Origin of the sequence: Pseudoclavibacter sp. VKM Ac-2867, from assembly GCF_015351275.1 — a bacterium.
Taxonomy (GTDB): Bacteria; Actinomycetota; Actinomycetes; order Actinomycetales; family Microbacteriaceae; genus Pseudoclavibacter.
The window spans coordinates 503,207-556,467 of sequence record NZ_JADKSL010000001.1 but is presented as its reverse complement, the minus strand read 5'-3'; the positions used below and the strand labels follow the sequence as shown (position 1 = coordinate 556,467).

At 66.8% G+C, this 53,261-nt stretch carries 65 protein-coding genes and 1 pseudogene (2 of these 66 running past the window's edge); 4 read left to right on the top strand and 62 right to left on the bottom strand.

What is annotated here, in order from left to right:
- A protein-coding gene (locus ITJ67_RS02510; RefSeq protein WP_194676617.1) for a glycerophosphodiester phosphodiesterase family protein crosses the window boundary here: on the bottom strand, positions 1–577 show its 5' portion. It extends 449 nt beyond the left edge of the window; 577 of the gene's 1,026 nt are visible here — the first part of the coding sequence; its start codon is at positions 575–577; its stop codon lies off the left edge, out of view.
- Between the two features lie 38 nt (positions 578–615).
- On the opposite strand from ITJ67_RS02510, the gene ITJ67_RS02505 reads away from it, so the two are divergent.
- Entirely contained in the window at positions 616–1,035 is a 420-nt protein-coding gene (locus tag ITJ67_RS02505) for a DUF3054 domain-containing protein (protein WP_160071291.1), read from the top strand.
- Positions 1,036–1,143: 108 nt separating this feature from the next.
- Entirely contained in the window at positions 1,144–2,022 is an 879-nt protein-coding gene (locus ITJ67_RS02500) for a Bax inhibitor-1/YccA family membrane protein (RefSeq protein WP_160071290.1), read from the top strand.
- 70 nt (positions 2,023–2,092) lie between these two features.
- Here the strand turns inward: ITJ67_RS02500 and ITJ67_RS02495 are convergent, their stop codons facing one another.
- From ITJ67_RS02495 to groES, 9 genes are all read right to left on the bottom strand, one after another.
- Positions 2,093–2,983: a hypothetical protein gene (locus tag ITJ67_RS02495; RefSeq protein ID WP_228502171.1), complete on the bottom strand. Its 891-nt coding sequence runs from the start codon at positions 2,981–2,983 to the stop codon at positions 2,093–2,095.
- Positions 2,984–3,377: 394 nt separating this feature from the next.
- Positions 3,378–4,967: a glutamine-hydrolyzing GMP synthase gene (gene guaA / locus ITJ67_RS02490; protein ID WP_194676616.1), complete on the bottom strand. Its 1,590-nt coding sequence runs from the start codon at positions 4,965–4,967 to the stop codon at positions 3,378–3,380.
- 57 nt (positions 4,968–5,024) lie between these two features.
- Positions 5,025–5,564 carry a DUF3817 domain-containing protein gene (locus ITJ67_RS02485; protein ID WP_160071288.1) on the bottom strand — a complete coding sequence of 180 codons (540 nt, stop codon included), beginning with the start codon at positions 5,562–5,564 and terminating at the stop codon, positions 5,025–5,027.
- 5 nt (positions 5,565–5,569) lie between these two features.
- Positions 5,570–6,520 carry an SURF1 family protein gene (locus ITJ67_RS02480; protein ID WP_160071287.1) on the bottom strand — a complete coding sequence of 317 codons (951 nt, stop codon included), beginning with the start codon at positions 6,518–6,520 and terminating at the stop codon, positions 5,570–5,572.
- The gene (locus ITJ67_RS02475) at positions 6,520–8,364 is read right to left on the bottom strand and encodes a glycerol-3-phosphate dehydrogenase/oxidase (RefSeq protein WP_160071286.1); all 1,845 of its coding nucleotides are present in this window, start codon (positions 8,362–8,364) and stop codon (positions 6,520–6,522) included. The genes ITJ67_RS02480 and ITJ67_RS02475 overlap by 1 nt, the downstream gene beginning before the upstream one ends.
- Before the next feature lie 89 nt (positions 8,365–8,453).
- Complete coding sequence (locus ITJ67_RS02470) at positions 8,454–9,578, bottom strand: GuaB3 family IMP dehydrogenase-related protein (RefSeq protein WP_194676615.1); 1,125 nt, start codon at positions 9,576–9,578, stop codon at positions 8,454–8,456.
- Positions 9,579–9,659: 81 nt separating this feature from the next.
- Positions 9,660–11,165 (bottom strand): IMP dehydrogenase, encoded by a 1,506-nt coding sequence (guaB, locus tag ITJ67_RS02465; RefSeq protein ID WP_160071284.1) that lies wholly within the window; start codon positions 11,163–11,165, stop codon positions 9,660–9,662.
- Positions 11,166–11,282: 117 nt separating this feature from the next.
- On the bottom strand, positions 11,283–12,221 hold the full coding sequence (rarD, locus tag ITJ67_RS02460) for an EamA family transporter RarD (protein WP_323741366.1): 939 nt from the start codon (positions 12,219–12,221) through the stop codon (positions 11,283–11,285).
- Positions 12,222–12,354: 133 nt separating this feature from the next.
- Positions 12,355–12,648, bottom strand: coding sequence for a co-chaperone GroES (groES, locus tag ITJ67_RS02455; RefSeq protein WP_068479200.1), 294 nt, complete (start codon positions 12,646–12,648; stop codon positions 12,355–12,357).
- Between the two features lie 138 nt (positions 12,649–12,786).
- On the opposite strand from groES, the gene ITJ67_RS02450 reads away from it, so the two are divergent.
- The gene (locus tag ITJ67_RS02450; protein WP_194676614.1) at positions 12,787–13,977 is read left to right on the top strand and encodes a THUMP-like domain-containing protein; all 1,191 of its coding nucleotides are present in this window, start codon (positions 12,787–12,789) and stop codon (positions 13,975–13,977) included.
- A 30-nt stretch (positions 13,978–14,007) separates the two neighbouring features.
- Here ITJ67_RS02450 and ITJ67_RS02445 read toward each other — a convergent pair whose 3' ends face one another.
- The 10 genes from ITJ67_RS02445 to glmS form a co-directional block, all read right to left on the bottom strand.
- The gene (locus ITJ67_RS02445; RefSeq protein ID WP_194676613.1) at positions 14,008–14,793 is read right to left on the bottom strand and encodes a hypothetical protein; all 786 of its coding nucleotides are present in this window, start codon (positions 14,791–14,793) and stop codon (positions 14,008–14,010) included.
- A 101-nt stretch (positions 14,794–14,894) separates the two neighbouring features.
- Complete coding sequence (locus tag ITJ67_RS02440) at positions 14,895–15,710, bottom strand: hypothetical protein (RefSeq protein WP_194676612.1); 816 nt, start codon at positions 15,708–15,710, stop codon at positions 14,895–14,897.
- 156 nt (positions 15,711–15,866) lie between these two features.
- A complete protein-coding gene (locus tag ITJ67_RS02435; protein ID WP_194676611.1) occupies positions 15,867–16,472 on the bottom strand; it encodes a DUF4190 domain-containing protein in 606 nt (201 codons plus the stop codon).
- A 142-nt stretch (positions 16,473–16,614) separates the two neighbouring features.
- Positions 16,615–17,151 (bottom strand): hypothetical protein, encoded by a 537-nt coding sequence (locus tag ITJ67_RS02430; RefSeq protein WP_194676610.1) that lies wholly within the window; start codon positions 17,149–17,151, stop codon positions 16,615–16,617.
- The gene (gene tsaD, locus ITJ67_RS02425) at positions 17,148–18,728 is read right to left on the bottom strand and encodes a tRNA (adenosine(37)-N6)-threonylcarbamoyltransferase complex transferase subunit TsaD (RefSeq protein WP_228502170.1); all 1,581 of its coding nucleotides are present in this window, start codon (positions 18,726–18,728) and stop codon (positions 17,148–17,150) included. The genes ITJ67_RS02430 and tsaD overlap by 4 nt, the downstream gene beginning before the upstream one ends.
- Positions 18,728–19,336 carry a tRNA (adenosine(37)-N6)-threonylcarbamoyltransferase complex dimerization subunit type 1 TsaB gene (gene tsaB, locus ITJ67_RS02420; RefSeq protein WP_194676609.1) on the bottom strand — a complete coding sequence of 203 codons (609 nt, stop codon included), beginning with the start codon at positions 19,334–19,336 and terminating at the stop codon, positions 18,728–18,730. The genes tsaD and tsaB overlap by 1 nt, the downstream gene beginning before the upstream one ends.
- A gap of 10 nt (positions 19,337–19,346) precedes the next feature.
- Positions 19,347–19,931, bottom strand: coding sequence for a tRNA (adenosine(37)-N6)-threonylcarbamoyltransferase complex ATPase subunit type 1 TsaE (gene tsaE, locus ITJ67_RS02415; RefSeq protein ID WP_228502169.1), 585 nt, complete (start codon positions 19,929–19,931; stop codon positions 19,347–19,349).
- Positions 19,915–21,810, bottom strand: a complete 1,896-nt coding sequence (alr, locus tag ITJ67_RS20110) for an alanine racemase (RefSeq protein WP_194676607.1) — start codon at positions 21,808–21,810, stop codon at positions 19,915–19,917. Before alr ends, tsaE begins: the two co-directional genes overlap by 17 nt.
- The gene (locus ITJ67_RS02405) at positions 21,807–22,181 is read right to left on the bottom strand and encodes a holo-ACP synthase (RefSeq protein ID WP_104331832.1); all 375 of its coding nucleotides are present in this window, start codon (positions 22,179–22,181) and stop codon (positions 21,807–21,809) included. Before ITJ67_RS02405 ends, alr begins: the two co-directional genes overlap by 4 nt.
- A gap of 6 nt (positions 22,182–22,187) precedes the next feature.
- Complete coding sequence (gene glmS, locus ITJ67_RS02400; protein ID WP_194676606.1) at positions 22,188–24,038, bottom strand: glutamine--fructose-6-phosphate transaminase (isomerizing); 1,851 nt, start codon at positions 24,036–24,038, stop codon at positions 22,188–22,190.
- A 60-nt stretch (positions 24,039–24,098) separates the two neighbouring features.
- On the opposite strand from glmS, the gene coaA reads away from it, so the two are divergent.
- Positions 24,099–25,049 carry a type I pantothenate kinase gene (gene coaA, locus ITJ67_RS02395; protein ID WP_194676605.1) on the top strand — a complete coding sequence of 317 codons (951 nt, stop codon included), beginning with the start codon at positions 24,099–24,101 and terminating at the stop codon, positions 25,047–25,049.
- A 242-nt stretch (positions 25,050–25,291) separates the two neighbouring features.
- Here coaA and ITJ67_RS02390 read toward each other — a convergent pair whose 3' ends face one another.
- The 42 genes and pseudogenes from ITJ67_RS02390 to rpsJ form a co-directional block, all read right to left on the bottom strand.
- Complete coding sequence (locus tag ITJ67_RS02390; protein WP_194676604.1) at positions 25,292–26,431, bottom strand: mannitol-1-phosphate 5-dehydrogenase; 1,140 nt, start codon at positions 26,429–26,431, stop codon at positions 25,292–25,294.
- The gene (locus ITJ67_RS20105; protein ID WP_160071272.1) at positions 26,428–26,865 is read right to left on the bottom strand and encodes a PTS sugar transporter subunit IIA; all 438 of its coding nucleotides are present in this window, start codon (positions 26,863–26,865) and stop codon (positions 26,428–26,430) included. Before ITJ67_RS20105 ends, ITJ67_RS02390 begins: the two co-directional genes overlap by 4 nt.
- A gap of 40 nt (positions 26,866–26,905) precedes the next feature.
- A complete protein-coding gene (locus tag ITJ67_RS02380) occupies positions 26,906–28,438 on the bottom strand; it encodes a PTS mannitol transporter subunit IICB (RefSeq protein ID WP_160071271.1) in 1,533 nt (510 codons plus the stop codon).
- A 106-nt stretch (positions 28,439–28,544) separates the two neighbouring features.
- The gene (locus ITJ67_RS02375) at positions 28,545–28,802 is read right to left on the bottom strand and encodes an HPr family phosphocarrier protein (protein WP_104242633.1); all 258 of its coding nucleotides are present in this window, start codon (positions 28,800–28,802) and stop codon (positions 28,545–28,547) included.
- 293 nt (positions 28,803–29,095) lie between these two features.
- Complete coding sequence (gene glmM / locus ITJ67_RS02370; RefSeq protein WP_160071270.1) at positions 29,096–30,460, bottom strand: phosphoglucosamine mutase; 1,365 nt, start codon at positions 30,458–30,460, stop codon at positions 29,096–29,098.
- A 15-nt stretch (positions 30,461–30,475) separates the two neighbouring features.
- Positions 30,476–30,961, bottom strand: coding sequence for a 30S ribosomal protein S9 (rpsI, locus tag ITJ67_RS02365; RefSeq protein WP_104242637.1), 486 nt, complete (start codon positions 30,959–30,961; stop codon positions 30,476–30,478).
- 26 nt (positions 30,962–30,987) lie between these two features.
- Positions 30,988–31,431 (bottom strand): 50S ribosomal protein L13, encoded by a 444-nt coding sequence (gene rplM / locus ITJ67_RS02360; RefSeq protein ID WP_104242639.1) that lies wholly within the window; start codon positions 31,429–31,431, stop codon positions 30,988–30,990.
- A gap of 193 nt (positions 31,432–31,624) precedes the next feature.
- Entirely contained in the window at positions 31,625–31,954 is a 330-nt protein-coding gene (locus tag ITJ67_RS02355; protein ID WP_194676603.1) for a hypothetical protein, read from the bottom strand.
- A 74-nt stretch (positions 31,955–32,028) separates the two neighbouring features.
- Positions 32,029–32,913 (bottom strand): tRNA pseudouridine(38-40) synthase TruA, encoded by an 885-nt coding sequence (gene truA / locus ITJ67_RS02350; protein ID WP_194676602.1) that lies wholly within the window; start codon positions 32,911–32,913, stop codon positions 32,029–32,031.
- 98 nt (positions 32,914–33,011) lie between these two features.
- Entirely contained in the window at positions 33,012–33,575 is a 564-nt protein-coding gene (gene rplQ / locus ITJ67_RS02345) for a 50S ribosomal protein L17 (protein WP_194676601.1), read from the bottom strand.
- Between the two features lie 45 nt (positions 33,576–33,620).
- On the bottom strand, positions 33,621–34,616 hold the full coding sequence (locus ITJ67_RS02340; protein WP_104242647.1) for a DNA-directed RNA polymerase subunit alpha: 996 nt from the start codon (positions 34,614–34,616) through the stop codon (positions 33,621–33,623).
- A gap of 149 nt (positions 34,617–34,765) precedes the next feature.
- Complete coding sequence (rpsK, locus tag ITJ67_RS02335) at positions 34,766–35,164, bottom strand: 30S ribosomal protein S11 (protein ID WP_068479244.1); 399 nt, start codon at positions 35,162–35,164, stop codon at positions 34,766–34,768.
- Between the two features lie 42 nt (positions 35,165–35,206).
- Complete coding sequence (gene rpsM, locus ITJ67_RS02330) at positions 35,207–35,581, bottom strand: 30S ribosomal protein S13 (protein WP_068479246.1); 375 nt, start codon at positions 35,579–35,581, stop codon at positions 35,207–35,209.
- A gap of 192 nt (positions 35,582–35,773) precedes the next feature.
- Positions 35,774–35,887 carry a 50S ribosomal protein L36 gene (gene rpmJ / locus ITJ67_RS02325; protein ID WP_008361054.1) on the bottom strand — a complete coding sequence of 38 codons (114 nt, stop codon included), beginning with the start codon at positions 35,885–35,887 and terminating at the stop codon, positions 35,774–35,776.
- 69 nt (positions 35,888–35,956) lie between these two features.
- Entirely contained in the window at positions 35,957–36,178 is a 222-nt protein-coding gene (gene infA / locus ITJ67_RS02320) for a translation initiation factor IF-1 (protein WP_066056559.1), read from the bottom strand.
- Positions 36,179–36,327: 149 nt separating this feature from the next.
- Positions 36,328–37,167: a type I methionyl aminopeptidase gene (map, locus tag ITJ67_RS02315; protein ID WP_194676600.1), complete on the bottom strand. Its 840-nt coding sequence runs from the start codon at positions 37,165–37,167 to the stop codon at positions 36,328–36,330.
- A 42-nt stretch (positions 37,168–37,209) separates the two neighbouring features.
- Positions 37,210–37,935, bottom strand: a complete 726-nt coding sequence (locus ITJ67_RS02310; RefSeq protein ID WP_194676599.1) for a hypothetical protein — start codon at positions 37,933–37,935, stop codon at positions 37,210–37,212.
- A gap of 220 nt (positions 37,936–38,155) precedes the next feature.
- Complete coding sequence (locus tag ITJ67_RS02305; protein WP_194676598.1) at positions 38,156–39,130, bottom strand: hypothetical protein; 975 nt, start codon at positions 39,128–39,130, stop codon at positions 38,156–38,158.
- 135 nt (positions 39,131–39,265) lie between these two features.
- Positions 39,266–40,432, bottom strand: coding sequence for a CoA transferase (locus ITJ67_RS02300; protein WP_323741365.1), 1,167 nt, complete (start codon positions 40,430–40,432; stop codon positions 39,266–39,268).
- 9 nt (positions 40,433–40,441) lie between these two features.
- The gene (locus ITJ67_RS02295) at positions 40,442–41,614 is read right to left on the bottom strand and encodes an acyl-CoA dehydrogenase family protein (RefSeq protein WP_194676597.1); all 1,173 of its coding nucleotides are present in this window, start codon (positions 41,612–41,614) and stop codon (positions 40,442–40,444) included.
- A gap of 210 nt (positions 41,615–41,824) precedes the next feature.
- Entirely contained in the window at positions 41,825–42,448 is a 624-nt protein-coding gene (locus ITJ67_RS02290) for an adenylate kinase (protein ID WP_104331843.1), read from the bottom strand.
- Positions 42,445–43,803: a preprotein translocase subunit SecY gene (gene secY, locus ITJ67_RS02285; RefSeq protein WP_104242659.1), complete on the bottom strand. Its 1,359-nt coding sequence runs from the start codon at positions 43,801–43,803 to the stop codon at positions 42,445–42,447. The genes ITJ67_RS02290 and secY overlap by 4 nt, the downstream gene beginning before the upstream one ends.
- A gap of 72 nt (positions 43,804–43,875) precedes the next feature.
- The gene (gene rplO / locus ITJ67_RS02280; protein ID WP_104242661.1) at positions 43,876–44,349 is read right to left on the bottom strand and encodes a 50S ribosomal protein L15; all 474 of its coding nucleotides are present in this window, start codon (positions 44,347–44,349) and stop codon (positions 43,876–43,878) included.
- Complete coding sequence (gene rpmD, locus ITJ67_RS02275) at positions 44,346–44,534, bottom strand: 50S ribosomal protein L30 (RefSeq protein ID WP_104242663.1); 189 nt, start codon at positions 44,532–44,534, stop codon at positions 44,346–44,348. The genes rplO and rpmD overlap by 4 nt, the downstream gene beginning before the upstream one ends.
- Positions 44,534–45,211 (bottom strand): 30S ribosomal protein S5, encoded by a 678-nt coding sequence (gene rpsE, locus ITJ67_RS02270; RefSeq protein ID WP_104331901.1) that lies wholly within the window; start codon positions 45,209–45,211, stop codon positions 44,534–44,536. Before rpsE ends, rpmD begins: the two co-directional genes overlap by 1 nt.
- A gap of 32 nt (positions 45,212–45,243) precedes the next feature.
- Positions 45,244–45,615, bottom strand: coding sequence for a 50S ribosomal protein L18 (gene rplR / locus ITJ67_RS02265; protein WP_104242664.1), 372 nt, complete (start codon positions 45,613–45,615; stop codon positions 45,244–45,246).
- A 2-nt stretch (positions 45,616–45,617) separates the two neighbouring features.
- Positions 45,618–46,154, bottom strand: coding sequence for a 50S ribosomal protein L6 (gene rplF / locus ITJ67_RS02260; RefSeq protein WP_160071262.1), 537 nt, complete (start codon positions 46,152–46,154; stop codon positions 45,618–45,620).
- A 6-nt stretch (positions 46,155–46,160) separates the two neighbouring features.
- Positions 46,161–46,559, bottom strand: coding sequence for a 30S ribosomal protein S8 (gene rpsH, locus ITJ67_RS02255; RefSeq protein WP_068479267.1), 399 nt, complete (start codon positions 46,557–46,559; stop codon positions 46,161–46,163).
- A 125-nt stretch (positions 46,560–46,684) separates the two neighbouring features.
- Complete coding sequence (gene rplE / locus ITJ67_RS02250) at positions 46,685–47,272, bottom strand: 50S ribosomal protein L5 (RefSeq protein ID WP_104242668.1); 588 nt, start codon at positions 47,270–47,272, stop codon at positions 46,685–46,687.
- A gap of 125 nt (positions 47,273–47,397) precedes the next feature.
- Positions 47,398–47,742, bottom strand: a pseudogene (rplX, locus tag ITJ67_RS02245) (50S ribosomal protein L24); the annotation flags it as partial.
- A gap of 3 nt (positions 47,743–47,745) precedes the next feature.
- Positions 47,746–48,114, bottom strand: a complete 369-nt coding sequence (gene rplN, locus ITJ67_RS02240; protein ID WP_068479273.1) for a 50S ribosomal protein L14 — start codon at positions 48,112–48,114, stop codon at positions 47,746–47,748.
- A gap of 39 nt (positions 48,115–48,153) precedes the next feature.
- Positions 48,154–48,450, bottom strand: coding sequence for a 30S ribosomal protein S17 (gene rpsQ, locus ITJ67_RS02235; RefSeq protein ID WP_160071261.1), 297 nt, complete (start codon positions 48,448–48,450; stop codon positions 48,154–48,156).
- On the bottom strand, positions 48,450–48,779 hold the full coding sequence (gene rpmC / locus ITJ67_RS02230; protein ID WP_104299433.1) for a 50S ribosomal protein L29: 330 nt from the start codon (positions 48,777–48,779) through the stop codon (positions 48,450–48,452). The genes rpsQ and rpmC overlap by 1 nt, the downstream gene beginning before the upstream one ends.
- Positions 48,780–48,781: 2 nt before the next feature.
- Positions 48,782–49,198, bottom strand: coding sequence for a 50S ribosomal protein L16 (gene rplP / locus ITJ67_RS02225; RefSeq protein WP_068479279.1), 417 nt, complete (start codon positions 49,196–49,198; stop codon positions 48,782–48,784).
- Between the two features lie 2 nt (positions 49,199–49,200).
- Positions 49,201–49,959 carry a 30S ribosomal protein S3 gene (rpsC, locus tag ITJ67_RS02220; RefSeq protein WP_104242676.1) on the bottom strand — a complete coding sequence of 253 codons (759 nt, stop codon included), beginning with the start codon at positions 49,957–49,959 and terminating at the stop codon, positions 49,201–49,203.
- Entirely contained in the window at positions 49,959–50,342 is a 384-nt protein-coding gene (gene rplV / locus ITJ67_RS02215) for a 50S ribosomal protein L22 (RefSeq protein ID WP_104242678.1), read from the bottom strand. Before rplV ends, rpsC begins: the two co-directional genes overlap by 1 nt.
- Positions 50,343–50,366: 24 nt before the next feature.
- On the bottom strand, positions 50,367–50,648 hold the full coding sequence (gene rpsS, locus ITJ67_RS02210; protein ID WP_068479286.1) for a 30S ribosomal protein S19: 282 nt from the start codon (positions 50,646–50,648) through the stop codon (positions 50,367–50,369).
- A gap of 11 nt (positions 50,649–50,659) precedes the next feature.
- Positions 50,660–51,499, bottom strand: coding sequence for a 50S ribosomal protein L2 (rplB, locus tag ITJ67_RS02205; RefSeq protein WP_160071260.1), 840 nt, complete (start codon positions 51,497–51,499; stop codon positions 50,660–50,662).
- A gap of 25 nt (positions 51,500–51,524) precedes the next feature.
- Positions 51,525–51,824, bottom strand: coding sequence for a 50S ribosomal protein L23 (gene rplW, locus ITJ67_RS02200; RefSeq protein ID WP_068479290.1), 300 nt, complete (start codon positions 51,822–51,824; stop codon positions 51,525–51,527).
- On the bottom strand, positions 51,821–52,468 hold the full coding sequence (rplD, locus tag ITJ67_RS02195) for a 50S ribosomal protein L4 (RefSeq protein ID WP_104307186.1): 648 nt from the start codon (positions 52,466–52,468) through the stop codon (positions 51,821–51,823). Before rplD ends, rplW begins: the two co-directional genes overlap by 4 nt.
- A 6-nt stretch (positions 52,469–52,474) precedes the next feature.
- On the bottom strand, positions 52,475–53,128 hold the full coding sequence (gene rplC / locus ITJ67_RS02190; RefSeq protein ID WP_104242682.1) for a 50S ribosomal protein L3: 654 nt from the start codon (positions 53,126–53,128) through the stop codon (positions 52,475–52,477).
- A gap of 8 nt (positions 53,129–53,136) precedes the next feature.
- On the bottom strand, positions 53,137–53,261 hold the end of the coding sequence (gene rpsJ / locus ITJ67_RS02185) for a 30S ribosomal protein S10 (protein WP_068479296.1). It continues 184 nt past the right edge of the window; only the last 125 of its 309 coding nucleotides appear in the window; its start codon lies beyond the right edge, outside the window; its stop codon occupies positions 53,137–53,139.

The window sequence follows — 53,261 nt, the reverse complement described above, 5'->3', positions numbered from 1 at the left end:
CCCCTTCGAAGCTCTCGAGCACCAGGGCGTCGAGCACGGGCGTGCCCCAGAGTCCGGCAAGCTCCCGCTCGAGGAGCTCGACGAGGTCGAAGCCGAGTCCGCGGAACCAGCTCGCATGCTTCAGCTCGATCACGAGGCGAGGCCGCTGACCCGCGGTCGTCCGCCGCTCGGCGAGCAGCTCGACGAGCTCGCGGAGCCTGATCATCGGCAGCTGCCCATCGAACGCCGTGTTCGCAGGGCGGACGCTCGGGATACGCTCCACCGCGTTCAGTGTCCGCAGCTGCTCCCACGTGTAGTCGTGGGCGAACCAGTCGGTGACCGTGCCGTCCGGCGTCCACGCTCGCCGAGCGGGGCCGAACTCGGCGGCTCTGGACCTGATATCGGTGCTCTCTCCGAGCAGCGGCTCATGTCGCACGAGAAGCACCCCGTCGCGGGTCGGGACGACGTCCGGTTCCAGCGCGTCGGCCCCCTGCCGCAGAGCCAGGAGATAGCCGTCGATCGTGTGCTCGGGGAGATGGGCGGGGGCCCCTCGGTGGCCGATGAGGAGGGGCGAGGTCTGGTGAATGGGCGCGTTCACGCGCGCAGTATGTCGCACCCCGGCGTACCGTTGGTGTCATGCGGCGTACTCGTTCGATCTATCGCGCTGGCGGCGGCTACGCGCTCCCACTCATCGTGGATCTCCTGCTCGTCGTGGTCTTCGCGATCATCGGGCGGATGAGCCACTCCGAGGGGCTGTCCCTGGCCGGCATCGTGACGACGGGATGGCCGTTTGTACTCGGGCTCCTCGTCGGCTGGGTGCTCGTGACGCTGTTCAGATGGAAGCCGTGGCGTCCGCTCCCGTCCGGAGTCTTCATCTGGGTCGTCACCGTCGGCGGCGGCATGCTGCTTCGCCTCCTCGTGGGCGACACGGCGGAGGCGGCATTCGTCGTGGTCGCATCGATCGTGCTCGGCGCGTTCCTGCTCCTCCCGCGCGTCCTGTTCGGCACCGGCCGGGATGCGCGCGCGAGCGCCCCTCGCTCGCCGAGTGTCCGCTGACGGCGCACAGCTCCAGGCTTGATTCACGAACTCTTTCGCTAGAATCCCGGCAACCCCGTCTACGGCGGGCATCTTGACCTTCGAGACAGAACGGACTCACGGACAGCCATGGCGAATTCCGCGCTAGAACGCAACCCTTACTTCAACGGGGAGGCACGCAGGCAGCACGGCCAACAGTTCGGCCAGGCGCCCACCGCTCCCCAATACGGGAGGGCGCAGTCCGCGCCGACACACGGTCAGCAGCCTCCCGCGCCCCTCACGGCCGAGCAGCTGAACGCCCAGTTCCAGGCACCGCCTGCGAGCCCCGATCAGATGGACCGGATGTCCTACGAGGACACCATCGCCAAGACCGCGGGCCTCTTCGGCATCGTGCTCGTCGCGGCCGCCGTCGCGTGGTTCGTCCCCATGCTCATGATCATCGGCGCGATCGGCGCTCTGGTGCTCTCGCTGGTGCTCGCGTTCCAGCGCGAGCCGAAGACCGGCCTCATCTTCGCCTTCGCGGCGGCTGAGGGTCTTCTCGTCGGTGGACTCTCCTCGATCCTCGAGCAGATGTACCCGGGCATCGCCATGCAGGCCGTCCTCGCGACGTTCTCCGTGGTCGCCGTGACGCTCGTGCTGTTCCGCTTCGGCAAGGTCCGCACGTCGCCTCGCATGACGAAGATCGTGCTCGTCGCCATGCTCGGCTACGCCCTCTTCTCGCTCATCAACTTCGGCATGATGATGTTCGGCTTCCAGAGTGCTGCCGGCCCCTGGGGCATGCGATCCATGGAGGTCTTCGGCATCCCGCTCGGCGTCATCCTCGGCATCTTCGCCGTCCTCATGGGCGCGTACATGCTGGTCATGGACTTCGAGCTCATCAAGAACGGCGTCGAAGGCGGAGCTCCCCGCAAGTACGGCTGGATCGGGGCCTACAGCCTCGTCTCGACCGTCGTCTTCATCTACGTCGAGATCATCCGCGTCCTCGCGATCCTGCGCGGCAACAACTAGCGCAGCACGTCGTACGCAGAATGGCCGCTCCTCCAGGAGCGGCCATTCTGTCGTTCGGGTGTGCCTGCGGCTACCGTCGCGCGGGCAGCGTCCGGTCGTCGATGCCCGCTTCGGGGTCGATGTCGAGGAGGTACAGCTCGTCCTCCGAGACGAGACGGTTGCGCACGGCGTAGTCGACGAGCCGAGCGCGCCGGTTGGTCGCGTACGAGCGTGCCCCTCCGCGGAGCCCCTCGACGCCGACGCGGTCGAGCTTCTCGCAAACGTTGTCGAGCTTGCGGTTGAAGGCGGTGACGGTCCAACCGAGCCGCTCTGCAGCTCGAGCGCTGGTTGGGATGTCGCCAAGACCGTTCTCGCCTCGAAGCAGCACCGATTCGCATAGGGCGAGGAGCAGGAGCCGCTGCGCGGGCGTCAGCGCGATGTGGGTGGCCTCGCGACCTGGAACCTCGACCGTGGAGCCGGAGCCCGCAGGAAGGTCCATGTAGACGGGTGAGACCGCGTGGATCCTGACCTCGTAGTGGCGCTCCCCTGCCGAGAAGTGGATGCTCGTGCGCTCGAAGACGATCGGGATCCGCGCGCCTGGGAGGAGCCTGGCCTGAACCCGCCCTGAGCCGTCGACGATGCTGAGTGTCATCCTGGTGCCGATGTTCGCCACGAACCAGAGTCCGTCCTTCGCGACGATGCGGAGGAGTTTGCGGTGCAGGAACGGGTTGGCGTCGAGCCGGATGTCGGCGTCGCGGCCGATCTCGATGTGCTCCCCTGGCATGACGGAGACCCACTGGCCCTGATACTCGACGGAGACCCCGTGATCGGGATTCACCTCGGCGAGCTGATTCGCGGCGTCCTGGAGGAGTGCGTGGTCGACGAGGTGATCAGAAGGCAGCTCCTCTCGTGGCAGGGACGGGAGCACGCCCGTCTCTGCGGGTACCTGGGGGTGCGGATCGGTGGAAAATCGTGGCGCCATGTCGCGAACTCTCTGAACTGAGGGGGAACTTGCCAGTCGTGAATTACCCCAACCATGCCACTACCCAACGACCTTGGCCAGCAACGTCTTTCGCTGTGGGGGCCAGTTTTTTGCCGTCATGGAGCTGCAAATTTCGGATTGAAAAGTCCGGAACTGTCTGCCGGAAAACCGAAAACCGTTCGTCTACTCCGTTTTTGACCTCTACTACCAGGCATTTATGCCCGGGCACAATTCCCCGGACCCTTTTCACCCCACGTATCGCCCTCGAGTGGCCGCCGCCAGTGGCCCCGCAGCGGCCGCCACGAAAGTGCGCGGATTTCTCCGCAGATGGCACAAAATGCACGAACGGGGATGCACATGGTGCATCCCCGTTCGCCTCAACTCTCGCCGAGCGCTACTCCCACTCGATGGTTCCCGGCGGCTTCGACGTCACGTCGAGCACAACTCGGTTCACGTCGTCGACCTCATTCGTGATGCGGTTCGAGATGCGCGCCAGCAGGTCGTACGGCAGGCGGGTCCAGTCGGCCGTCATGGCGTCTTCGCTGGACACGGGACGCAGCACGATCGGGTGGCCGTAGGTGCGCCCGTCACCCTGGACGCCCACCGACCGGACATCTGCGAGCAAGACGACCGGGCACTGCCAGATCTCGGTGTCGAGGCCCGCCGCCGTCAGCTCCTGACGCACGATAGCGTCCGCTTCTCGGAGCAAGTCGAGCCGCTCCTGGGTGACCTCGCCGATGATCCTGATGCCGAGGCCGGGGCCGGGGAACGGCTGACGCGCGACGATCGGCTCGGGAACACCCAGCTCGCGGCCCACCGCACGCACCTCGTCCTTGAACAGCGTGCGCAGGGGCTCGACGAGCTCGAACTGCATGTCCTCGGGGAGACCGCCGACGTTGTGGTGGCTCTTGATGTTCGCAGTTCCGGTGCCGCCACCCGACTCGACCACGTCGGGGTACAGGGTTCCCTGGACGAGGAAGCGGATGCGCTCCCCCGATTCCTGGGCCTCCTTGATGAGGTCGACCTCTGCCTGCTCGAAGCTGCGGATGAACTCGCGTCCGATGGCCTTGCGCTTCGCCTCAGGGTCGGTGATGCCCGCGAGCGCCGTAAGGAACTGCTCTCGCGCATCCACGGTCACGAGGCGCACGCCGATCGCGTCGACGAAGTCCTCCTCGACCTGACGGCGCTCGTCCTGACGGAGGAGGCCATGGTCGACGAAGACGCACGTCAGCTGGCTGCCGACGGCCTTGTACACGAGGGCGGCTGCGACTGCCGAGTCGACACCGCCGGAGAGGCCGCAGATGACCTTGGCGTCGCCGACCTGCTCGCGGATGCGCGCGACCTGCTCGTCGATGACCGAGGCGGGCGTCCAGTCGCTCGGGATGCCAGCTGCACGGTGCAGGAATCCTTCGATGAGCGCCTGGCCGTGCTCGGAGTGCAGCACCTCGGGGTGCCACTGCACGCCGTACAGGCCGCGCTCGGTGTTCTGGAACGCCGCGACAGGCGTGTCCTCGGTCGTCGCGAGCACCGTGAAACCCTCGGGCGCACGCGCCACCGAGTCACCGTGGCTCATCCAGACCGTCTGGTCGCCCGGCTGGCCGTCGAGGAGCGTCGACGCACCGGCTTCGAGCTTGACCGCCGTCGAGCCGTACTCGCGTCGACCCGTCTTCGCGACCTCGCCGCCGAGCTGCGTCGCCATGACCTGGAATCCGTAGCAGATGCCCAGCGTCGGAACGCCGAGCTGGAGGATGCCGGAGTCAAGGGAGGGCGCCTCTTCCGCGTACACGCTGGAGGGGCCGCCGGAGAGGATGATGCCGACGGGGTTCTTCTCGGCGACTTCCTCTGCCGAGATCGTGTGCGGCACGATCTCCGAGTAGACGCTCGCCTCGCGGACGCGCCGCGCGATGAGCTGCGCGTACTGCGCGCCGAAATCGACGACGAGCACTGGGCGCTGATCTGTGGCCTGCGGGTCGGTGGTTGCCATGGACACCTTTCGGGTGGTGCGGAGAGAACTCGGTGCGGCTGCGGTGGTGTGGGAGTGCTACTTGGTGCGGCGCTGGTGCTCGGCGAGCGACTGCTGCACGTCGGCGTCGAGTTGTTCGCGTTCCGTCTCGCTCAGGCTCGCCTCGAACGCCCGGAGCTTCTCGTCTTCGCCTGCCTCGGCAAGTCGCTGCTCTTCGCGGAGCACGAGGTCACGCTTCGCTCGGCGCGACATGAACCACTCCGTGATGAACGACAGGAACGGGACGATGCCGCCGGCCGCCATGGCGATCAGCCACACGATGGGCCAGCGCATCTGCTGCCACAGCACGTACGACGCGATGAGGTACACGACGTAGAACCAGCCGTGGACGATGAGCACCCAGAGGCTCAAGTTGAGCGCCGTCGTCGTGTCCTCCTGGACCAGCGCGATGAACCCGAACGGGCCGAACGCCTCGACCTCGAGGTGGAAGACGTACTTGAGGAACATCTCGACGCACAGCAGCAGGAGGAGGATGCCGGTCACATAGGCCGTCACCTGATAGAAGCGGAGCGCCCGTCGGAAACCGGGGTTGGCAGTCAGGAGGGCGTCGTGAGGCATGGCCTCTAGTCTAGGCGAACGGCCTCGCGCTTCGTTCGCTCGTCCAGCATGGCCTTCAGCCGGTCGCGCTTGAGCTGCTCGGCCAGCACGCTGGGAGCTTCGGAGGCCTCACGGCGCTCCTTCTCGAACTCGTCGCGAGCGAGGCGCCACCACATGAAGATCGCGAACCCCGCGAAAAGCACCCACTCGATGGCATAGAAGATGTTCAGCCAGTTCAGCTGCGGGGCCTCGAGCGCCTGCGGCGTGATCGCGTCGAGCGGGGCAGCACTCGCGGACTCCCCCAGGACAGCCTGCATCGAGGCCTCATCGAGGCTCACGTAGATGCCGTAGTTCTGGGCCGCCGGTTCCACCCAGCGATTGATGAGGTGCGTGGGTGCCATCGCGATGAGCGCCTGCGCGTCCTCGCCGCGGTTCACCTGCGGCGCCTGGCCGTATTCGAGCCTGCCGGAGAGCGGAAGCTCTGCGCCTCTCCCGGAGCCCTGCAGCGCAGCGACGAGCTCGCGAGCGGAGGCCTCGTCCTCGGTCCACCCGAGCGCGACGGCGAGACCCGGCGCGACATCGGCATTCGTGGATGCGCCGGCTTCGTCGTCCGTGACGGCGACGTGCCCGATCACCCAGTACCCGAGCAGCTCGCCCTGGAGACGATCGGCGACGACATCGAAGTCGCGCGCATCCACCGCACCCTCGAACGTCACCTGACGACCGACGGCGGCATCCGCCACCCGCTCCTGGGGCTGAGCCAGCTCGCCGAGGCCGACGGGAGGCTGCGAGGCCTCCTCGGCGACGGTGCGACCGTGCTCCAGCGACAGGAACGCGGACTCCAGCTGCCAGCGCCCGAGCCACGCGAAGATCGACGCGACGACGAGGGCGAGTGCGAGGACACCCAGCCACTTGGGGCGGACAAGCACTCGACCCATCGACGGCGGCGCGGCCTTGGCGCGGACAGCTGTGGACATTACGACTTCTGAGCGTCCTTCGACTCCGCCTTGACGGTTGCCGCTTCGACGTCGACGGTCTCGTCGACCTCGATCATCGGCAGCGACGGGGCCGTGCCGAACGGCGTGTTGTCGCCGGCGTGACCCAGCACGGAGTCAATGTCCGGCGCTTCGAGGCGGATGCGGTCGGCCGACTCGTCGTCGGGCTGCTCCTGGCTCGCGAGCTCCGCAGCGACCCGCTCGACGTAGGTGTCGATCTCACGCTGCGTGCGCTCGTCGTCCCAGCCGAGGGCTTCCGCCATGAGCCGCGCGGCGACGGGCGCAGCCGAGATGCCGCGGTCCCACGCCTCGATCGAGATGCGCGTGCGTCGCGCGAGCACGTCATCGAGGTGCAGCGCACCCTCGTGCGTCGCGGCGTACGTGATCTCGGCCTGCAGGTAGTCGTCGGCGCCCGGCATCGGCTCGGCCAGCTGCGGGTTCTGGCGGATGAGGTCGAGGATCTCGTCCGTCAGGGTTCCGTAGCGGTTGAGGAGGTGCTCGATGCGCACGCGGTGGAGACCGAAGGCGCGGGCGATCTTGCCGCGGCGATTCCAGGCGGCCTTGTAGCCGACGGCGCCGAGCAGCGGGATGTCTTTCGTCGTGGAGGCGGGGATCTTGCCGTCGAGGGCGTCGGCCGCGGCGTCGATGGCGTCCTGCGCCATGATGCGGTAGGTCGTGTACTTGCCGCCGGCGATGAGCACGAGGCCCGGCACCGAGTGCGCCACCATGTGCTCGCGCGAGAGCTTCGACGTCTCCTCCGACTCGCCCGAGAGCAGCGGACGGAGTCCGGCGTAGACACCTTCGACGTCGGCACGCGTGAGCTTCACCGCGAGGACCTCGTTGACGTGCTCGAGGATGTAGTCGATGTCGGCGGCCGTCGCTGCCGGGTGAGCCTTGTCGAGCTTCCAGTCGGTGTCGGTCGTGCCGATGATCCAGTGACGGCCGTTCGGGATGACGAAGAGCACGCTCTTCTCCGTGCGCAGCAGGAGTCCCGACGCGGACTGGAACCGGTCGCGTGGGACGACGAGGTGCACGCCCTTGGATGCCCGGACGCGGAACGATGCGCGCTCGCCGACCATCTTGTTCGTGTCATCGGTCCACACGCCGGTCGCGTTGACGACCTGCTTGGCGCGGATCTCGAACCGCTCGCCGGTCTCGAGGTCGACGACCTGGGCGCCAACGACACGCTGCCCGACCTTGAGGAAGCCCTCGACGCGCACTCGCGGGGCGACGTGCGCGCCGTAGAACGACGCGGTGCGGGCGAGGACGGCGACGAAGCGCGCGTCGTCGACGCCGGCGTCGTAGTAGGTGAGACCGCCGGAGAAGGCGTTCTTGGAGAGCCCAGGCGACATCTTCGCGACCTGGCCGCGGGTGTAGTGGCGGTGCATCGGCACGCCGGGACGCACCTCACCGGTCTTCGCGAAGAGGTCGTACATGAGCATCCCGGCCCCGATGTAGAACCGCTCGAGCGGGTTCTTCAGCGGGTAGAGGAAGCGGATGGGCTTGACCAGGTGCGGCGCGAGGCGCTGCAGCAGGAGCCCACGCTCGAGGAGCGCCTCGCGCACGAGCCCGAAGTCCATCTGCTCGAGGTAGCGGATGCCACCGTGGATGAGTTTCGACGAGCGGCTGGACGTGCCGGACGCGAAGTCCCGCGCCTCGACCATGCCGACGCTCAGGCCTCGCGTGACTGCGTCGAGCGCCGCACCCGCGCCGACCACGCCGCCACCCACGACGAGCACGTCGAGGTTCTTGGTCTTGAGGGACTCGATAGCCGCCGCGCGTTCCTGCGGGCCGAGCTTGTCGCTTCGAGAGACGCTGTTCGCCATAACCTGCTCCTCGTTCTCAGTTGCTGCTTGTGGGGGAAGTCTGGACGCTCAACCTTCGGCCAAGCCGTCAGGCGGCTCAGTCGTCCTGATCAGGCGGTCGGCGTGTAGGGCGCAACGACCATCTCGGCACGCTGGAACTCCTTGAGCTCCGAGTAGCCGGTCGTCGCCATCGAGTGGCGGAGCGCGCCCGTGAGGTTCGAGATGCCGTCGGCGCTCTCGGCTGGGCCCGCGACGATCTCCGCCATGGGCGCGACCTGGCCGACCTGCACGCGGTTTCCGCGCGGGAGCTTCTCATGACGCGCCTCGGCGCCCCAGTGCCAGCCGCGACCGGGAGCGTCCGTGGCGCGCGCGAGCGCGGCACCGATCATGACGGCGTCCGCGCCTGACGCGATGGCCTTGACGAGGTCGCCGGAGGTGCCGATGCCCCCGTCGGCGATGACGTGCACGTAGCGTCCGCCTGACTCGTCGAGGTAGTCGCGCCGCGCGCCTGCCACGTCGGCGATGGCTGTCGCCATCGGTGCGTGGATGCCGAGCACCCGACGAGTGGTCGAGGCGGCTCCCCCGCCGAAGCCGACGAGCACTCCTGCGGCACCGGTGCGCATGAGGTGCAGGGCTGCCGTGTAGGTCGCCGCACCGCCGACGATGACGGGCACGTCGAGCTCGTAGATGAACTGCTTGAGGTTGAGCGGCTCCTGGTTGCGAGACACGTGCTCCGCGGAGACGGTCGTGCCGCGGATGACGAACAGGTCGGTGCCGGCCTCGAGCACGTCGTCCATGAACTGCTGTGTGCGCTGCGGGGAGAGTGCGCCGGCGGCCGGCACTCCGGCCTCGCGGATCTGCTGGAGGCGCTCCTTGATGAGCGTGCCCTTGACCGGCTCCCGGTAGATCTCCTGCAGCTTGGCCGTCGCCTGCTTCGCGGGCAGATCAGCGATCTGGGCGAGCAGCGGCTCCGGGTCGTCATAGCGAGTCCACAGCCCCTCGAGGTCGAGCACGCCGAGGCCGCCGAGCTTGCCGAAGCCGATCGCGGTCTCGGGCGACATCACCGAGTCCATGGGTGCCGCGAGGAGCGGGATATCGAACGTGAATGCGTCGATCTTCCACGTGATGGACACGTCCTCCGGGTCACGGGTTCGCCGCGATGGCACGATGGCCACATCGTCGAAGGAGTACACGCGGCGGGCTCGCTTTGCGCGGCCGATCTCGATCTCAGTCACCTGCCTAGCCTAGCCCTCCGCGGTGCTCGCTGCTGCGGCGCGGCGGCGGGGAGACCCCGACCCGCCGCGCCGATCAGGGCTCTAGCGACGGTAGTTGGGGGCTTCCGAGACCATCTGCACATCGTGCGGGTGGGACTCCTTCAGCCCTGCCGGAGTGATCCGCACGAAGCGGCCCTTCTCCTTGAGCTCCGTGACGGTGCGAGCGCCGACGTAGAACATCGACTGGCGCAGGCCGCCCGTGAGCTGGAACACCGACTGGCGGATCGAGCCGCGGTACGCGACCTTGCCCTCGATCCCCTCGGCGATGAGCTCGTCGTCGCTCGGGACGTCCGCCTGGAAGTAGCGGTCCTTCGAGTACGAGGTGCGCTCGCCGCGCGACTGCAGTGCGCCGAGCGAGCCCATGCCGCGGTAGCTCTTAAACTGCTTGCCGTTGACGAAGATGAGGTCGCCTGGCGACTCGTCGGTGCCAGCGAGCAGCGATCCGACCATGACCGCGGATGCGCCCGCGACGAGCGCCTTCGCGATCTCGCCCGAGTACTGCAGGCCGCCGTCGGCGATGACCGGCACGCCAGCGGGGGTCGCGGCCAGCGACGCCTCGTAGACGGCCGTGATCTGAGGGACCCCGACTCCCGCGACGATGCGCGTCGTGCAGATGGAGCCAGGACCGACGCCGACCTTGACGGCGTCGGCACCCGCATCCACGAGCGCCTGGGCGCCCTCGCGGGTCGCCACGTTGCCGCCGACGACCTGCACGTGGCCCATCACCGGGTCGCTCTTGAGGCGGCGGATCATGTCGAGCACGCCGGCCGACTGGCCGTTCGCCGTGTCGACGACGAGCACGTCGACACCGGCAGCCACGAGGCGCTCCGCGCGCTCCCAGCCGTCGCCGAAGAAGCCGATCGCCGCGCCCACTCGCAGGCGCCCGGCGTCGTCCTTCGTCGCGTTCGGGTACTTGTCGCTCTTGTCGAAGTCCTTCACCGTGATGAGGCCGGCGAGCTTGCCCTCGTCGTCGATGAGCGGCAGCTTCTCGATGCGGTGCTTGCCGAGGAGCTTGTAGGCGTCGTCGCCGGAGATCCCGACGGGACCGGTCACGAGACCCTCGCCCGTCATGACCTCGTGCACGCGGGTCGTGCGCTTCTCCGACTCGGGCACGAAGCGCATGTCCCGGTTGGAGATGATGCCGACGAGCTTGCCTGTCTCCTCGTCGACGACCGGCAGGCCGGAGACGCGATACTGCCCGCAGATCTCGTCGACCTCCGCGACGGTCGCGTTGGGAGTCGTCGTCACCGGATTCGTCACCATGCCGGACTCGGAGCGCTTCACGCGATCGACCATCTCGACCTGGTCATCGATCGACAGGTTGCGGTGCAGGATGCCCATGCCGCCCTGGCGCGCCATGGCGATCGCCATGCGGGCTTCCGTGACCGTGTCCATCGCCGCAGAGACGAGCGGGACGCGCAGGGTGATGCCGCGCGTCAGCCGCGTCGTCGTGTCGACCTCAGACGGGATCACGTCGGTGTGCCCGGGAAGCAGCAGCACATCGTCGTAGGTCAATCCGGTGAAGCCAAAGGGGTCCGACTCGGTCATTACGCTCCAGGAGGTATCTGGGATGCGCCGTTCGGCGGCATCCTCGTGCATCGGGAAACAGCTCAGTGGTGATGGAACAGCGAGGACCCTGGACGCATTCCCGGGACCCTCAGCTCATCAACCTCGTGTCGGCGGACCGAGTTCGTCCGCGACCGAGGGAATCTTGGCGCCAAGTCTAGCCGTGCGCACGAGGTCGATCGTGAAGAGGATGAGGGCGCCCCAGACGATCGCGAACCCGATCCAGCGTTCGAGCGGCATGGGCTCCGAGAAGACCGCCACGGCGAGCACGAACTGCAGGATCGGCGCGATGTACTGCATGAGTCCGAGCTCGATGAGGCGCAGCCTCCTCGCGGCCGCCGCGAAGAGCAGGAGGGGCACGCTCGTGACGACGCCCGCGAACAGCAGGACGCCGGTGTTGACCGCCGACACGGAGCCGAAGGTGATGCCGCCGCCGAAGAGTACCGTCCAGAGCAGGCAGATCGCGCCGATCGGCATGATGAGCGTCGTCTCGACCGCCAGACCGGAGAGCGCATCCGCCTGGACCCCCACCCGCTTCTTCACGAGCCCATACAGCCCGAAGGTCATGGCGACGCCTAGGCCTAGCCACGGGATGCGGCCGTAGCCGAGCGAGATGACGAGCACGGCGACGAGCGAGAGCCCAACGGCGACCCACTGCAGGGGCCTGAGCTTCTCACGGAGGAAGACCAGGCCGAGCGCGACGGACACGATCGGGTTGAGGAAGTAGCCGAGCGCGGCGTCGAGGGTGTGGCCCGTCGCGACAGCCTGCACATAGAACAGCCAGTTCGCCGACACCAGGACTCCTGCGATGCCGAGGCCGAGCACAACCCGCTTCTTCGAGATGAGCTCCCGGAACGGACGCCAGGCCCGCATGACGAGCACGCCGAGCAGGCAGAACACGACGCTCAGGATGATGCGCCACGCGATGAGCTCCACGGGTGTCGTCGGAGCAGTCGCCACGACGTAGAGGGGCATGAAGCCCCAGAGCGCGTACGCGCTGAACGCCAGCCAGAGGCCGGACCGAGGAGATTCCGTCACCTCGAGATCGTACGCCCGACGTCGGGCCCCTGGAACACGAATGGCGCCCGACCCCGAGGGGTGGGCGCCATGCGCGATGCTGCTCCTGCAGATGAGACCGCCCGAACCGGCGCGGCTTCAGAAGGTGAGGAGACTAGACGATCTTCGCGAGGATGTCGCGAGCGGAGAGCACAAGGAGCTCTTCGCCGCCGTACTTGACCTCGGTTCCGCCGTACTTGGAGTAGATGACCTTGTCGCCGACCACGAGGTCGAGCGGCACGCGGTTTCCGTTGTCATCGATGCGGCCGGGGCCGACTGCGACGACTTCGCCCTCCTGGGGCTTCTCCTTGGCGGTGTCCGGAATCACAAGACCCGAAGCCGTGGTCTGCTCGGCTTCGACCTGCTTGATGACGATGCGATCCTCGAGCGGCTGAATGTTCACCGACACGGTTGACCTCTTTCTCAGCGATAGGAAGTTCAGAATTAGCACCCTCCCCATGAGAGTGCTAACTCAGAGTGTAGGGGCCAGGCGGCGACGACTGCAACGCGGCGACGTCTCGTGGCGTACGCCGGTAGCGTAGTGCTGGTGCAACGCGACGAACTCCTGGCCCTCCTCACACCAGAGGCGATGACCCTGCTCGACGACGCTCCCCCCGTCGAGTCAGCGGCAGACGCGCTTGCCCTCGTGACGAGGCTGCGCGCGGCAGGAGGCTCCGCAGAGGTCGTTGCCGCCGTCGTCACGCAGGCGAAGCTCCGGCGGCGCGCATCCGCCAAGTTCGGCCCGTTCGCCGAGCGGATGCTCTTCACCGACGCGGGCCTGCAGCAGGCGACGCGACTGCAGGTCGCGGCGCACCACGCGAACCGGTTCAGGCAGGCCGGCGCCGTGAGCGTGGCAGACCTCGGCTGCGGGATCGGCGCAGACTCCATGGCATTCGCATCGCTCGGTCTCGAGGTCACCGCATTCGACGTCGACGAGGTCACCGCCGCGATCGCGGCCCACAACCTGGCCCCGTTTCCCAACGCCCGGGTCAGGCACGACCGCGCCGAGGAGGTGGACCTCGCTGCCTTCGATGCGCTCTGGTTCGATCCGGCCCGCAGGACCACCAGCGGCGGGAGCACTGCACGCCACTTCGATCCGGCCGATTGGAGCCCATCCCTCGACTTCGTCTTCGCCGCCGGGCGCGAGCGCGCGACGGGAATCAAGCTGGGACCGGGAATCGACCACGCGTACCTCCCAGAAGACGCGGAGACGCAGTGGGTCTCCTCCAACGGCGACCTCGTCGAGGCGACGGTGTGGATGCACGACACGGCGAGGGCAGGCATCCGCCGCTCGGCCCTCGTGATCAGCAGGCACGGCACCGCCGAGCTGACGACCGGCGAGGACGTCCGGGATGCGGGCGTCGCTGCGCTGGGCGCCGTGCTCTACGAGCCGGACGCGGCGATCATCCGTGCACGCCTCATCGGCGACCTCGCTCGCTCACTCGAAGCGTCGATGATCTCGGAGAGCATCGCGTGGATGACAGCTGACCACTTCACGCCGACGCCCTTCGCGAGCGCGTTCTCGGTCCGAGAGGTGCTGCCCCTGCATGCGTCGTCGCTCAAGGGCGAGCTGCGGAAGCGAGGCATCGGCGTGCTGGAGATCAAGAAGCGGGGGGTCGACATCGACCCGGCGGAATTCAGGCGGAAGCTCTCGCTCAAGGGAGACGAGTCCGCGGTGCTCATCCTCACGAGGATCGGCGACAAACGCGTCGCCATCCTCGCCGATCGGCTCAGCTGAGGGCCACCGAACCGTCGGTCCTCGTCGTTCCTAGACGACGAGCACCACGACGAGCGTCACGATGGCGAGAAGGACCGCGAGGCCACCGGCCACCAGCCCCACGACGGCAAGCGTGCGTCCGAGGCCCTTCGGGGCACGAAGTCCCGCGATTCCGAGCCCGACGGCGCCGAGACCGAACACCAGCGACACGATGTACGCCCACCCGGGAAGCAGGAGGAGAAGCAGCGAGAGCGCGCCGAGCGCGACGCCGATGATCCCGAGCACCGGCGCAGGAGGCTTCGGCTGCTGGCCGTATCCCTGCACGCCGAACTGCTGGCCGGGCTGCTGACCGTACTGCCCCTGCTGCGGGGCTCCGTACTGCGGCTGCCCGAACTGATCCTGCTGCGGGGCTCCGTACTGCGGCTGCCCGAACTGATCCTGCTGCGGGGCTCCGTACTGCGGCTGCCCGTACTGGTTCTGCTGCGGCTGGCCGTAGCCCTGCCGCGCGGGAGCCTGCTGCTGGCCGGACGGCTGCTGGGCGCCGTAGCCAGTCGAGTAGCCAGGCTGCTGCTGGCCGTAGCCGCCGTCAGCCGGGCCATACCCGGGCTGCTGCTGGCCGTTCCCACCAGGCTGCTGCCCGTACTGCTGGTCGTTCTGCTGCCCGTACTGCGGCTGAGAAGGCCCGTACGACCCCTGGCCGTACTGGCCCTGGCCGGGCTGCTGCGCGCCGAAGGGCGGCTGGCCGTTCTGGTGCTGGCCATTCGGGTGCTGGCCGTTCTGCGGCTGGCCGTTCTGGTGGGGCTGCTGCGGGTACTGGGGGCCGTTCGGGTCAGACATGGTGTCCTTCTCAGTCGTCGACAAGGCTGCAGGTGCTGATCAAGCTTAGAGTGCGGGCGGATGCGTCCACCCGCACTCCTGCCGGTTCTTTCAGCGGGTGATCAGTATCCGTAGGACGACATGTCGCCGAGGAACATGGCTGCGACGACGATGCCGATGATCGCCACGATCACCGAGAGCACGATGGCTGCGATCGAGACCCAGAGGCCCCAGACGCGCAGCGGGCCGGCCTGCGGCTCCCGCGACTTGGCCATGATGGCGCAGACCAGGCCTGCGATACCGAGGGGAAGTCCGAGGAACGCCGTCACGAAGGTGAGCAGGATGCCCGCACCGCCGAGGGACAGCGCGACGATGCTGAGCGTGCGCTTGGGAGCCGTGGACTGTGCCGGGTAGCCGGGCGTCGCGTAGCCCTGCGGTGCCCCATAGCCCTGCGCCTGCCCCTGCGACTGCGGAGCGGCGTAGGCCGGAGCTGCACCAGCGGGAGCCTGGCTCGCGGGCGGAGCCTGACCGTACGGAGCCGCGCCGGGTGCCGCGGCTGGCTCGCTCGGTGGCGTGTAGCTCACCGAACCAGATGCCGCGGGCGGCGTGGAGCCGCTGCCCGACGACGGCGCCGAATAGTCGGTCCCGGATGCAGTGGGCGCCGAGTAGTCAGAGCCAGAGCCGGGCGCGGCTGGCGGCGTGTAGCCGCTGCCCGACGCGGCGGGGGCGGAGGAGTCGGAGTACGGCGCGGCCGGGGTCGAAGCGTCGGTGCCCGAGACGGCGGGCGGCGTGTAGTCGGTGCCGGTGGCTGCCGGGGCGGAGTAGTCGACCGACTCAGCAGGTGGCGTGTACGCGGCCGGCGCCTCGTACTGGGGAGGTGTGCTGCCATCCTCCGGGAGCCGTGGCTTGTCACCTGGGGTTGCGTTGCTGTCGCTCATTGCGGAGCTCCTTCCGGTTCAGCCGTTTTCGCGGCGGTTGAGGCTGGTGTTCACGTGCGTGGAGCAAGCGGCGACGCCTTCAGTGGCGCACGCCCATGTCCTAGGTTCCCAGGGTTTGACTGGGAACCGTCACACAAGGTTCAGGAAGGCCCACGTTCAGTAGGAGCTGAGGCCCCCGAGCAGTCCGATTCCTCCGAAGAAGAGGAGGGCGAGGACAAGCAGGAGCAGGAGTCCGAAGACCGAGATGAAACCGAGCACGATAGCGGTGATGGCGAGCGCCCGTCCGCGCGGCTCACGACGCAGCGCGATGAAGCCGCACACGATGCCAGCGATCCCGACCATCCACCAGACGAACTGGAGGACGGGGATGAGCGAGACGAAGAAGGAGCCTCCGCTCAGGCACAGGGCCACGATGCTCAGGGTCAGCGTCCCGGCAGCAGCCGGGCGAGGCGCCGTGTACGGCGCTTGAACGTAGGGCGTCACCGGATAGGCGAGGTGCTGCGAGGGGGCCGCCTGCGCCCCATGGCTACCGGGGCCCCAGCTCTCGCTCGGCGCGGTGTGGCCGTAGCCGGCGTCCTGGCCGTAGCCGAAACCCTGACCGTAGCCCGCATCCTGCCGGTAGCCCGAGTCGTGCCCGTAGCCATTCCCGTTGCCGGAGCCGGGGATGTCGCCTCGCGCCTCCCGCGGCTCGCCGACGGGCTGCGCGCCGACGTTCGGGGCCGGTATCCGCTCGACGGGGCCATCTGGTGTCGACCAGGTCATGTCCGCTCCTTTCGAGAGGTGATGAGATGCTCCAACGTTACGGCGACCTGCTCAACGCCACGTCATCCCCATGGCCTCGGGTTCGTCATCCCGCAGGATGACTTCGAACCTCGCAGGGCACGGCTCTCGCTGGAGCGCTGACTCAGGCGACGATGAAGGCGAAGCCAACGCAGCCCACGACCGCCGCCGCAGCGAGCACGAGCGCGAGAATCCAACCGCGGTGGCGCCGCCCGAGCACCGCGAGCAGGAGCGCCACTGCGCCGAGACTCGCCCCGAGGTACAGGGGCCAGAGCGGCGAGGGGGTCACGGATACGGAGAGCGAGACAGCGAGGACCGCCGCGGCAAGCGACAGCAGCACGGAGAGGATGATCGCGAGGCGACTGAGCCCGAGCCCAGAAGGCACCGGTGCCGTCCCGGCGCGAGCGGACGCAGGAGCCATCGCGGTCTCCTGCACGTGCGCGACCGCCGGGTCGATGCCCTGGCCCTGCTCCGGACTCTGGCGCTCCGCTGATCTGGGTGCAGAACTGCCATCGACGGGAGCAGACTTCTCCTCGCCCCTCGAGCGCGGGGTGAGGGCCGAGTAGGCGGCGTTGCTGGTGTCATCGACCGGAGTGCGGTCGATGGGGGGAAGCTCCACGGGCTTGCGCGGCGGCAGCTTCGGCTGATCGGGTGTTGTCATCGGTGCTCCCCCAGAGCTGGTTTCCCCTGCGGCGCATGCTGCGTGGCCACCGGCAGCGTCGAGTCCGCCGCGAAGTCGAGCGGGGAGGGAGGCTTGCCCGCAGTGACGAGCATCGCGCCGACGGCGGCGATCATCGCCCCGTTGTCGGTGCAGAGCCGAAGCGGGGGGATGCGCAACTCGATGCCGGCGGCAGCGCAGCGCTCCTCCGCGAGCTCACGGACGCGCGCGTTCGCCGCCACTCCCCCGCCGAGCACGAGGCGAGGCACGCCGAGGGCCGTGCAGGCCGCCACCGCCTTCGCCGTCAGCACATCGGCGACAGCTTCGCGGAAGCTCGCCGCGACATCGGCGACCGGCACCGGCTCCCCTGCGTCTTCCTTCGCCTCGACCCAGCGGGCCACGGCGGTCTTGAGCCCGGAGAAGGAGAAGTCGTAGCGGTGCCGCTCGAGGTCCTTCGGCTTGGTGAGCCCGCGCGGGAACCGGATCGCCTTCGGATCCCCTCCGGCAGCTGCCTTGTCGATCTCGGGTCCCCCCGGGTAGGGCAGGCGCAGCAGTCGCGCCACCTTGTCGAACGCCTCGCCAGCCGCATCGTCGATCGTCTCGCCGAGCTGCTCCACGTCGTCGACGAGGTCGCGAACATGCAGGAGGGACGTGTGCCCCCCTGAGACGAGCAGCGCCACCGCTGGCAGCTCGAGCTGACCCACGTCGTCGCGCAGGACGTCAGCGGCGACGTGACCCACCAGATGGTTCACGGTGTAGAGCGGGATACCGGTGGCGACGTGCAGGGCCTTCGCCGCTGCCGTTCCGACCATGAGCGCACCCGCGAGGCCCGGGCCCTGGGTGACGGCGATCGCGTCGAGGTCCTCGAGCGAGACTCCCGCCGTCTCGAGCGCCGCCGAGATGGTCGGCACGATCGCGTCAGCGTGGGCACGTGCGGCGATCTCGGGAACGACACCACCGAAGATGGCGTGCTCGTCCATCGAGGAGGCGACCTCGTTGGCGAGCAGCACCCGACCGCGGACGATGCCGACACCCGTCTCGTCGCACGATGATTCGATGCCGAGCACAAGCGGCTCCCTCCGAGCACCGGCAGCGACACGCGCCTCGGCAGACGCCCGAACCCCCGGCAGCTGCCCTCGCATCACGATCGCATCCACGCCCTCTCTCGGGTAGTACTTGGGTCGGCGTCCGATCTCCTCGAAGCCGAGCCGCGAGTAGAGGGCACGAGCGGCCTCGCCGTTCTCGCGCACCTCGAGGAACACCTGCTTCGCGCCGCGTCCCTCCGCCCACGCGAAGAGCTCGGCCAGCATCCGGGTGGCCCATCCGCCGCGCCGAAGCCGCTCGTCGACGGCGATGGTCTGCAGATCAGCCTCACCACCACCCTGGAGCGCCATGACGCCCGCAGCCGCCAGGATCTCGCCGCTCGCGGCGTCCTCGACGACCACATATCGCGTGTGCTCGCTCTTGACCTCGCCCGCGAGCATCGACGGCGACCACGGGTCGAGCGGGAATGCGGCCTCGTCGAGACGCACCATCGAAGGAATGTCCTCGTGCGAGGCGTCTCGCAGCATGGCGCGCATCAGCCGGTCACCCGCTTCGGGCCATTCGACGGGACCGCGTCGGCACCCCGCAGGTACAGAATCGTGTTGGCCTCCGCTTCGAGCCCCTGGACCTCACGGTCGAGCCAGGCGAGTGCGAGGTGAGCGGCCGAGATCGTCCTCGTGTCGAAGCGGTGGTCGGCAGCGGGGACTGCATCAGGCCGGTGCAGCTCAGAGCTGCTCGCGACGAGCAGCCCTTGCTCGTACCGCGAACAGGCGAGCTCCCCCCGGCGGGCATCCGTCGTGACCAGCAGATCGCCGGCAGCCTCCGGATGATCCGCGCGCCATTCGTGGGCCGCCGCATCGTGGCTTGGCATCGGGATGAAACGCGCGCCGCGTGCGAACGCGAACGTGCGCGCGGCGGCCACGCCGACACGCAGCCCAGTGAAGGGGCCAGGACCCATGCCACCGACGACCTGCGTGACGTGCTGCGGAGAGAGCCCGGCGTCTGCGAGCACCTCCGCGATCGCCACTCCGACGACCTCAGCATGGTGTCGGGTGTCGGCGGTGCGCCGTTCTGCGAGCACCCGGCCGTGCGGGGTGACGATCGCGACATCCGTGCCCGCTGACGTATCGATCGCTAAGAGCATGCGAGTGATTCTACGCGGGGACCACACCGAACTCGGTCCGCAGCGCGTCCCCGAGGGCGGCGGCTATCGGACGATCCCACGGACCCACGACCGTGAGCGTGACGCGGCGCGGGTCCAACGGCTCGTCATCGCTCCAGTCGGCACCACCGGGCCCCTCGATGACCTCGGGCTCGAGCGGCGGGGATGCCGCGGAACGGTCGATCGTGATCTCCAGCCAGCGGTCGGTGATCAGCGGAACCGCTTCGCGCCCCCACTCGACGACGGTGACGCTGGCAGCCAGATCCAGACCGAGGTCGTCGAGCTCGGCTGGATCGCCGAGACGGTACGCATCCACGTGGATGAGCTCGGGCCCCGCTCCGAGCGAAGGATGCGTGCGCGCCAGCACGAAGGTCGGACTCGTGACCGGACCCCGCACGTTGAGCGCAGCCCCGAGGCCCCGCGCGAACGTCGTCTTGCCCGCGCCCAACGGCCCCGTCAGCACGAGCACATCGCCCGCGAGCAGCAGCGCGCCGATGAGCTCTCCCGCGCGCATCATGTCATCCGCGGTCGCGAGCTCCACCGTGATGCTCGGAGTCAGGTCAGTGCCCACACCCATCCGCCCTTCCTCCATCGCGACGTTCCCGCCGCACGACGCGCGGCCCGAGCGCCGCCACGAACGCCTGCGGCGACACTGCTGACCACGACGCCCACTCCTGGAGGTGGATATCACCGGGTTCAGGCCCGAACACCGAGACCGGCATGCCGATCCATGCCTCCTGGTCCTGCAGATCGATGACGACCTGATCCATGGCGACTCGGCCGACGATCGGCCGGCGCTGGCCACCCACGACAACCTCACCCTGCCCCGCGACCCTGCGCGGGATGGCGTCGGCATAGCCGAGCGGCACGAGCCCGAGCGTCGTGGACTCCTCGGCCACCCAGTCGTAGCCGTAGGAGACACCGTGGCCCGCTGTCACCCGTTTCACGTGCACGAGCTCCGTCGTGAGCGCGACAGGAAGCGGCTCGCTCGGCTCGTCGAAGCTGTAGATTCCACGGCTGCCAGGATCCCTGGTCCGCTCGTGGTCGACGAGCGTGCTCGATCGTGCCGCCTTCCCGACGTTCGCGAGGTCCGTGTTGGCCGCGACGAGTGGCAGCAAGCCGTGCTCGAGTGCCAGACCGGCCACGAGAGCACCACCGAGTCCGTAGGCGTCGGCGGAGACGTCGACGCTGAAGAGCCTGGCCGCGTGGCGCGCCCCCATGCCGTTCCCCAGCGCCGCCGCGAGGTCGCGTGCCCGTTCGCCCATGCGGGCGTGCAGCATGTCGACGTCGACCCAGAGCTCGCGGCGGGGCGCAAGCGCGAGCCCCGCCTCCTCGTCCGGAGCGGCAGCAGCCACATGGTGAGGCTCGGCAGGAGAGCTCGCGCCCGAGGAGCGGCGCGGGAGGCGTGAGCTCAACCGGGTGACGACCTCGTAGTTGATGGTCCCGGCGGCGGAGGCCCATGCGTCCGCGCTCGCCGAGCTTGCCGCGTCGATGACCAGCAGCCGAGGCGGCTCGTCGCTGCGGTCCAGACGTCCGGACGCCGACACGGTTCCCTCGAGCGGTTCGACTCGCAACTCGAGGGTGTCGAGGGCGACGACATTCCAACGAGCACCGGTGTCATCGGCGAGCTCCAGGGAGCCAGGCTCGATCGGCGGCAGACCGGCAGCGTGCCCGAGATCGACCCTGAAGCCGCGCTGATCCTCGAAGATCGGGGCGCTCAGCGACAGGGCGGGCCTCAGCTCGACCGGGCAATCCGTGTCAGCGGAGAACGGCGAGAGGCCGTACAGGGAGACTCCGAGGCGCACGAGATCGAAGCGCGCCTCCGGCAGCGACATCGAACCGGCCGTCGCGGCGAGGTGACGCACCGACGGAGTCAGTCCACGCCGAGCCGCGAGCTCGAGCGCACGCTCGAACGAAGCGAGCTGAGCACGATCCGCATCAGTACCCGCACCAGCCAGATGGCTGAACAGTCCCTCGAGGCGGATGAGCCCACGCCCCTCGAGCTCCGCCGCCTTCGTGAACGCCGACTCCCACTCCGCCGGGCTGATCCCGTTGCGCCCGAGGCCCGTGTCCAGTTTGAGGTGGACGACCACACAGCGCTCAGAGTGCTCGAGACGACCCAGGCCGATGTCGACGAGCTCGAGTTGCGCGAGCGAGGAGATACCGAGCTCGATCTCCGCATCCAACGCGGCGAGCCAGTCGGTGCGAGCCCCGTGCATCCACGCCAGAATCGGCGCAGTGATACCCGCCTCCCGGAGTGCTAGGGCCTCCCGGAGGTCGACGACGCCGAGACGCTCAGCGCCTCCCTCGAGCGCGGCACGAGCCACGTCGGGCGCCCCGTGTCCGTACGCATTCGCCTTGACGACCGCAAGGAGCGGCGTGCCAGTGAGCTCCGCGATCGCCCGGACGTTCGCCCGGACAGCATCGAGATCGATATCGACGCGAGCGCCGCTCACGAGCCGGCCCCAGCCGAGGCCCCACGTTCGGCAATGACAAAGGCCGTCGCGGTCGTGCGCTCATGTGTCAGCGAGAGGTGCAGGTGATCGACCCCCACCAGCTCGAGATGCGCGCGCAGCGCGGGCGTCACGGCGAACTCGGGACGACCAGCAGGCCCGCTCTCGACCTCGAAGTCGAGGAAGCTGAGCGAGCCGATGCCGCCGAGCGCCTTCACCGCGGCCTCTCGTGCAGCGAACCGAGCGCCGAGAGACGCCAGCGACCTGTCCCGCTCGGCCGGCGCGAAGAGACGCTCGCGGAGGCGCGGGGCACGCTGCAGAGCCCGCGCGAACCGCGCGAGCTCCACCGTGTCGACACCGATACCGACGATCACGCTCAGCTACTCGACGGTGACGGACTTCGCCAGGTTGCGAGGCTGATCCACGTCGAGCCCCTTCGCCGTGGCGAGCTCGATCGCGAAGATCTGGAGCGGCACGACCGCGAGCAGCGGCTCGAAGAAGGGCTCCGTCGGGGGAACCGCGATGACCTCGTCCGCGTACGGCAGCACGGCCGCGTCGCCGACCTCGCAGATCGCGAGCACTCGGGCTCCGCGCGCACGGATCTCCTGGATGTTCGAGACGATCTTCGGGTGCAGCGTGTCGTCGTGGCGGGGGCTCGGCACGATCACGAAGACCGGCTGGCCGGGCTCGATGAGCGCGATCGGGCCGTGCTTGAGCTCGCCGGCAGCGAAGCCCTCCGCATGGATGTAGGCGATCTCCTTGAGCTTGAGCGCACCCTCGAGCGCAATCGGGTAGCCCACGTTGCGCCCCAGGTACAGCACGGAGCGGGTGTCCGCCATCCAGTTCGCGAGTTCGTGGATGCGCTCCCGAACACCGAGGACCGTTCGGACCTTCTCCGGGATCGTCTGGAACTCCGTCAGGAGCTCCTCGCGGCGCTCATCCGCCATCGTTCCGCGCATCGTTGCCGTGTAGATGCCAAGCAGGTAGAGCGCCGTGATCTGGGCGAGGAACGCCTTCGTCGACGCGACAGCGACCTCCGGCCCTGCATGCGTGTAGACAACCGCATCGGACTCGCGCGGGATGGTCGCGCCCTGCGTGTTGCAGATGGAGAGCGTCTTCGCGCCGCGAGACATCGCATAGCGGACCGCCATGAGCGTGTCCATCGTCTCGCCGGACTGGCTCATCGACACGATCAGCGTGCGGGAGTCGAGAACCGGGTCTCGGTAGCGGAACTCGTGCGCGAGCTCGACCTGGACGGGCACGCGGGCCCACTTCTCCATGGCGTACGCACCGACCTGGGCCGAGTAGGCGGCCGTGCCGCACGCGACGATGATGATGCGGTGGATGTCGTTGAAGAAGTCCTCCCCGAGCGCGTCGAGGTCGGGAAGGTGCACGCGGCCCTCGACGATCCGGCCCCGGAGCGTGTTCGCCACGGCCTCGGGGTCCTCGTCGATCTCCTTGGCCATGAAGCTCGGCCAGCCGCCCTTCTCGGCAGCTGACGCGTCCCACGAGACCTCGAAGGCCTCCGCAGTAGCTGGCTCGCCATCGAACGTCGTGATGTTCACGGAGTCGGGACGGACGAGCACGATCTGCTCCTGGCCGACAGCCAGCGCGCGGGGCGTGTACTCGACGAACGCGGCCACGTCCGAACCGAGGAAGTTCTCCCCGTCGCCGAGCCCGATGACAAGCGGAGAGTTCAGACGCGCACCGACGATGAGGCCGGGTTCGTCGGCGTGTACCGCGATGAGCGTGAACGCTCCATCGAGACGGCGCACCACTGCGCGGAACGCCTGCTCGAGGCTTCCCACCTCGCGGTAGACGTGGCCGATCATGACGGCCGCGACCTCGGTATCGGTCTCCGAGTCGAAGGTGTAGCCGAGCTCAACGAGCTCGGTCTTCAGCTCGGCGAAGTTCTCGATGATGCCGTTGTGGATGACGGCGAGCTTGCCACCATCGGCGAGGTGCGGATGCGCATTCGCGTCCGTCGGGCCACCATGCGTCGCCCACCTGGTGTGGCCGATGCCGGTATGGCCATCCGGCAGCGCGTTGCGCTCCAGGTCATCGCGCAGCACCTTCAGCTTGCCCGCACGCTTGCGGGTCTCGATCCGTCCCTCGTCGTCGATGACCGCGACACCTGCGGAGTCGTACCCCCGGTACTCGAGTCTTGCGAGGCCGCCCATCAGGATGTCAAGGCTCTCTCGTGGACCAACGTAACCAACAATTCCGCACATACGGGCCATCTTAGGGGCACCGCTCTTCCGGGGCCGGACACCGCACTAGACTCGCCTTCTATGTCCGCAACTGGTCAGATTCCGCGCAGCGGAGGAGACTCGCCCTTCGTCGAGATCCTCCGCCAGGACTGGGCCGATCTCGCACCGTCGACGCCGATGTCGCTCGACGAATCAGACCTCATCAGGCTGCGCGGCCTCGGCGACCACCTCGACCTCGACGAGGTGCGCGACGTCTACGTGCCGCTCTCCCGCCTCATCAACCTGTACGTCTCGAACGCTCGTTCGCTGCACCGTGCGACGAGCGGCTTCCTCGGCGAGCGCAGCGCCTCCACGCCCTTCGTCATCGGTGTCGCCGGCTCGGTCGCAGTCGGCAAGTCGACGGTGTCGCGGCTGCTTCGCGAGCTTCTCCGCCGTTGGGAGGACACACCCCGAGTCGAGCTCGTCACCACGGACGGCTTCCTCTACCCGAACGCCGAGCTCGAGCGACGCGGGCTCATGGAGCGCAAGGGCTTCCCCGAGTCGTACGACCAGCGTGCGCTCCTCCGCTTCATCACGAAGGTCAAGAGCGGCGCGGCGGAGGCGCGCGCGCCGTTCTACTCGCACCTGAGCTACGACATCGTCCCGGATGCGGAGATCGTCGTCAATCGCCCGGACGTGCTCATCGTCGAGGGCCTCAACGTGCTTCAGCCGCCCCGCGCTCACTCACTCGCGGTGAGCGACATGTTCGACTTCTCCATCTACGTCGACGCCCGGTCAGAGGACATCGCGCGCTGGTACGAGCAGCGCTTCCTGTCGCTGCAGCGAGGGGCGTTCACCAACCCTCGCTCGTACTTCCGTCGCTTCGCCGAGCTGAGCACGGATGAGGCCCTCGAGCACGCCCGCAGCATCTGGTCGCGCATCAATGGTCCGAACCTGCGCGAGAACGTCATGCCGACTCGGTCACGGGCTCAGCTCGTGCTGCGGAAGTCGAGCGACCACACGGTCCGCAGCGTCCTGCTCCGCAAGGTCTGAGCCCCCCTGAGGGTTCATCCCGCCCGCCCGTCGTCTCCGGATGGAAAAGTCGCTTCGTGCTGGAAACTTCTCGCCATAGGAGGGACTTTCCCATCCCGAGGCGACAACGACGCAGACGGCGGCGGAGCGGGCGAGGGCACCGACGACGGGACGCTTCAGAGACGGGCACCCGGAAGAAGAAAGAAGCCCCTCCCGAGCGAACTCGGGAGGGGCTTCTTCACGACAGACCAGCTGTCATAACATCACGCGGCCACGCGTTCGGCCTGCGCCTGCTCGACCTCGGCGACGACCGCCGCGAAGAGCGCGCCGCCTTCGAGGCCGGTGACCTCCCGCGTGAACGTCTCCGCGTCGAGCGTCGCGAGCTTCTGCTGCAGCTCGACGCTCTCCTGATCGGCCGGGAAGTCGAAGCGGAGAGCCGCACCGATCGCTCGCACGAGCGCGTCGTACGGGAGTCCCGCAGCCTCGGCCTCCGAGGCAGGCCGCACGAAGCGCTCCTTCGCGGAGAGCTTGCGCAACGGCTGTCGGCCCACACGTGCGGGCTGGTCCGGCAGATCGCGGTTGGCGAAGCGCGAGAGCGTCGTGGCGACGTACTCGGCGTGGTCCTCTTCCGAGAACCCGAACTGCGACACGAGCACGCGGCTCGTCTCACCGAGCACGGCCTCGACCTCGGACGCGACCGCAGAGATGGCCAGCGCGTCCTGCATGTTCGTCGCGCCCGCCACGAAGCCGTGGTACGCGATAGTCGCGTGCCCCGTGTTCACGGTGAAGAGCTTGCGCTCGATGAACGGCTTCAGGTCGTCCACGAAGTGGGCATCCGGGATGCTCGGCTCGGCACCAGCGAACGGTGTCCGGTCGATCGTCCACTCGAAGAAGTCCTCGACGGTGACGTCGACGCCCTCAACGGCCTGCTCTGGGACAATGCGGTCGACGGCCGTGTTGGCGAAGACCGCACGGGCGTCGAGCTCCTCGGCACCTTCGAGGACAAGACCCTTGAGCGTGTCGGATGCACCGATCGCGTTCTCGCACGCCATGACCGCCAGCTTCGGCGCGTCAGCCGCGCGGGCCGCGAGGCCCTTGCGGATGACGGGCGCGATGAAGCGGAGCACGTTCGGCCCGACGGCGCACGTGACGATGTCGGCAGTGGCGATCTCCTGCACGACCTCGTCCTCGTGCGTCGCCGAGTTGATCGCCCTGAAGCGATCGACGACGTGACTCTTCGCTGCAGGCCCGACCTCGTGCACCGTGTAGGTGTCGACGGCCTGGAGCGCGCCGATGAGATCGGCGTTGACGTCGGCGTAGACGACCTCGTACCCGGCTTCATGCAGGACGAGCCCGATGAAGCCGCGACCGATGTTGCCCGCGCCGATGTGGACTGCCTTCATTCCTCGTTCACGTCCCCAAGGAGCTGCGCCAGCTCTTCCGGCGTCTCCGCCTTGAGGAGAGCTTCGACGTTGTCCTCGTCGCTGAACACGATGGCGACGCTCGACAGGATCTCGAGGTGGCCTCCGTCCTTGCCTGCGATGCCGATGACGAAGCGGGTCTCGTTTCCGCCCCAGTCGATGGGCTCGTCGTACCGGACGACGGACAGCGCGGAGCCGAGGATGGTGTCCTTGGCCTCGTTCGTGCCGTGCGGAATTGCGAGGTAGTTGCCCATGAACGTCGAGACGCTCTGCTCGCGGTCGTGCATCGCCTGGATGTAGTCCTGCGTCACGGCGCCAGCCGCGACGAGCAGCTCACCCGCTTCCGTGATGGCTTCTTCTCGCGTGCGCGCGGTTCCGCCGAGGCGAATGCTGTCAAGGCTGAGTACGTCTGCCACTTCAGGGTTCCTTTCGTTGGGTGTCCGAATCTTCAGCAGCTCAGCTGTTGGAGAGTCGAGCCACGACTTCCTCGTACCGGGGGCTGTTCATGAAGTTTTCCACGGAGACGTGGATGGCTTCTGGGGACTTGAGCTTCGCCCGGTCGGTGAGGTCCTGGTGGGTGACGATCAGGTCGGGCGTGCTGTCGAGGTTCGCGATGGAGACGTTCTTGACCGTCACGCCCTCGATTCCGGCCTTCTTGATCTTGTTGCGGAGCACGGATGCGCCCATGGCGCTCGAGCCCATTCCGGCGTCGCACGCGAACACGATGTTCGTGATCGTGCGCGTGTCGGTCGCGAGACCCCCGCCGCCTGCCTGAGTGGCGAGGCCGGAGAGCGCATCGGACTTCTTGCCCTTGTTCGCCTCGGTCTGCGCGACGGCGTCGGCGAAGCTGTTGGCTCCGGACGCGTCGGCAGCGAGATCCTTCTTGCGCGAGGCGAGGAGGATCGCCGCGGCGATGACGAAGGTGACCGCCGCCGAGAGGATGACGGACAGGATGACGCCGATGTGGCTTCCCGGGGCCGTCATGATCAGGATCGCGAAGATCGATCCGGGCGAGGCCGGAGCGACGAGGCCGGAGCCGAAGATCACGTTCGTGAGGACACCCGTCGCGCCACCGCCGATGACGGCGAGGATCAGAGCGGGCTTGGCGAGCACGTACGGGAAGTAGATCTCGTGGATGCCGCCGAGGAACTGGATGATGACTGCGCCGGGTGCGCTGGCGCGTGCGACGCCGACACCGAAGAAGCAGAACGCGAGGAGCAGACCGAGGCCGGGGCCCGGGTTCGCCTCGAGGAGGAACAGGATGCTCTTCCCCGCATCCTCAGCCTGCGCGATACCGAGCGGCGTGAGCACACCCTGGTTGATTGCGTTGTTGAGGAAGAGGATCTTCGCGGGCTCGATGAGGACGCTCGCGAGCGGGAGGAGACCGGCCTCGACGAGGAAGTCGACGCCTTCACCGAGGCGCTCGGTGAGCCACGTGATGACTGGAGCGATCGCGAAGAACCCGGCGAGAGCCAGGAGCATCGCGAGGATGCCAGCCGAGAAGTTGTTGACGAGCATCTCGAAGCCGGCGCGGATCTTGCCGTCCCAGATGCTGTCGACCTTCTTCATGATCCACGCTGCGAGCGGGCCCATGATCATGGCGCCGATGAACATCGGGATTCCTGCGCCCACGATGACACCCATGGTCGCGATCGCTGCCACGACGCCGCCTCGCGTGTCGTAGACCATCTTGCCGCCCTGGTAGGCGATGAGAAGGGGAAGCATGTAGGTGATCATCGGGCCGACGAGCCCGAGGTTCGCCTCGCCGTCTGCGTTCTCGCCCCAGCCGCCGAGGACTCCCCACACGGAGGCGCCTTCCGGGAAGAGGAGGTTGAGCCAACCGGATTCGATGAACAGGGTGGTGATGAGGCCCCAGGCGATGAACGCCGGGATGTTCGGCATGACCATGCCGGAGAGGAAGGCACCGAAGCGTTGGACGCCGACTCGGGCACCCTTCTGCTGGGTTGCCGTTGTGGCTTCTGCAGTCATTATTGCTCCAAGCAATCCCCATGCGCGGGGATAGGAGGGGAAAGGTCAGTGTGACCGTTCCCGGATTTCAAGAATTGGCCGAACGGCCATGAGCGCGCGCGGCGGCTCAAGCGTCGTGGTTGGTCTCCAGGAGAGTCACGAGCTGGTCGGCGACAGCTTCGTCGCCGTCGACGGAGAGGGTGATCTCGTCGCCCTTGGACACGCCAAGTGAGAGGACACCGAGGATGCTGGCCGCGTTGACGCTCTTGTCGCCCTTGGCGATCGTCACGGGGACGCCGGCTTCGGTGGCTGCCTGCACGAAGATCGCTGCGGGACGTGCGTGAAGTCCGTGCTCCGAGGCGACGGTGATCTTGCGTTCGATCATGGAGAGCTCCTTAGGTGTGGCGGGATTTCCGCGTGTTGAGCTTATCTACGCGAGAAGCCCCAGATGCGAGATTGTCACCAAAACTTTGCCTCGGCGCTTGTTTCTTTCTCACACTCGGGTGGGAGCCGGGACCGAGAGACTCTCTGAGGTTGGCCGCTTCGAAGCTGGCAGGTCAAGAGGTGTCCCGCAGAACGAGAAAGAGGTCCCGCTCCACCAGATGACGGTGGAGCGGGACCTCGTTCTGAGATTCTGTCCGAGCGGCTCGAGATCAGAGACCTCGCAGAGCGCGGACCTTAGAGCGCCAACCGCTCACGGACAACTGCGGCGAGAGCCTCGGCGTGACGTTGCGCGGTCTCCTGCTCCCCCGCTTCGATCATGACGCGCACGAGCGGCTCCGTTCCGGATGGCCGCAGCAGGACGCGTCCGGTCTCACCGAGTTCGAGGGCGACCTGGGCGACCGCGGCCTGGAGAGGCTCGTCGCTCGCGCAGTCCTCCTTGCGGACGCCGGGCACATTGATGAGCACCTGCGGGTAGACGCGCATGACGGACGCGAGCTCGGCCAGCGTCTTGCCGGTTCGCCGCATCTCGGCCGCGATGTGCAGACCGGTGAGGATGCCGTCACCCGTAGTGGCGAAGTCGGTGAGGATGACGTGTCCGGACTGCTCCCCGCCGAGGGCGAGCCCCCGCTCGTTCAGCTCCTCGAGGACGTACCGGTCACCGACCTTGGTCTCGATCATGCGGATACCGGCTTCACGCATCGCGATCTTGAGGCCGAGGTTCGACATGACGGTGGCGACGAGGGTGTCCTCGCGCAGCGCGCCGCGCCGACGCATGGAGACCGCGAGGATGGCCATGATCTGGTCGCCGTCGACGACCTTGCCGTCGGCGTCGATGGCAAGGCACCTGTCGGCGTCTCCGTCGTGGGCGATGCCCAGGTCCGCTCCGAGTTCCGTGACCGTGCGAGCGAGTTCGCCGAGGTGCGTCGATCCGACACCCTCGTTGATGTTGAGTCCGTTCGGCGCGTTGCCGATGACCGTGACCTGAGCGCCCGCGTCAGTGAAGACCTCGGGCGAGACGCCGGCCGCGGCACCGTGCGCGCAGTCGAGGACCACGTGGAGTCCACGGAGTGGCGAGGTGCCGTCCTCGCGGAGCGGCAGGCTGCGAAGCAGGTGCAGGGCATATCGGTCTTCGGCATCGGCGAAACGCTCGATGCTTCCGACCCCAGCTCCCGTCGGGGTGAGCTTTTCCCCGCCGAGCAGCGCCTCGATCTGGTTCTCGAGGTCGTCGGCGAGCTTTCGACCGCCGCGAGCGAAGAATTTGATCCCGTTGTCAGGCGCGGGATTGTGGGAGGCCGAGATCATGACGCCGAAGTCGGCCCCGATCTCGGCGGTGAGAAACGCCGCTGCGGGCGTCGGGATGACCCCCGCGTCGAGCACGTCGACGCCAGAGGAGGCGAGTCCCGCCGCCACGGCGGCAGAGATGAACTCACCTGAAACCCGCGGATCGCGGGCTAAAACAGCACGAGGCCGCCGCCCGTGCTCGCGAGCTGATGTCGCGAGCACGATGGCAGCGGCCTGGGCGAGGCTGAGGGCGAGCTCGACCGTGAGGTGGTCGTTCGCAAGCCCACGAACCCCGTCCGTTCCGAAAAGCCTAGGCATTCGAAATGTCTGGACTTAGCGCTTCGAGTACTGAGGCGCCTTACGGGCCTTCTTGAGTCCGGCCTTCTTGCGCTCCTTGACGCGAGCGTCGCGTGACAGGAAGCCAGCCTTCTTGAGCTCGGGGCGGTTGTTCTCGCGGTCGATCTCGTTGAGAGCGCGTGCGATGCCGAGACGAAGCGCACCGGCCTGGCCGGAAGGTCCGCCACCCGAGATGCGTGCGATGACGTCGTACGCGCCACCCAGGCTCAGGATCGTGAACGGGTCGTTGATCAGCTGCTGGTGCAGCTTGTTCGGGAAGTAGTCGGCGATGTCACGGTCGTTGACCGTGATGGTGCCGGTTCCCGGGATGAGGCGCACGCGGGCGATTGCCTGCTTGCGACGGCCGACGGCTGCACCGGGAACGGTGAGTGCCGGACGAGGAGCCTGGACGGCCGCCTCTGCCTCGGGGGTTTCGGTCGAGTAGCTCTGCGGCTGCTCGATGGACTCTGCGATGGTTGCCACTGTGTTCTCTTTCCTAGCTCGGGCCGCTACTGGGCAACCTGGTCGAAGACGTACGGCTTCGGCTGCTGGGCTGCGTGCGGGTGCTCTGCACCTGCGTAGACCTTGAGCTTCTTGAGCTGGTTGCGTCCGAGCGTGTTCTTGGGGAGCATGCCGCGGATCGCCTTCTCGACGGCGCGCGTCGGGTGCTTCTCGAGCATCTCCGTGTAGGAGGTCGCCGTCAGTCCGCCCGGGTAACCCGAGTGGCGGTAGGCGAGCTTCTTCTGGAGCTTGGAGCCCGTCAGCGCGACCTTCTCTGCGTTGATGACGACGACGAAGTCGCCCATGTCAACGTGCTGAGCGTAGGTTGCCTTGTGCTTGCCGCGGAGCAGAGCTGCCGCGTGGGTTGCGAGCCGGCCGAGAACGACATCAGTCGCGTCGATGACCACCCAGTCATGGGTGATGTCACCGCCCTTTGGTGTGTACGTGCGCATGGATGTGCACCTTTCGTCGAAATGAGGAGGTCGTGAATCCCACTCGGTCGTGATGGTTGCGGTTGAGCCTCCGGGAAGGGTTCTCCCGGGGAGGCCTCACCACGAACGTCACCGTCGAGGGCTCAACTTCGAAGCCGACACCGAAGTGCAGACAACTTGAGTAGCTTACGTCAGTGGCCGCCCGGGCGCAATCTCAGACCGACAGGGCAGCAAGGCGTCGCGCTCGAACCGTCCGGAACCGGGCGGCCGCACCGAAGACGCCGACCATGAGCATGGTTCCAACTCCCCCGGCGATGAGCGATGCAGAGAAGAAGAAGGAGCCGAGGAAGACGTCGGGATCGGTCGGATCCAACGTCGGCATCAGGATGCTCAGCAGCGCATACGCGAGAACGAGGATTGCCACCCCGAGGGCTGTCCAGGCCGCCGGCACGATGGCTCTCGGCCAGAACCTGCCGACCACGCTCAGCACGGCGAAGACGGCGACTGGCAGGGCCAGCGCTGCGTAGCTGATGAGGTCGACCATGACTCCAGTCTGGACCCTCCGAGGATTCCTGGGAATCAGTCGAGAGATGTAGATCGCCCCTCGGCGCCCCCAGGCTAGGTGAGCGGCTCCACAAGACGAAGCGCGGGCCGCTGCGCCCTCGTCACGGCCTGGCGCTCACGGAGATGAGCGTCCGCCGGGTAGCCCACTCCCGTGAGCGTGAGCCCCTTCGCCGACAAGACGGGAAAGGCGCTGCTTCGTTCCGTCGCCTGGAGCAGCTGCGGCACGTCCGAGAGTCGGATGCGCCCGGCCCCGACCTCAGCGCACATGCCGACGAGCGACCTGACCATGGAGTGGCAGAAGGCATCTGCTTCGAGCTTCGCGACCACGACGCCCTGCTCGTCGCGTGCCCAGTCGAAGCGCTGCAAGGTTCGGATCGTGGTGGAGTTCGGGCGTGGTCGGCAGAAGCCGGCGAAGTCGTGGAGGCCGATGAGCTTGTCTGCGGCGACCTGCATGAGTGCTGCGTCGAGCTCTCGGGGGACGACGGCTGTACGGTGCCGCTCGATGGGGTTCGGCGGGGTTCGGCGATCTGCGATGCGGAACTCGTAGCTTCGGGAGATCGCCGAGAACCGAGCGTCGAACCCCTCCGGCGCAGGCGCCACCCCCGCGAGGACGACGTCGCTGTCACGACCGAGAACCCCGTTCACCCGACGGAGCAGGATGTCGGACACCTCGTCGCTGGACCGGCGGCGGACGTTCTCGACCCCGAGGTCATCGAGGTCGAGGTGCGCGACCTGCGCCGTCGCGTGGACCCCAGCGTCAGTGCGGCCCGCGACTGTGAGCAGCGGACCGTCGGGAAGCTCCCGTGCGACGAGCCTGATGGCGTCCTCGAGGGCACCCTGCACGGTGCGCAGCTCCGGCTGCGCTGCCCATCCGCTGAATGCGGTCCCGTCGTAGGCGATGTCCAGACGGAACCGTGTGCTGCCTCGCCCGTGCCCCATGCGCCCATCCTCCCTTACCCGAGCCGGTTTATCGACGACACGACGAAGCCCCCGAGCAAGCTCGATGATTGCTCGGGGGCTTCGACGATCAGCTTCGACTACTTGGCGTCGTCGGCCTTCGCGTCAGCGTCCGACTCAGCAGCGTCTGCAGCCTCGGAAGGCTGCGTTCCGCCGTCGGTCGTCGGCTCGGAAGCCTCCGTGTCGCCTGCGGCTGCGTCGACCTCGTCGGTCGCGGTCTCGTCGACCTCAGGCTCGGCAGGAGCTGCGGCCGGAGCCGTCTTCACTGAGGAGGCCTTCGGCGTGACGGGCTCGAGAACGAGCTCGATGACTGCCATGGGAGCGTTGTCGCCCTTGCGGTAGCCGGTCTTGATGATGCGGGTGTACCCGCCTTCGCGACCTTCCATCTGCGGCGCGATCTCCGTGAAGAGCTCGTGCACGACGGTCTTGTCGGTGACAATCTGCAGCACGCGACGGCGAGCGTGGATATCTCCGCGCTTCGCGAAGGTGATCAGGCGCTCGGCGAGCGGACGGAGGCGCTTGGCCTTCGTCTCGGTCGTCTGGATGCGCTTGTGCGTGTACAGCTGCGCCGCGAGCGTAGCGAGCATGAGGCGCTCGTGTGCGGGGCCGCCTCCGAGGCGAGGACCCTTGTTGGGCTTAGGCATTCGTCATTCTCTTTCGTGTGAAGTCGGTCTGGCGGGCAGGTCTGTTTAGACGTACTCGCCGGTGTCGTCGCCGGCACCGTAGAAGTGAGCACCCTCGAACCCGGGAACCGAGTCCTTGAGCGAGAGGCCGAGCTCGGTGAGCTTGTCGCGCACCTCGTCGACCGACTTCTGACCGAAGTTGCGGATGTTCATGAGCTGCGTCTCACTGAGAGCGACGAGCTCGGAAACCGTGTTGATGCCCTCGCGCTTGAGGCAGTTGTACGAGCGCACGGAGAGATCGAGATCCTCGATCGGCATCGAGAGCTCGTTGGTGAGGACGGCGTCGACCGGCGCTGGGCCGATCTCGATGCCCTCTGCCTGCTCGTTCAGCTCGCGAGCGAGGCTGAAGAGCTCGACGAGCGTGCGACCGGCAGATGCGATCGCGTCGCGCGGCGAGATAGCCGGCTTCGTCTCCACGTCGACGACGAGGTTGTCGAAGTCGGTGCGCTCCCCAGCACGGGTCGCGTCGACACGGTAGGTGACCTTGAGAACCGGCGAGTAGATCGAGTCGATCGGGACCTGACCGGCCTCGGAGAACTCGTTGCGGTTCTGGGTCGCCGACACGTAGCCGCGGCCGCGCTCGATGGTCAGCTCGAGCTCGAACTTGGCGTCATCGTTGAGCGTCGCGATGACGAGCTCCGGGTTGTGCACCTCGACACCGGCAGGTGCCGAGATGTCAGCCGCCGTCACTTCGCCCGCTCCGGTCTTGCGGAGGTAGGCCGTGATCGGCTCATCGTGCTCGCTGGAGACGACCAGCTGCTTGATGTTGAGGATGATCTCGGTGACATCTTCCTTCACACCAGGGATGGTGGTGAACTTGTGGAGGACACCGTCGAGACGGATGCTCGTGACTGCTGCTCCGGGGATGGAGGACAGCAGGGTGCGACGCAGTGAGTTGCCGAGGGTGTAGCCGAAGCCAGGCTCGAGTGGTCCGATCGTGAACTTCGAGCGGTTCTCGGAGAGGCTTTCCTCGGTGAGCGTTGGACGCTGTGCGATAAGCACTATGGGTTCCTTTCGGCAAAGTGTCCGCTATATGACACTTGGCGATTCAGCCGACGCACGTCGTCGACCGGGTGTGGAGTTCGAGCGGGGACGCCGAACATCCGCCACAAGGCCCTCCCTCGCGGGAGAGCCTCGCAGCGGACGGGAGGCTAGACGCGGCGACGCTTCGGAGGGCGGCAGCCGTTGTGTGCCTGAGGGGTGACGTCGTTGATCGAGCCGACCTCGAGGCCTGCGGCCTGAAGCGAGCGGATCGCGGTCTCGCGACCGGAGCCCGGTCCCTTGACGAAGACGTCGACCTTCTTCATGCCGTGCTCCTGCGCCTGGCGAGCTGCGGCCTCGGCTGCGAGCTGCGCGGCGAAGGGCGTCGACTTGCGCGAGCCCTTGAAGCCGACTCCACCGGAGGAAGCCCAGCTGATGACAGCGCCGGACGGGTCGGTGATCGACACGATCGTGTTGTTGAAGGTCGACTTGATGTGAGCCTGGCCCACTGCGACGTTCTTCTTGTCCTTCTTGCGCGGCTTACGAGCGGCGCTCTTTGGGGTAGCCAATTTTCTCTCCTACGAAATCTGCGGGCGCTGTCGCGGCGGCGACTAGCGTGCCTTCTTCTTGCCGGCGACCGTGCGCTTCGGGCCCTTGCGGGTACGAGCGTTCGTCTTCGTGCGCTGACCGCGCACGGGAAGGCCGCGGCGGTGGCGGAGACCCTCGTAGCTGCCGATTTCGACCTTGCGGCGGATGTCAGCTGCGACCTCACGGCGGAGGTCACCTTCTACCTTGAAGTTGCCTTCGATGTAGTCGCGGAGCTGAACCAGCTGCTCGTCGTCGAGGTTCTTGACGCGGATGTTGCCGTCGATGCCGGTGTCCTCGAGTGCCTTGAGTGCGCTCGTGCGGCCGACGCCGTAGATGTAGGTGAGTGCGATCTCAACGCGCTTTTCGCGTGGGAGATCGACGCCTGCGAGACGTGCCATGGGATTTCTCCTGTGGGTTGAGGTGTGATGCACCGGATGGGCCCCGGCCTCGGTCCGAAGGTGTCCCCGCCTGGGCTGAAGCCCGGCGGTTCTTACTGGTGCTGTTTCGTATTCAGTTGTGACGTCGGGTGCATGCGCACCCATGGGACGTCTCGCGTGCCTGAACTGGCGAGCGAGGTGAGTCCCGAGCGATTAGCCCTGGCGCTGCTTGTGGCGCGGGTTCTCGCAGATGACCATGACGCGACCGTGGCGGCGGATAACCTTGCACTTGTCGCAGATCTTCTTGACGCTGGGGTTGACCTTCATTGAAGTTCCTTCTGTGATCGCTGGCCTCGTGCTGGGCAGACGTCTGCCCAGCCGTTCCTTACAGCGTGCCTACTTGTAGCGGTAGACGATGCGGCCGCGGGTCAAGTCGTACGGGCTCAACTCCACGATCACGCGGTCCTCGGGGAGGATGCGGATGTAGTGCTGACGCATCTTGCCTGAGATGTGAGCAAGAACCTTGTGTCCGTTCGAGAGTTCTACGCGGAACATTGCGTTTGGCAATGCCTCGACAACCGAACCCTCGATCTCGATGACGCCGTCTTTCTTGGCCATAGCCTCACTGTCGTTTGCTATTGAATGCACGCTGGTCGTGCGGATGGACGGTGACTACGCGCGCGAAAACGCAACGCAAAAGACACCAAGCGTCAACTCTAGGCGGTCTCCCCGTGGAGTGCAAGTGCGGGGCCGCACCGCAGAGAGGGTCAGGCTCCCACTTCGGCTGGCGGAGTCGGGACGACTCCGAACTGCGCGAGACCTGCCGCTCCCCCGTCATGCGCGGTGGAGACCCAGATGCCGTCGGCATGCACCAGGATCGTGTGCTCCCAGTGGGCGCCGAGCGAGCCGTCCGCCGAACGAACGGTCCAGTCGTCGTCATCGATGACGACGTCAGGGCCCCCGAGAGTGATCATGGGCTCGATGCAGATCGCCAGCCCTGGCTTGACGACCGGCCCTCGGCCGAACACGCGGATGTTGTGCACGGTCGGTTCCTCGTGCATGCTGCGGCCGATACCGTGCCCCGCGAAATCCTCGAGGATCCCGAAGTCGCCGGACTGCTCGATGGTCTCCTCGACGGCAGCTCCGACCTCGGCGAGGTGCCGAGCAGTCGCCAGCTTCGCGATGCCCGCCCAGAGGGAGCGCTCGCAGGCCTCGCTGAGACGCGTGCCGTCGGCAACCGCGCTCGTGTCCGCTGCTTCGCCGGGGACGACGAACGTCCGGGCCGAGTCGCCGTTCCAGCCCTCGAACATGGCCCCGGCGTCGATGGAGACGAGCTGGCCTGCCTCGAGCGGCTTGTCGTTCGGGATGCCGTGGACTACCGCGTCGTCGACGGAGGCGCAGATCGTGTGCCGGTATCCCGGAACCAAGGCGAAGTTCGGCACTGCGCCCCTCTCGCGCACGACGCGCTCGGCGATGCCGTCGAGCTCCAGCGTCGTCACCCCCGGACGAATCGCCTCGGAGACGGCGTCGAGGGCGAGGGCCGTGATCCGGCCGGCTGGCACCATCGCCGCGAGCTCGGCGGGTGTCTTGTAGATGCTCTTGCGCATCAGGAGAGTCTACGCGCCGGCTGCCTCGCTCCTCCGGCCGACTCAGGGGATATCGCCGCATCGTCCGGTGATGAAGAGGTGGAAGGTCCCGTCCGTGTCATAGCTCAGGGAGGCGTTTTCGATCGTGTCGCTCCTCAGGCCGTCGCCCGAAATGGAGCTCGGTGTGGTGCCGATGTTCAATCCCTTCTCCGTCCAGAGCGCCTCTATCTGCTCCAGTTCGGCAGCGCCCGCGTCCGTGCGGAAACTGTGCCCGACGAAATAGTGGTCACCTGACCGCGAGTATCCACCGCAGATCTGCCGCGAGATCTCCATGCCCGGCGCTCCGACGTAGTCGATCTCCTCGAGATCATCGGGGAAATGCTGCAGGGTCAGCTCCGCGAGGTCTCGAACTGCTGCCTCCCGCTCGGTTGTCGTCGCTGAGGCAGAGAAAATCGGCCCGTTGTCACCCACCGGCGGCGGCACGGGTGCGTCGGTAGGCTGCGGGGGCGGGCCGCCGACCACCTCCTCGGACGGCGCGGGCTCGACCACCGCCGATTCCGCCGCCGCGCCCTCCCAGAGCACTGAAGCTGCGGCACCCGAGAGGAACAGGGCGGCCAGCACGAACGTAGCGATACCGGAGAGGCGCGCGATGATTCGCGCGGTGATCAGGGCGCCCGCCTGCAGGTCCGCGCCCAGAGCGCGGAGCCGTGTCGAGACCTGCAGTGCAATCCCGGAGAGCAGCAGGGCGGTGAGCGCGCAGAGGCACAGCACCGCGACGGAGGCGATCATGCGCAGGTACGACCGGGGCTCGAGGGGAACCACCCAGGCGGGCAGGTGCGGGTTGCCGGAGAGATTCGGCGTCGGGACGGCGCTGGCCGCGCCGGTCAGCAGCCACCAGACTGCGGCGATGGGGAACGCAGCCGTCAGTACGCACAGCGCGACGAGCGCCGAGGAGCTCCCGGTCTCCACCTCGGCCGGTCGTCTCTCGCCCCCTGGCTCAGCGGTCAGGTCAATCGGCATGGGTCTCAGCACCTTCGTCGGGAGCGCAGTGGCTCGTGATCGTGATATTCAGCCAGCCCTGGGCGTCACCGCGCATCCGCACCTGATCGATCGCCTGGGAGACCGGCCCTCCCGCATAGTTGGTGCCCATGGCTCGGTCGTACGTCAGACCGCGCTCCTGCCAGAGCTCGATGATGTTCTGCTCGTCGGTGATCGTGTCGGGGCCGGAGAGGCTGAGCGTGAGGACGTACGCGGTCCCCGAGGCGGAATGCTCGTCCGGAACATCCCCCGTCTCCCCGCCCGGCACGCAGGCGACCTCCTCAGGCGGCGCGTCGAGCGTCCCCACCATGAGGTTCGGGATCGGGGCCACCATCACTCCGAGCGTCGCGACCCGGAGCGAGTCCACTCCGGCGGCGAGCTCCTCCTTCGAGAGGGCAGTCACCGATCCAGCTGGGTCCAGGCGCTGCTCATCCACCCACCCCACAGCATCAGGCGTCTCCTCCGGGCCGTGCAGCGGGTCCGGAGACGCGGGCGGGCCAGACACCTGCGCTGCCTGGCCCGCGTACTCGGTCACCATGCGTTCGGCCTCGAGCGTCCAATGCACGGTGAAGCCCAGGTGCGTGGCTGCGATGACAGCCGCCGCACACGAGAGCCACGCTGCCGAGGATCGCGTGCTCCGCAGCGCGAGCACGAGCGCCATGGCGGCAGCGAGGACCAGGAGCGGCCAGACGGCAAGCGAGAGTCCAGGTCCGAGGTAGCTCCCGATGAGTTCCCGGAAGTAGCCCTCGCCGTAGTCGCTCGGCTCCCACCAGATGGTCATCGCGAATGCCCGCCATGCCGTCATGCCGACGAGCAACGAGGCGAGGTTGCGCTGCCAGACGGCGGGAGTGACAGCCGAGGCAAGGTGTCCATCGGCTCCGGGGTGCGCTGACGGCGCTGACCCGGGAGTCGCCTCGTTCACCAGAGCGTTCGCGGTCCACGTCAAGGAGTCCTCCGTGCACGGCCCATCACCGATTCGATGGGGTCCTGCGAAGCTAGCCTCCCGCCGCGCGGATTTCGGTCAGCAGGCGACAACGCTTCGGCAACACCGGCGAGATGGAGGTCACGGTTCAGTAACCGGTCACGCTCGTGCCAGGTCTCGGCCTACCTCCAGGCGATGCCGGTGCCTGCCGAGCCCAGTTCCGGCGACGGGACGCGCGGGCGTCGCGGAGAGGTGGATCGGGTTCGCGGTCGATCTGACCGGGTCGCCTCCAGCTCCCAGGAGTTCTACGACCGGCTCGAGCCCGAGGCGCTCCGCGAACGCAAACGCCTCGGCGACGTCGTTCACGAGGCCGGCCGGCACGCGTGCGCTCGACAGGAGCTCGACCCACTCGCTCGCCACGCGCTCCCCCAACCTCGCCGCAAGGAGCGCACGGAGGGCGTCACGGTTGTGCACGCGGAGCTGGTTGGTGGTGAAGCGCGGGTCTCCAGCGAGGCCAGGAGCGCCGAGGACCCCGACAAGCCCTGCGAACTGCCGATCGTTGCCGACGGCGATCACGAGCGGGCGGTCGCTGGCGTCGAACAGCTCATACGGGGCGATGCTTGGATGCGCGTTGCCGAGCCGTGCGGGAGCGCGGCCCGTCGCCAGCGTGCTCGACGCCTGATTGGCGAGTGCCGACAGCAGGCTCGTCATCAGGTCCACCTCCACGCGCTGGCCCGTCCCAGACCGTTCGCGCTCGCGGAGGGCGAGCAGTATGCCCGTGACCGCGTTCAGCCCCGTCAGCACATCGACGAGCGCAACACCGACCTTGCTCGGCTCCCCCTCCACCGGGCCCGTGATGCTCATGAGCCCGCCGACGGCCTGCACGAGGAGGTCGTAGCCCGGCAGCGCCGCTCCCCCGCCCCCGCCGAAACCGGTGATCGAACAGAAGATCGCCGACGGGTTCTCCGCCCGCACCGAGTCGAAGTCGAGCCCGAAGCGCGCCATGACCCCGGGTCGGAAGTTCTCGACGACAATGTCCGCCTCCCGCGCGAGTCGGCGCGCGGCCGCAACGTCCTCGCCGCGGTTGAGATCGAGCACTAGAGACCGCTTGCCGCGATTCACGCCGGAGAAGTACGTCGACTGACCGCGCGCATCAACCGGTGGAGTCCAGGCCCTCGTCTCGTCACCGCCCGGGGGTTCCACCTTGATGACGTCGGCGCCGAAATCGGCGAGCATCATCGTCGCGTACGGGCCGGCGAGCACCCGGGAGAAATCCGCGACTCGCACGCCGCTCAGCACGCCGTCGTGTCCGCGATCCGAGAGCACTTGGGATCCTTACCTGAACGCCGGGATGCCGGTGAGCTTGTTGCCAAGCACGAGCGTGTGGATCTCATCGGTGCCCTCGTAGGTCCGCACCGACTCCAGGTTGTTGGCGTGGCGAAGCGGTGAGTAGTCGAGGGTGATGCCGTTGCCGCCGAGAATCGTCCTCGCCTCGCGAGCGATCGCGATCGCCTCGCGGGTGTTGTTGAGCTTGCCAACGGAGATGTGGTGCGGCTGGATGCGGCCCGCGTCCTTCAGCCGCCCGAGCTGGAGGGCGAGCAGGAAGCCCTTGTTGATCTCGAGGGCCATGTCCACGAGCTTCTGCTGCGTCATCTGGAAGCCAGCCAGCGGACGGTTGAACGGCTGCCGCTCCCCTGCGTACGCGAGCGCAGCCTCAAAGCTGTCCCTCGCGGCGCCCATGACGCCCCAGGCGATACCGTAGCGGGCCTCATTGAGGCATTCGAACGGCCCACGCAGCCCGCGCGCACCGGGGAGCATCGCATCGGCTGGAACCCGGACCTCATCGAGGACGACGTCGCACTGGACGGATGCACGCATCGAGAGCTTCGGGCCGATGGGCGTCGCCGAGAAGCCAGCGGAAGCCGTCGGTACGATGAAGCCTCTGACGCCCTCGTCCGTCTGCGCCCAGATGATCGAGATGTGGGCGAGGGACGCCAGGCCGATCCAGCGTTTGGTGCCGCTGACGACCCAGTCCGAGCCATCTCGTCGCGCGAACGTGCCCATCGTTCCCGGATCGGATCCGGCACCGGGCTCGGTCAGCCCGAAGCAGCCGATGACCTCGCCGGCAGCCATGCGCGGCAGCCACTCGCGCTTCTGCTCCTCGCTACCGTGCTTCCAGATCGCGCTCATGGCCAGAGAGCCCTGCACGGAGACGAAGGTGCGAATCCCGGAGTCGCCCGCCTCGAGCTCCGCCGCGGCGATGCCGTACTCGACTGCGCTGCGGCCAGCGCACCCGTAGCCGCTCAGGTGCATGCCGAGCAGCCCTTCGCTTGCGAGCATCGGCACGAGGTCGATCGGGAAGACGGCGTCCTCGTACCAGGACGCGATGTGCGGCCGGACGTGCTCGTCGACGACGAGTCGGACACGGCTGCGCAGCGCCAGCTCTTCCTCGCTCAAGAGCACGTCGAAGTCGATGAGGTCGTGGGGCTCAGCTGAGGGTGAGGACATCTGTGTCTCCGTTCCTGGACAACTGCGTCAACAGGGTTCTCCGGCGCTCCGAGCTGGAGGCGCCGACAGGCCAACGCTAGCCGACGATGACAGCGCTCGACCAGGTGCGAACGGCACCGCGGTGGCTTCTTGGCGGGCATTCCGGCAAACGCAAGAGGACCCGAGCGGGAGAAATCCGCTCGGGTCCTTGCTTGCTGTGCCGGTTGAGTCCTACTTGCCGCTCAGACGGTGCAGCGGGTGACGCAGTCCCCGCTGCTCGAGAGCAGCGAAGATGCGGTTCCGGACTTCCTCGACGGTGCCGAAGCCGTTGACGCTCACAAGCGTCCCGCGAGCGGAGTACGTCTCGAGAAGCGGCGCGGTCTCCTGCAGGTACACGTTCTGACGGTGCCTGATGGCCTCTTCCGTGTCGTCTGCGCGGCCCTGCTCGAGCGCGCGGCGGCGGAGACGCTCCACGACGCTGTCGACCTCGACCTTGAGTTCGATGACCGCGTCGATCGCAGTGCCCTGATCAGCGAGGAGCTGCGTGAGGAACGCGACCTGCTCGAGTGTGCGCGGGTAGCCGTCGAGGAGGAAGCCGCCAGCTGCGTCTGCCTCCGTGAGGCGGTCGCGGACGAGCTCGTTCGTCAGCGAGTCGGGAACGAGGTTGCCGCTCTCGATGATCTCGCGGACCTGGATGCCGAGGTTCGTGCCGTTCTTGATGTTGGCACGGAAGATGTCACCGGTCGAGATGGCAGGGATACCGAAGGCCTCGGCGATGCCGACGGCCTGCGTTCCCTTGCCGGCCCCGGGGGGACCAACGATCAGCAGGCGGAAGGTCTGGTCGTGATGTGTCATCGGAGAAGCCCCTCGTAGTTGCGTTGTTGGAGTTGAGCGTCGATCTGCTTCACCGTCTCGAGTCCGACGCCCACGACGATGAGGATCGATGCGCCGCCGAACGGGAAGTTGGCATTCGCATTGACCGTGGACAACGCGATGAGCGGGATGAGCGCGAGCACGCCGAGGTAGAGCGAACCGGGGAAGGTGATTCGCGTGAGCACGAAGTTCAGGTACTCGGCGGTGGGGCGTCCGGCACGGATGCCGGGGACGAAGCCACCGTGCTTTCGCATGTTCTCGGCAACCTCCTCAGGGTTGAAGGCGATCGCGACGTAGAAGTACGTGAAGCCGATGATGAGGAGGAAGTAGACCGCCATGTAGAGCGGGTGGTCGCCCGTCGTGAAGTTGTTCATGACCCAGGTGACCCACTCTGGCGGGGTCTCCCCCGCGGCAGGCTGGTTGAACTGGGCGACGAGCGCGGGCAGGTACAGCAGCGACGAGGCGAAGATGACAGGGATAACACCCGCCTGGTTCACCTTGATCGGGATGTACGTGCTGTTGCCACCATAGGTGCGGCGTCCGACCATGCGCTTCGCGTACTGGACGGGGATGCGGCGCTGCGACTGCTCGACGAACACGACGGCCATCATGATGAGCAGCCCGATCGCGATGACGATGACCAGCGTGGTCATTCCACCGGTACCGGCGGCGATGGCGCCGAAGGCGGACGGGAACGAGGCTGCGATCGACGTGAAGATCAGGAGCGACATGCCGTTGCCGACGCCGCGCTCGGTGATGAGCTCTGCCATCCACATGATGACCGCGGTGCCAGCTGTCATGGCTGCGACCATGAGCACGACGCGCACCATGTTGATGACGGCGTTCTCCGGGGTCGCGGCGGACTCGTTGAGCATGTCGAGGACGTTCTCGCAGGCAGGGTTGCCCGTACCGAAGAGCGTTCCCGACTTCGCCACCGTCACGAGCGTGGTCGCCTGGAGGATCGCGAGGGCGATGGTCAGGTAGCGCGTGTACTGCGTGAGCTTCGACTGACCGGCCTGACCCTCCTTGTGGAGCGCCTCGAAGTGCGGGATGACCACACGCAGCAGCTGCGTGATGATCGAGGCCGTGATGTACGGCATGATGCCCAGCGCGAAGATCGACAACTGCAGCAGAGCGCCACCGGAGAACAGGTTGACCATGTCGTAGAGACCGGCCATCTGCGTTCCAGTGTCGAGACACTGCTGCACGTTGACGTAGTTCACAAATGGGCCAGGAACCGTGGTGCCGATCCGGTAGATGGCGACCATAGCGAGCGTGAAGAGGATCTTGCGACGAAGATCCGGTGTCTTGAACACTCGTGCGACGGCACTGAACACTACGTTCCTGCTTTCATTTCTCGTGAAAGAGACAAACGGGGGTCGGCAACCGCCGACCCCCGCTTGGAGTTGCTACTTGACGGAACCGCCGGCGGCAACGATCTTCTGCTCTGCTGAGCTGGAGACCTTGTCGACCGCGACGTTCAGCTTAACCGCAATCTCACCATTGCCGAGCACCTTGACGGGCTCGTTCTTGCGAACCGCACCCTTTGCCACGAGGTTCGCGATGGTGACATCGCCGCCCTCGGGGAAGAGCTCGGCCAGCTTGGAGAGGTTGACGACCTGGTACTCGACGCGGAACGGGTTCTTGAACCCGCGCAGCTTCGGCGTACGCATGTGCAGCGGCATCTGGCCACCCTCGAAGCCGATACGCACTGTCGTGCGCGCCTTCGAGCCCTTGGTGCCGCGACCGGCGGTCTTGCCCTTGGAGCCCTCACCGCGACCGACGCGCGTCTTGGACTTCTTGGCACCGGGAGCGGGGCGGAGGTGGTGGACCTTGAGCTGAGGCTCGGAGGTCACATCCTTCTCGTTCTCGTTCTTGGTCATTCGGAGATCTCCTCAACTGAAACCAGGTGAGCGACTGTCTTGACGTAGCCGCGGTTCACCGAGTTGTCCGGCTTGACGACGGTGTGGCCAATGCGCTTGAGGCCGAGCGAGCGCAGTGTGTCACGCTGGTTCTGCTTCTCGCTGATCTTGGACTTGATCTGGGTCACCTTGAGACTCTTGGCCATCAGGCACCGACCTTCTGTGCTTCGGCTGCGGCCTTGGCCGCGTTGGCCTCGGCACGCAGAATGCGCTGCGGAACGACCTGGTCGACGGGCAGGCCACGACGAGCTGCGACTGCGCGCGGCTCCTCGAGCTGCTTCAGCGCCGCGACGGTTGCGTGCACGATGTTGATCGTGTTCGACGAACCGAGCGACTTCGACAGGACGTCGTGGATGCCCGCGCACTCAAGCACGGCGCGAACGGGGCCACCGGCGATAACACCGGTACCTGCAGCGGCGGGACGGAGCAGGACGACGCCTGCTGCTGCCTCGCCCTGCACGGGGTGCGGGATCGTCTTCAGGACGCGAGGAACGCGGAAGAAGTTCTTCTTCGCCTCTTCGACGCCCTTGGAGATGGCCAGCGGGACCTCACGGGCCTTGCCGTAGCCGACGCCCACGAGTCCGTTGCCGTCGCCGACGACGACGAGCGCGGTGAACGCGAAGCGACGACCGCCCTTGACGACCTTCGAGACGCGGTTGATGGTGACGACGCGCTCCAGGAACTGGCTCTTGTCATCGCGTGAGTTGCGGTCGCGGCCGCCCTGGCCACGCTCGCCACGGCCACCGCGACGGTTGTTGTCACGGCCACCCTCGCGCTGTGCCGACTCACTCGACGCGGCCGTCTCAACGGGCGTGTCGGTCATGTTGTCGGGCGTGTTGGTGTCGATTTTCTCGGTCACAGGTTCAGCCCTGCCTCTCGTGCTCCATCAGCGATGGCCGCGACGCGACCGGCGTACTTGTTGCCGCCGCGGTCGAAGACCACGCTTTCGATGCCGGCGTCCTTGGCGCGTGCGCCGACGAGCTCGCCGACCCGCTTTGCCTTGGCCGACTTGTCACCGTCGAACTCACGCAGCTCGGCTTCCATGGTGGATGCCGATGCGAGCGTGATGCCCTTGGTGTCGTCGACAACCTGGACGAAGACGTGACGCGCAGAGCGCGTGACGACGAGACGGGGACGCTGTGCGTCGCCGGAGACCTTCTTGCGAAGGCGGACGTGGCGGCGACGGGTCGCTGCCTGCTTGCTCTTTCCTCGAGTTCCGAGTCCCATGGTTACTTACCTGACTTTCCGGCCTTGCGGCGGATCTGCTCGCCCTCGTAACGCACGCCCTTGCCCTTGTAGGGCTCGGGGAGGCGGAGCTTGCGGATGTTCGCTGCGACCTCGCCGACAGCCTGCTTGTCGATTCCGACGACCGTGAGCTTGTTGTTGCCCTCGACCTGGAACGTGATGCCCACGGGGGGCTCGACGTTGATCGGGTGCGAGTAGCCGAGTGCGAACTCGACGCCCGTGCCCTTGGAAACGATGCGGTAACCGGTTCCAACGACCTCGAGCTTCTTCGTGTAGCCCTCGGTGACGCCGATGATGTTGTTGTTGATGAGCGTGCGGGTCAGGCCGTGCAGTGCACGGGACTCACGCTCGTCGTTCGGACGCGTGACGAGAAGCTGACCGTCTTCGAGCTTGACCTCGATGGGGTTCGCGACGACGAGCGCGAGCTCGCCCTTCGGTCCCTTGACGGTGACGTTCTGCGCGTCGATCTTGATGTCAACGCCAGCTGGGACGCTGATCGGGAGACGACCAATTCGTGACATGACGGATTACCACACGTAGGCGAGGACTTCTCCGCCTACGCCCTTCTGCTCGGCCTGACGGTCCGTGAGGAGACCGGAGGAGGTGGACAGGATGGCAATGCCGAGGCCGCCGAGGACGCTTGGCAGCTCGGTCGAGCGCGCGTACACGCGGAGACCTGGCTTGGAGACGCGCTTGATGCCGACGATCGACCTCTCGCGGTTCGGACCGAACTTCAGCGAGAGAGTGAGGGTCTGGCCCACTCGTGCATCTTCGACTGTCCAGTCGGTGATGTAACCCTCGCGCTTGAGGATGTCGGCAATGTGGGACTTGAGCTTCGAGCTCGGCATCGACACGGAGTCGTGGTGCGCCGAGTTCGCGTTGCGCAGTCGCGTCAGCATATCTGCGACGGGATCTGTCATCGTCATGATGAGTGCCTTTCGCCTGGTTTCGCGGGGCCGTACACGGCCCCGCGACCTGTGGTGGACGGGCCGTTGCGGTTGCAACAGCCCGATGGGGTCACGGCGTATGCCGTGACCCTCGGGTGTTCAGACTAGTTCTGCTGGAGACCGGCCTGGAACGGGAAGCCGAGCTTGCCCAGGAGAGCGCGCCCATCTTCGTCGTTCTTCGCCGTCGTGACGACGGTGATGTCCATACCGCGTGTGCGGTCGATCTTGTCTGGATCGATCTCATGGAACATTACCTGCTCCGTGAGGCCGAAGGTGTAGTTTCCGTTTCCGTCGAACTGGCGGTCGTTGAGACCACGGAAGTCGCGGATACGGGGAAGAGCGAGCGAGAGCAGGCGGTCGAGGAACTCCCACATGCGGTCGCCGCGCAGTGTGACGTGCGCGCCGATCGGCTGTCCTTCGCGCAGCTTGAACTGTGCGATCGACTTCGTGGCCTTCGTGACCTTCGGCTTCTGACCGGTGATCGCCGTGAGGTCCGTGATGGCACCTTCGATGATCTTTCCGTCGCGAGCTGCTTCGCCAACACCCATGTTCACGACGATCTTCACGAGACCGGGAACCTGGTGGACGTTGCTCACGCCGAGGTCTGCCTGCAGCTGAGCCTTGAGCTCGTCGCGGTACTTCAGCTTGAGACGGGGCTGGATTTTGCCAGCCTCCGTGGCGATGTCAGTCATATCTACTCGTCGTCCTTCTTCTTCGGTGCGGCGGCCTTGGCCTTCGTCGCGGGCTTCTTCTCAGCCTTCTCAGCCTTGTCGGCCTTGGCGGCCTTCTCGACCTTGGCCGGCTTCGCAGCGCGGCGCGATGGCTTGAAGAAGCGCGTGCGCACCGTCTTGGTCACGCCGTCCTTCGTGACCTCTTCGACCTGCACACCGGTGCGAGCCGGCTGCTTGGTCTCGGGGTCGACGAGTGCGACGTTGGAGATGTGGATGGGGGCCTCGACGGTCTCGATGCCACCCGTCTTCGTGCCACGCTGCGTCTGTCCGACGCGAACGTGCTTGGTCACGAAGTTGATTCCCTGAACGAGAATGCGGTTCTCTTCGCGGAGCACCTCGAGCACTTCGCCCTGCTTGCCGCGGTCTCCACCACGAGCCTGGCTCGGGCCCGAGATGACCTGGACCAGGTCGCCCTTGCGGATCGTTGCCATGGGTTAAATCACCTCCGGCGCGAGCGACACGATCTTCATGAACTTCTTGTCGCGGAGTTCGCGACCGACCGGTCCGAAGATTCGAGTGCCACGCGGCTCGTTGTCACCCTTGAGGATGACGGCTGCGTTCTCGTCGAACTTGATGTACGAACCGTCGGGACGACGGGTCGACTTGACTGTGCGAACGATGACGGCCTTGACGACCTCACCCTTCTTGAGGTTTCCGCCAGGGATCGCGTCCTTGACGGTCGCGACGATGACGTCACCGATTCCCGCGTAGCGGCGGCCGGAGCCACCGAGTACGCGGATCGTGAGGAGTTCCTTGGCGCCGGTGTTGTCGGCGACACGGACTCGTGATTCTTGCTGAAGCATCTGTCAAATTCCTTCGCTGAGTGGTCGAAGAGGCGAGGCCTACTTCGCCTTCTCCAGGATCTCGACCAGGCGCCAGCGCTTGGTAGCGCTGAGGGGACGGGTCTCTGCAATCAGGACGAGGTCGCCGATGCCGGCCTGGTTGTCGGCGTCATGCACCTTGACCTTGCTCGAGCGGCGGAGCACCTTGCCGTAAAGGGGGTGCTTGACGCGCTCTTCGACCGAGACGGTGATGGTCTTTTCCATCTTGTCGCTCGTGACGTAGCCGCGCCGGGTCTTGCGGTAGTTGCGCTCGTGCGCTTCTTCCGTTGCCTCGGGCTGTGTCGTGCTTTCAGCCATTACTTGGTCTCCTCGTTCTCAGCCTCGGGCGCAGCCTCGGAGGCTTCGGCCTTCTTCGAAGCCTTGGTGGCCTTCGACTTCTTGGCCGGCTTCTCGACCGGGGCCGGGGTTGCGCGGATCCCGAGCTCACGCTCGCGGATCACCGTGTAGATGCGCGCGATGTCGCGCTTGACCTGACGGATGCGTCCGCGCTCTTCGACCTGGTTGGTCACGGCCTGGAAGCGCAGGTTGAACAGCTCTTCCTTGGCCTTCTTGAGCTCCTCGACGAGACGTCCGTCTTCGAAGTTGTCGAGCTCGGTGGTGGCGAGCTCCTTGGTACCAATCGCCATGATTACTCGCCTTCCTCGCGCGAAATGATGCGTGCCTTGAGCGGCAGCTTGTGGATGGCGCGCGTGAGGGCCTCGCGAGCGAGCTCCTCGCTGACGCCGGCGACCTCGAAGAGGACGCGGCCGGGCTTGACGTTCGCAACCCAGGAGTCGACTGCACCCTTACCGGAACCCATGCGGGTCTCAGCGGGGCGAGCGGTCATCGGGCGGTCCGGGTAGATGTTGATCCAGACCTTGCCGCCACGCTTGATGTGACGCGTCATGGCGATACGAGCTGCCTCGATCTGACGGTTGGTCACGTAGGACGGGGTGAGCGCCTGGATGCCGAACTCGCCGAACGATACGGTGTTGCCACCCTTCGACATGCCGCTACGGTCCGGGCGGTGCTGCTTACGGTGCTTGACTCGACGTGGAATCAACATGGTTACGCCTCAACTCCTGCGGCGACCTGCTTCTCGTTGTCGCGGCGCGGGCCACGGCGTGAGCGGTCGTTACGGTCCCCACGGGACGACTTCTGGTTGGCCTGTTCGCGGGCGAGTTCCTTGTTGGTCATGTCGCCCTTGTAGATCCACACCTTGACACCGATGCGACCGTAGGTGGTCTTGGCCTCGTAGAAGCCGTAATCGATGTTGGCGCGGAGCGTGTGCAGCGGAACGCGTCCCTCGCGGTAGAACTCCGAGCGGCTCATCTCAGCACCGCCGAGGCGGCCGGAGACCTGGATGCGGATGCCCTTGGCACCTGCACGCTGAGCGCCCTGGAGGCCCTTGCGCATCGCACGGCGGAAGGCGACACGAGCAGAAAGCTGCTCGGCGATGCCCTGCGCGACCAGCTGAGCGTCAGCCTCGGGGTTCTTGACCTCGAGGATGTTCAGCTGGATCTGCTTGCCCGTGAGCTTCTCGAGGTCGGCGCGGATGCGCTCGGCCTCTGCTCCGCGTCGTCCGATGACGATGCCGGGGCGTGCCGTGTAGATGTCGACGCGAACGCGGTCACGCGTGCGCTCGATCTCGATGCGGGAGACGCCTGCACGGTCGAGTGTCTTCTGGAGATACTCGCGAATGCGGATGTCTTCCTTGACGTAGTCGCTGTAGCGCTGACCCGGCTTGGTCGAGTCTGCGTACCAGCGGGAGACGTGGTCGGTCGTGATTCCGAGACGGAAGCCGTACGGATTGATCTTCTGGCCCATTACTTGCTGCTCCCCTTCTCGGCCTCGGCGAGCTCCGGCGTCGCCAGCACAACCGTGATGTGGCTTGTGCGCTTGTTGATGCGGAATGCTCGTCCCTGTGCACGCGGACGGAAGCGCTTGAGGGTTGCACCCTCGTCTACGAACGCCTTGGCGATGTAGAGGTCGCGCTCGTCAAGGAACTGGCTTTCCTTGTCTGCCTTGACACGTGCGTTGGCGATTGCGGATGCAACGACCTTGTAGACCGGCTCAGAGGCACCCTGAGGTGCGAACTTCAGGATGGCGAGCGCTTCGAGCGCCTGCTTGCCGCGGATCAAGTTGACGACGCGACGAGCCTTCTGAGGGGTGACGCGGATGTGCCGCACGCGTGCGGTTGACTCCACCATATTTTCCTCCTTCACGTCGCCGCGTTAGCGGCGACGACCCTTCTTGTCGTCCTTCTCGTGTCCACGGAAGGTGCGGGTCGGTGCAAACTCGCCGAGCTTGTGGCCGACCATGGTTTCGGTGACAAACACGGGGATGTGCTTGCGACCGTCGTGCACGGCGATGGTGTGGCCGAGCATGTCCGGCACGATCATCGATCGGCGCGACCAGGTCTTGATGACGTTCTTCGAGCCAGCTTCGTTCTGCTTGACCACCTTCTGGAAGAGGTGTTCGTCGACGAAGGGGCCCTTCTTGAGACTGCGAGGCATCTTCTGATCTCCTACTTACGCTTCTTGCCGGCAGGGCGACGGCGGACGATGAGCTTGTCGCTCTCCTTGTTGGGGCGACGGGTGCGGCCTTCTGGCTTACCCCAGGGGCTCACCGGGTGACGTCCACCGGATGTGCGGCCCTCACCACCACCGTGCGGGTGGTCGACCGGGTTCATGACGACACCACGGACCGTCGGGCGAACGCCGAGCCAGCGCTTGCGGCCGGCCTTGCCCAGGTTGATGTTCGACTGCTCGGCGTTGCCGACCTCGCCGATCGTCGCGCGGCAGCGCACGTCGACGTTGCGGACCTCGCCGCTCGGCAGACGCAGCTGGGCGTAGGGGCCGTCCTTCGCAACGAGGCGAACGGAGGCTCCGGCCGAGCGCGCCAGCTTCGCGCCGCCGCCTGGGCGGAGCTCGATGGCGTGGATGACCGTACCGGTCGGGATGTTGCGAAGCGGGAGGTTGTTACCCGGCTTGATGTCGGCGCCAGCGCCCGACTCGATGATGTCGCCCTGCTTGAGCTTGTTGGGAGCCAGGATGTAGCGCTTGGATCCGTCGAAGAAGTGCAGCAGCGCGATACGAGCGGTGCGGTTGGGGTCGTACTCGATGTGAGCGACCTTGGCGTTCACGCCGTCCTTGTCGTTACGACGGAAGTCGATGACGCGGTACTGGCGCTTGTGGCCACCACCGATGTGACGGGTCGTGATGCGTCCCTGGTTGTTGCGTCCACCCGACTTGGTGAGGGGGCGGAGCAGCGACTTTTCGGGAGTCGAGCGCGTGATCTCGGTGAACTCGGACACCGAGGCTCCACGACGACCTGGCGTCGTGGGCTTGTAATTGCGAATAGCCATGTGAATTCGTCCTCTGTGCTCTCGATTAACCGGCGTTCGAGAAGATGTCGATGGTGCCGGACTTGAGCGAGACGATGGCGCGCTTGGTGTCCTTGCGCTTGCCGAGCCCGAAGCGGGTGCGGCGCGTCTTGCCCGTGCGGTTCAAGGTGTTGACCTTGTCGACCTTGACGTCGAAGATCTGCTCGATAGCGAGCTTGATCTCGGTCTTGTTCGAACGGGGGTCGACCTCGAAGGTGTACTTGCCCTGGTCGATCAGGCTGTAGCTCTTCTCGGAGATCACCGGCGCGAAGATGATGTCGCGCGGGTCCTTGTTGTTTGCGCTCATGCGCCCTGCTCCTTGCTGGTCTTGCTCTCGACGAACGCGTCGTAAGCAGCCTTCGTGAAGAGGATGTCGTCCGAGACGAGGACGTCGTAGGCGTTGAGCTGGTCCACGAAGAGCACGTGAAGTGCCTGCAGGTTGCGGACGCTCAGGAGGCTGAGCTCGTCGCTGCGGTCGAGGACGACGAGGATGTTGCGTCCTGCCGCGACCTTCGCGATTGCTGCGGCTGCGACCTTGGTCGAGGCCTTCTCGCCCGTGACGAGGGAGTCGACGATGTGCAGGTGGCCACCGCGTGCGCGGTCGCTCAGTGCGCCGATGAGGGCGGCTGCAATCATCTTCTTGGGGGTGCGCTGCGAGTAGTCACGCGGCGTCGGTCCGTGGACGATGCCACCACCCTTGTGCTGCGGCATGCGGACCGAACCCTGACGGGCGCGGCCGGTGCCCTTCTGCTTGAACGGCTTGCGACCGGAGCCGGAAACCTCTCCACGGTTCTTCGTCTTGTGCGTGCCCTGACGAGCAGCCGCACGCTGTGCGACGACGACCTGGTGGATCAGCGGGACGTTGGTCTGCGCGTCGAAGATGGCGGCAGGCAGTTCGACCGAGCCGGACTTCTTGCCGGCTGCGTCGGTGACGTCAATCTTGGTTGCCATAGGAAACTAGGCCCCCTTCACTGCGTTGCGAACGAAAACGAGACGACCCTTGGGGCCGGGGACAGCACCCTTGACGAGGAGGATGCCCTTCTCGGCGTCGGCTGCGTGAACCGTGAGGTTCTGGACGGTGACGCGGTCGCCACCCATCCGGCCAGCCATGCGCGTGCCCTTGAAGACACGGCTGGGGGTCGCGGAGGCACCGATGGAGCCGGGGCGACGGTGGTTCTTGTGCGCACCGTGAGATGCGCCGACACCGGAGAAGTTGTGACGCTTCATGACACCGGCGAAGCCCTTGCCCTTGCTGGTGCCGACGACGTCGATCTTGGTGCCGGGCTCGAACGTGTCTGCGCCGAGCTCCTGACCGATCGTGTACGAGGCTGCATCAGCGGTGCGGAGCTCGGTGATGTGGCGGCGAGGCGTGACGCCCGCTGCTGCGAACTTGCCGGCTGCCGGCTTGTTCACCTTGCGGGGGTCGATCGCGCCTGCGGCGATCTGAACGGCTTCGTAGCCGTTCTTTTCGACGGTCATGATCTCGGTGACGACGTTGGTGCTCACCTGGATGACCGTGACGGGGACGAGACGGTTTTCAGCGTCCCAGACCTGGGTCATGCCGAGCTTCGTGCCCAGCAGACCCTTGAACGTCTTGGTAGCGGTAGACATGTGTTTCCCTAGAGCTTGATCTCGATGTTGACATCGGCCGGAAGGTCGAGGCGCATGAGCGAGTCGACGGCCTTCGGCGTCGGGTCGACAATGTCGATCAGACGCTTGTGGGTGCGCATCTCGAAGTGCTCGC

What these genes read in the sequence shown, in the direction of transcription:
- ITJ67_RS02505 (WP_160071291.1), top strand. Translation starts at nt 616, where the DNA reads ATGCGGCGTACTCGTTCGATCTATCGCGCTGGCGGCGGCTACGCGCTC.
- ITJ67_RS02500 (WP_160071290.1), top strand. Translation starts at nt 1,144, where the DNA reads ATGGCGAATTCCGCGCTAGAACGCAACCCTTACTTCAACGGGGAGGCA.
- ITJ67_RS02495 (WP_228502171.1), bottom strand. Translation starts at nt 2,983, where the DNA reads ATGGCGCCACGATTTTCCACCGATCCGCACCCCCAGGTACCCGCAGAG.
- guaA (WP_194676616.1), bottom strand. Translation starts at nt 4,967, where the DNA reads ATGGCAACCACCGACCCGCAGGCCACAGATCAGCGCCCAGTGCTCGTC.
- ITJ67_RS02485 (WP_160071288.1), bottom strand. Translation starts at nt 5,564, where the DNA reads ATGCCTCACGACGCCCTCCTGACTGCCAACCCCGGTTTCCGACGGGCG.
- ITJ67_RS02480 (WP_160071287.1), bottom strand. Translation starts at nt 6,520, where the DNA reads ATGTCCACAGCTGTCCGCGCCAAGGCCGCGCCGCCGTCGATGGGTCGA.
- ITJ67_RS02475 (WP_160071286.1), bottom strand. Translation starts at nt 8,364, where the DNA reads ATGGCGAACAGCGTCTCTCGAAGCGACAAGCTCGGCCCGCAGGAACGC.
- guaB (WP_160071284.1), bottom strand. Translation starts at nt 11,165, where the DNA reads ATGACCGAGTCGGACCCCTTTGGCTTCACCGGATTGACCTACGACGAT.
- ITJ67_RS02445 (WP_194676613.1), bottom strand. Translation starts at nt 14,793, where the DNA reads ATGTCTGACCCGAACGGCCCCCAGTACCCGCAGCAGCCCCACCAGAAC.
- ITJ67_RS02440 (WP_194676612.1), bottom strand. Translation starts at nt 15,710, where the DNA reads ATGAGCGACAGCAACGCAACCCCAGGTGACAAGCCACGGCTCCCGGAG.
- ITJ67_RS02435 (WP_194676611.1), bottom strand. Translation starts at nt 16,472, where the DNA reads ATGACCTGGTCGACACCAGATGGCCCCGTCGAGCGGATACCGGCCCCG.
- ITJ67_RS02430 (WP_194676610.1), bottom strand. Translation starts at nt 17,151, where the DNA reads ATGACAACACCCGATCAGCCGAAGCTGCCGCCGCGCAAGCCCGTGGAG.
- tsaD (WP_228502170.1), bottom strand. Translation starts at nt 18,728, where the DNA reads ATGCGCGCCATGCTGCGAGACGCCTCGCACGAGGACATTCCTTCGATG.
- tsaB (WP_194676609.1), bottom strand. Translation starts at nt 19,336, where the DNA reads ATGCTCTTAGCGATCGATACGTCAGCGGGCACGGATGTCGCGATCGTC.
- tsaE (WP_228502169.1), bottom strand. Translation starts at nt 19,931, where the DNA reads ATGGGTGTGGGCACTGACCTGACTCCGAGCATCACGGTGGAGCTCGCG.
- glmS (WP_194676606.1), bottom strand. Translation starts at nt 24,038, where the DNA reads ATGTGCGGAATTGTTGGTTACGTTGGTCCACGAGAGAGCCTTGACATC.
- coaA (WP_194676605.1), top strand. Translation starts at nt 24,099, where the DNA reads ATGTCCGCAACTGGTCAGATTCCGCGCAGCGGAGGAGACTCGCCCTTC.
- ITJ67_RS02390 (WP_194676604.1), bottom strand. Translation starts at nt 26,431, where the DNA reads ATGAAGGCAGTCCACATCGGCGCGGGCAACATCGGTCGCGGCTTCATC.
- ITJ67_RS02380 (WP_160071271.1), bottom strand. Translation starts at nt 28,438, where the DNA reads ATGACTGCAGAAGCCACAACGGCAACCCAGCAGAAGGGTGCCCGAGTC.
- ITJ67_RS02375 (WP_104242633.1), bottom strand. Translation starts at nt 28,802, where the DNA reads ATGATCGAACGCAAGATCACCGTCGCCTCGGAGCACGGACTTCACGCA.
- glmM (WP_160071270.1), bottom strand. Translation starts at nt 30,460, where the DNA reads ATGCCTAGGCTTTTCGGAACGGACGGGGTTCGTGGGCTTGCGAACGAC.
- rplM (WP_104242639.1), bottom strand. Translation starts at nt 31,431, where the DNA reads ATGCGCACGTACACACCAAAGGGCGGTGACATCACCCATGACTGGGTG.
- ITJ67_RS02355 (WP_194676603.1), bottom strand. Translation starts at nt 31,954, where the DNA reads ATGGTCGACCTCATCAGCTACGCAGCGCTGGCCCTGCCAGTCGCCGTC.
- truA (WP_194676602.1), bottom strand. Translation starts at nt 32,913, where the DNA reads ATGGGGCACGGGCGAGGCAGCACACGGTTCCGTCTGGACATCGCCTAC.
- rplQ (WP_194676601.1), bottom strand. Translation starts at nt 33,575, where the DNA reads ATGCCTAAGCCCAACAAGGGTCCTCGCCTCGGAGGCGGCCCCGCACAC.
- rpsM (WP_068479246.1), bottom strand. Translation starts at nt 35,581, where the DNA reads ATGGCACGTCTCGCAGGCGTCGATCTCCCACGCGAAAAGCGCGTTGAG.
- rpmJ (WP_008361054.1), bottom strand. Translation starts at nt 35,887, where the DNA reads ATGAAGGTCAACCCCAGCGTCAAGAAGATCTGCGACAAGTGCAAGGTT.
- infA (WP_066056559.1), bottom strand. Translation starts at nt 36,178, where the DNA reads ATGGCCAAGAAAGACGGCGTCATCGAGATCGAGGGTTCGGTTGTCGAG.
- map (WP_194676600.1), bottom strand. Translation starts at nt 37,167, where the DNA reads ATGCGCAAGAGCATCTACAAGACACCCGCCGAGCTCGCGGCGATGGTG.
- ITJ67_RS02310 (WP_194676599.1), bottom strand. Translation starts at nt 37,935, where the DNA reads ATGATCGCCTCCGTCGCGGTGCTGTGCCTCTGCGCGCTCACCGCCCTG.
- ITJ67_RS02295 (WP_194676597.1), bottom strand. Translation starts at nt 41,614, where the DNA reads ATGTCCTCACCCTCAGCTGAGCCCCACGACCTCATCGACTTCGACGTG.
- ITJ67_RS02290 (WP_104331843.1), bottom strand. Translation starts at nt 42,448, where the DNA reads ATGACACATCACGACCAGACCTTCCGCCTGCTGATCGTTGGTCCCCCC.
- rplO (WP_104242661.1), bottom strand. Translation starts at nt 44,349, where the DNA reads ATGACCAAGAACGAGAACGAGAAGGATGTGACCTCCGAGCCTCAGCTC.
- rpmD (WP_104242663.1), bottom strand. Translation starts at nt 44,534, where the DNA reads ATGGCCAAGAGTCTCAAGGTGACCCAGATCAAGTCCAAGATCAGCGAG.
- rpsE (WP_104331901.1), bottom strand. Translation starts at nt 45,211, where the DNA reads ATGACCGACACGCCCGTTGAGACGGCCGCGTCGAGTGAGTCGGCACAG.
- rplR (WP_104242664.1), bottom strand. Translation starts at nt 45,615, where the DNA reads ATGGGACTCGGAACTCGAGGAAAGAGCAAGCAGGCAGCGACCCGTCGC.
- rplF (WP_160071262.1), bottom strand. Translation starts at nt 46,154, where the DNA reads ATGTCACGAATTGGTCGTCTCCCGATCAGCGTCCCAGCTGGCGTTGAC.
- rpsH (WP_068479267.1), bottom strand. Translation starts at nt 46,559, where the DNA reads ATGACGATGACAGATCCCGTCGCAGATATGCTGACGCGACTGCGCAAC.
- rplE (WP_104242668.1), bottom strand. Translation starts at nt 47,272, where the DNA reads ATGACTGACATCGCCACGGAGGCTGGCAAAATCCAGCCCCGTCTCAAG.
- rplN (WP_068479273.1), bottom strand. Translation starts at nt 48,114, where the DNA reads ATGCTTCAGCAAGAATCACGAGTCCGTGTCGCCGACAACACCGGCGCC.
- rpsQ (WP_160071261.1), bottom strand. Translation starts at nt 48,450, where the DNA reads ATGGCTGAAAGCACGACACAGCCCGAGGCAACGGAAGAAGCGCACGAG.
- rpmC (WP_104299433.1), bottom strand. Translation starts at nt 48,779, where the DNA reads ATGGCGATTGGTACCAAGGAGCTCGCCACCACCGAGCTCGACAACTTC.
- rplP (WP_068479279.1), bottom strand. Translation starts at nt 49,198, where the DNA reads ATGTTGATTCCACGTCGAGTCAAGCACCGTAAGCAGCACCGCCCGGAC.
- rpsC (WP_104242676.1), bottom strand. Translation starts at nt 49,959, where the DNA reads ATGGGCCAGAAGATCAATCCGTACGGCTTCCGTCTCGGAATCACGACC.
- rplV (WP_104242678.1), bottom strand. Translation starts at nt 50,342, where the DNA reads ATGGTGGAGTCAACCGCACGCGTGCGGCACATCCGCGTCACCCCTCAG.
- rpsS (WP_068479286.1), bottom strand. Translation starts at nt 50,648, where the DNA reads ATGCCTCGCAGTCTCAAGAAGGGCCCCTTCGTCGACGAACACCTCTTC.
- rplB (WP_160071260.1), bottom strand. Translation starts at nt 51,499, where the DNA reads ATGGCTATTCGCAATTACAAGCCCACGACGCCAGGTCGTCGTGGAGCC.
- rplW (WP_068479290.1), bottom strand. Translation starts at nt 51,824, where the DNA reads ATGAGCGCAAACAACAAGGACCCGCGCGACATCATCTTCGCGCCGGTG.
- rplD (WP_104307186.1), bottom strand. Translation starts at nt 52,468, where the DNA reads ATGGCAACCAAGATTGACGTCACCGACGCAGCCGGCAAGAAGTCCGGC.
- rplC (WP_104242682.1), bottom strand. Translation starts at nt 53,128, where the DNA reads ATGTCTACCGCTACCAAGACGTTCAAGGGTCTGCTGGGCACGAAGCTC.